67 protein-coding genes, 1 tRNA gene and 2 pseudogenes (2 of these 70 running past the window's edge) are annotated in these 54,210 nt (G+C 55.3%); 32 read left to right on the top strand and 38 right to left on the bottom strand.

The annotated features are described in order from the left end of the window. The 7 genes from PYL13_RS07155 to PYL13_RS07125 all read right to left on the bottom strand — a co-directional run. On the bottom strand, positions 1-1,039 hold the 5' portion of the coding sequence (locus PYL13_RS07155; RefSeq protein ID WP_250982861.1) for a terminase large subunit domain-containing protein. Its footprint begins 599 nt before the window's first position; only the first 1,039 of its 1,638 coding nucleotides appear in the window; it begins with the start codon at positions 1,037-1,039; the stop codon falls past the left edge of the window. Positions 1,040-1,100: 61 nt separating this feature from the next. Then, the gene (locus PYL13_RS07150; protein WP_275640864.1) at positions 1,101-1,589 is read right to left on the bottom strand and encodes a hypothetical protein; all 489 of its coding nucleotides are present in this window, start codon (positions 1,587-1,589) and stop codon (positions 1,101-1,103) included. Between the two features lie 102 nt (positions 1,590-1,691). After that, a complete protein-coding gene (locus PYL13_RS07145) occupies positions 1,692-1,946 on the bottom strand; it encodes a hypothetical protein (RefSeq protein WP_275640863.1) in 255 nt (84 codons plus the stop codon). A gap of 4 nt (positions 1,947-1,950) precedes the next feature. Further along, on the bottom strand, positions 1,951-2,310 hold the full coding sequence (locus PYL13_RS07140; protein WP_275640862.1) for an HNH endonuclease: 360 nt from the start codon (positions 2,308-2,310) through the stop codon (positions 1,951-1,953). 305 nt (positions 2,311-2,615) lie between these two features. Beyond that, complete coding sequence (nusG, locus tag PYL13_RS07135; RefSeq protein WP_275640861.1) at positions 2,616-3,269, bottom strand: transcription termination/antitermination protein NusG; 654 nt, start codon at positions 3,267-3,269, stop codon at positions 2,616-2,618. Beyond that, positions 3,256-4,500, bottom strand: coding sequence for a helix-turn-helix domain-containing protein (locus PYL13_RS07130; protein ID WP_275640860.1), 1,245 nt, complete (start codon positions 4,498-4,500; stop codon positions 3,256-3,258). Before PYL13_RS07130 ends, nusG begins: the two co-directional genes overlap by 14 nt. Then, the gene (locus PYL13_RS07125; RefSeq protein WP_275640859.1) at positions 4,497-4,808 is read right to left on the bottom strand and encodes a hypothetical protein; all 312 of its coding nucleotides are present in this window, start codon (positions 4,806-4,808) and stop codon (positions 4,497-4,499) included. Before PYL13_RS07125 ends, PYL13_RS07130 begins: the two co-directional genes overlap by 4 nt. Before the next feature lie 47 nt (positions 4,809-4,855). On the opposite strand from PYL13_RS07125, the gene PYL13_RS07120 reads away from it, so the two are divergent. Next, positions 4,856-6,193, top strand: coding sequence for a DUF6161 domain-containing protein (locus tag PYL13_RS07120; protein ID WP_275640858.1), 1,338 nt, complete (start codon positions 4,856-4,858; stop codon positions 6,191-6,193). A gap of 2 nt (positions 6,194-6,195) precedes the next feature. On the opposite strand, the gene PYL13_RS07115 is transcribed toward PYL13_RS07120, so the two are convergent. The 6 genes from PYL13_RS07115 to PYL13_RS07090 form a co-directional block, all read right to left on the bottom strand. Then, positions 6,196-7,725 (bottom strand): MT-A70 family methyltransferase, encoded by a 1,530-nt coding sequence (locus PYL13_RS07115; RefSeq protein WP_275640857.1) that lies wholly within the window; start codon positions 7,723-7,725, stop codon positions 6,196-6,198. Beyond that, the gene (locus PYL13_RS07110; protein ID WP_275640856.1) at positions 7,722-7,904 is read right to left on the bottom strand and encodes a hypothetical protein; all 183 of its coding nucleotides are present in this window, start codon (positions 7,902-7,904) and stop codon (positions 7,722-7,724) included. The genes PYL13_RS07115 and PYL13_RS07110 overlap by 4 nt, the downstream gene beginning before the upstream one ends. Continuing rightward, positions 7,904-8,131, bottom strand: a complete 228-nt coding sequence (locus tag PYL13_RS07105) for a hypothetical protein (RefSeq protein ID WP_275640855.1) — start codon at positions 8,129-8,131, stop codon at positions 7,904-7,906. The genes PYL13_RS07110 and PYL13_RS07105 overlap by 1 nt, the downstream gene beginning before the upstream one ends. Beyond that, positions 8,128-8,295: a hypothetical protein gene (locus tag PYL13_RS07100; RefSeq protein ID WP_275640854.1), complete on the bottom strand. Its 168-nt coding sequence runs from the start codon at positions 8,293-8,295 to the stop codon at positions 8,128-8,130. Before PYL13_RS07100 ends, PYL13_RS07105 begins: the two co-directional genes overlap by 4 nt. After that, positions 8,292-8,768 (bottom strand): hypothetical protein, encoded by a 477-nt coding sequence (locus PYL13_RS07095; protein WP_275640853.1) that lies wholly within the window; start codon positions 8,766-8,768, stop codon positions 8,292-8,294. The genes PYL13_RS07100 and PYL13_RS07095 overlap by 4 nt, the downstream gene beginning before the upstream one ends. A gap of 330 nt (positions 8,769-9,098) precedes the next feature. Then, positions 9,099-9,329, bottom strand: a complete 231-nt coding sequence (locus PYL13_RS07090; RefSeq protein ID WP_275640852.1) for a helix-turn-helix domain-containing protein — start codon at positions 9,327-9,329, stop codon at positions 9,099-9,101. 104 nt (positions 9,330-9,433) lie between these two features. Between PYL13_RS07090 and PYL13_RS07085 the strand changes: the two genes are divergently transcribed. From PYL13_RS07085 to PYL13_RS06990, 21 genes and pseudogenes are all read left to right on the top strand, one after another. Further along, positions 9,434-9,769, top strand: a complete 336-nt coding sequence (locus PYL13_RS07085; protein WP_275640851.1) for a helix-turn-helix domain-containing protein — start codon at positions 9,434-9,436, stop codon at positions 9,767-9,769. Positions 9,770-9,829: 60 nt separating this feature from the next. Then, positions 9,830-10,612, top strand: a complete 783-nt coding sequence (locus tag PYL13_RS07080; RefSeq protein ID WP_275640850.1) for a WYL domain-containing protein — start codon at positions 9,830-9,832, stop codon at positions 10,610-10,612. A 234-nt stretch (positions 10,613-10,846) separates the two neighbouring features. Beyond that, positions 10,847-11,029: a hypothetical protein gene (locus PYL13_RS07075; RefSeq protein WP_275640849.1), complete on the top strand. Its 183-nt coding sequence runs from the start codon at positions 10,847-10,849 to the stop codon at positions 11,027-11,029. A gap of 63 nt (positions 11,030-11,092) precedes the next feature. Further along, positions 11,093-11,290 (top strand): hypothetical protein, encoded by a 198-nt coding sequence (locus PYL13_RS07070; protein WP_275640848.1) that lies wholly within the window; start codon positions 11,093-11,095, stop codon positions 11,288-11,290. A gap of 26 nt (positions 11,291-11,316) precedes the next feature. Continuing rightward, positions 11,317-11,511 carry a hypothetical protein gene (locus tag PYL13_RS07065; RefSeq protein ID WP_275640847.1) on the top strand — a complete coding sequence of 65 codons (195 nt, stop codon included), beginning with the start codon at positions 11,317-11,319 and terminating at the stop codon, positions 11,509-11,511. Then, positions 11,508-11,786 carry a hypothetical protein gene (locus PYL13_RS07060; protein ID WP_275640846.1) on the top strand — a complete coding sequence of 93 codons (279 nt, stop codon included), beginning with the start codon at positions 11,508-11,510 and terminating at the stop codon, positions 11,784-11,786. The genes PYL13_RS07065 and PYL13_RS07060 overlap by 4 nt, the downstream gene beginning before the upstream one ends. Then, positions 11,783-12,580 (top strand): hypothetical protein, encoded by a 798-nt coding sequence (locus PYL13_RS07055; protein ID WP_275640845.1) that lies wholly within the window; start codon positions 11,783-11,785, stop codon positions 12,578-12,580. The genes PYL13_RS07060 and PYL13_RS07055 overlap by 4 nt, the downstream gene beginning before the upstream one ends. Continuing rightward, positions 12,577-13,269, top strand: coding sequence for a hypothetical protein (locus PYL13_RS07050; protein ID WP_275640844.1), 693 nt, complete (start codon positions 12,577-12,579; stop codon positions 13,267-13,269). The genes PYL13_RS07055 and PYL13_RS07050 overlap by 4 nt, the downstream gene beginning before the upstream one ends. Next, positions 13,266-13,505 (top strand): hypothetical protein, encoded by a 240-nt coding sequence (locus tag PYL13_RS07045; RefSeq protein ID WP_275640843.1) that lies wholly within the window; start codon positions 13,266-13,268, stop codon positions 13,503-13,505. The genes PYL13_RS07050 and PYL13_RS07045 overlap by 4 nt, the downstream gene beginning before the upstream one ends. Positions 13,506-13,537: 32 nt before the next feature. After that, on the top strand, positions 13,538-14,359 hold the full coding sequence (locus PYL13_RS07040) for an HNH endonuclease (RefSeq protein ID WP_275640842.1): 822 nt from the start codon (positions 13,538-13,540) through the stop codon (positions 14,357-14,359). Beyond that, positions 14,359-14,697: a hypothetical protein gene (locus PYL13_RS07035; RefSeq protein ID WP_275640841.1), complete on the top strand. Its 339-nt coding sequence runs from the start codon at positions 14,359-14,361 to the stop codon at positions 14,695-14,697. Before PYL13_RS07040 ends, PYL13_RS07035 begins: the two co-directional genes overlap by 1 nt. Then, positions 14,694-14,879 carry a hypothetical protein gene (locus PYL13_RS07030; RefSeq protein WP_275640840.1) on the top strand — a complete coding sequence of 62 codons (186 nt, stop codon included), beginning with the start codon at positions 14,694-14,696 and terminating at the stop codon, positions 14,877-14,879. The genes PYL13_RS07035 and PYL13_RS07030 overlap by 4 nt, the downstream gene beginning before the upstream one ends. Beyond that, positions 14,879-15,400, top strand: coding sequence for a hypothetical protein (locus tag PYL13_RS07025; RefSeq protein WP_275640839.1), 522 nt, complete (start codon positions 14,879-14,881; stop codon positions 15,398-15,400). The genes PYL13_RS07030 and PYL13_RS07025 overlap by 1 nt, the downstream gene beginning before the upstream one ends. Next, positions 15,400-15,600: a hypothetical protein gene (locus PYL13_RS07020; protein ID WP_250982886.1), complete on the top strand. Its 201-nt coding sequence runs from the start codon at positions 15,400-15,402 to the stop codon at positions 15,598-15,600. Before PYL13_RS07025 ends, PYL13_RS07020 begins: the two co-directional genes overlap by 1 nt. 381 nt (positions 15,601-15,981) lie before the next feature. Continuing rightward, positions 15,982-16,245: a hypothetical protein gene (locus PYL13_RS07015; protein ID WP_192487516.1), complete on the top strand. Its 264-nt coding sequence runs from the start codon at positions 15,982-15,984 to the stop codon at positions 16,243-16,245. Positions 16,246-16,718: 473 nt separating this feature from the next. After that, positions 16,719-17,114 (top strand): annotated as a pseudogene (locus PYL13_RS26945) (flagellin N-terminal helical domain-containing protein); the annotation flags it as partial. 999 nt (positions 17,115-18,113) lie between these two features. Continuing rightward, positions 18,114-18,428: pseudogene (locus PYL13_RS26940) on the top strand (flagellin); the annotation flags it as partial. 164 nt (positions 18,429-18,592) lie between these two features. Continuing rightward, the gene (locus PYL13_RS07005; protein ID WP_192487515.1) at positions 18,593-19,630 is read left to right on the top strand and encodes a cysteine synthase A; all 1,038 of its coding nucleotides are present in this window, start codon (positions 18,593-18,595) and stop codon (positions 19,628-19,630) included. Positions 19,631-19,642: 12 nt separating this feature from the next. Beyond that, complete coding sequence (locus PYL13_RS07000; protein WP_259145316.1) at positions 19,643-20,380, top strand: alanyl-tRNA editing protein; 738 nt, start codon at positions 19,643-19,645, stop codon at positions 20,378-20,380. Positions 20,381-20,399: 19 nt separating this feature from the next. Next, positions 20,400-21,821 carry a 3-mercaptopyruvate sulfurtransferase gene (gene sseA, locus PYL13_RS06995; RefSeq protein WP_275640837.1) on the top strand — a complete coding sequence of 474 codons (1,422 nt, stop codon included), beginning with the start codon at positions 20,400-20,402 and terminating at the stop codon, positions 21,819-21,821. A gap of 120 nt (positions 21,822-21,941) precedes the next feature. Further along, positions 21,942-22,493: an OmpA family protein gene (locus tag PYL13_RS06990; protein WP_250982889.1), complete on the top strand. Its 552-nt coding sequence runs from the start codon at positions 21,942-21,944 to the stop codon at positions 22,491-22,493. Between the two features lie 57 nt (positions 22,494-22,550). Here PYL13_RS06990 and PYL13_RS06985 read toward each other — a convergent pair whose 3' ends face one another. After that, complete coding sequence (locus PYL13_RS06985) at positions 22,551-23,450, bottom strand: DUF4344 domain-containing metallopeptidase (protein WP_259145322.1); 900 nt, start codon at positions 23,448-23,450, stop codon at positions 22,551-22,553. A 157-nt stretch (positions 23,451-23,607) separates the two neighbouring features. Here PYL13_RS06985 and PYL13_RS06980 point away from each other — a divergent pair, with 157 nt between their 5' ends. The 3 genes from PYL13_RS06980 (at position 23,608) to PYL13_RS06970 (ending at position 26,616) form a co-directional block, all read left to right on the top strand. After that, entirely contained in the window at positions 23,608-24,075 is a 468-nt protein-coding gene (locus PYL13_RS06980; RefSeq protein WP_275640836.1) for a DUF1203 domain-containing protein, read from the top strand. A gap of 84 nt (positions 24,076-24,159) precedes the next feature. Then, entirely contained in the window at positions 24,160-24,495 is a 336-nt protein-coding gene (locus tag PYL13_RS06975) for a PilZ domain-containing protein (RefSeq protein WP_192487509.1), read from the top strand. A 129-nt stretch (positions 24,496-24,624) separates the two neighbouring features. Then, positions 24,625-26,616 carry a bifunctional 2',3'-cyclic-nucleotide 2'-phosphodiesterase/3'-nucleotidase gene (locus tag PYL13_RS06970; protein WP_259145328.1) on the top strand — a complete coding sequence of 664 codons (1,992 nt, stop codon included), beginning with the start codon at positions 24,625-24,627 and terminating at the stop codon, positions 26,614-26,616. A gap of 102 nt (positions 26,617-26,718) precedes the next feature. Here the strand turns inward: PYL13_RS06970 and PYL13_RS06965 are convergent, their stop codons facing one another. Then, entirely contained in the window at positions 26,719-27,687 is a 969-nt protein-coding gene (locus PYL13_RS06965) for a LysR family transcriptional regulator (RefSeq protein WP_275640835.1), read from the bottom strand. Between the two features lie 137 nt (positions 27,688-27,824). On the opposite strand from PYL13_RS06965, the gene PYL13_RS06960 reads away from it, so the two are divergent. Further along, complete coding sequence (locus PYL13_RS06960) at positions 27,825-28,439, top strand: FMN-dependent NADH-azoreductase (RefSeq protein ID WP_275640834.1); 615 nt, start codon at positions 27,825-27,827, stop codon at positions 28,437-28,439. A 69-nt stretch (positions 28,440-28,508) separates the two neighbouring features. Here PYL13_RS06960 and PYL13_RS06955 read toward each other — a convergent pair whose 3' ends face one another. The 3 genes from PYL13_RS06955 to ilvA all read right to left on the bottom strand — a co-directional run bounded on the left by PYL13_RS06955 (position 28,509) and on the right by ilvA (position 31,553). Beyond that, positions 28,509-29,774 carry a GGDEF domain-containing protein gene (locus PYL13_RS06955; RefSeq protein WP_259145332.1) on the bottom strand — a complete coding sequence of 422 codons (1,266 nt, stop codon included), beginning with the start codon at positions 29,772-29,774 and terminating at the stop codon, positions 28,509-28,511. Positions 29,775-29,899: 125 nt separating this feature from the next. Continuing rightward, positions 29,900-30,208, bottom strand: a complete 309-nt coding sequence (locus tag PYL13_RS06950; protein WP_250982896.1) for an HlyU family transcriptional regulator — start codon at positions 30,206-30,208, stop codon at positions 29,900-29,902. A 64-nt stretch (positions 30,209-30,272) separates the two neighbouring features. Further along, positions 30,273-31,553: a threonine ammonia-lyase gene (gene ilvA, locus PYL13_RS06945; RefSeq protein ID WP_405049380.1), complete on the bottom strand. Its 1,281-nt coding sequence runs from the start codon at positions 31,551-31,553 to the stop codon at positions 30,273-30,275. Positions 31,554-31,628: 75 nt separating this feature from the next. Here ilvA and PYL13_RS06940 point away from each other — a divergent pair, with 75 nt between their 5' ends. From PYL13_RS06940 to PYL13_RS06930, 3 genes are all read left to right on the top strand, one after another. After that, positions 31,629-33,086: a TrkH family potassium uptake protein gene (locus tag PYL13_RS06940; RefSeq protein WP_250982897.1), complete on the top strand. Its 1,458-nt coding sequence runs from the start codon at positions 31,629-31,631 to the stop codon at positions 33,084-33,086. Positions 33,087-33,188: 102 nt separating this feature from the next. Beyond that, positions 33,189-33,449 carry a hypothetical protein gene (locus PYL13_RS06935; RefSeq protein WP_275640833.1) on the top strand — a complete coding sequence of 87 codons (261 nt, stop codon included), beginning with the start codon at positions 33,189-33,191 and terminating at the stop codon, positions 33,447-33,449. A gap of 47 nt (positions 33,450-33,496) precedes the next feature. Next, complete coding sequence (locus PYL13_RS06930; RefSeq protein ID WP_275640832.1) at positions 33,497-33,676, top strand: hypothetical protein; 180 nt, start codon at positions 33,497-33,499, stop codon at positions 33,674-33,676. 55 nt (positions 33,677-33,731) lie between these two features. Here PYL13_RS06930 and PYL13_RS06925 read toward each other — a convergent pair. The 8 genes from PYL13_RS06925 to PYL13_RS06890 form a co-directional block, all read right to left on the bottom strand. After that, positions 33,732-33,816: transfer RNA gene (locus PYL13_RS06925), tRNA-Leu, on the bottom strand. 49 nt (positions 33,817-33,865) lie between these two features. Beyond that, positions 33,866-34,585, bottom strand: coding sequence for a thermonuclease family protein (locus PYL13_RS06920; RefSeq protein ID WP_275640831.1), 720 nt, complete (start codon positions 34,583-34,585; stop codon positions 33,866-33,868). 133 nt (positions 34,586-34,718) lie between these two features. Next, the gene (locus PYL13_RS06915; protein ID WP_250982900.1) at positions 34,719-35,261 is read right to left on the bottom strand and encodes a MerR family transcriptional regulator; all 543 of its coding nucleotides are present in this window, start codon (positions 35,259-35,261) and stop codon (positions 34,719-34,721) included. Positions 35,262-35,512: 251 nt separating this feature from the next. Further along, the gene (locus tag PYL13_RS06910; RefSeq protein ID WP_192487499.1) at positions 35,513-35,851 is read right to left on the bottom strand and encodes an integration host factor subunit alpha; all 339 of its coding nucleotides are present in this window, start codon (positions 35,849-35,851) and stop codon (positions 35,513-35,515) included. A gap of 163 nt (positions 35,852-36,014) precedes the next feature. Continuing rightward, positions 36,015-36,986 (bottom strand): beta-ketoacyl-ACP synthase III, encoded by a 972-nt coding sequence (locus PYL13_RS06905; protein ID WP_192487498.1) that lies wholly within the window; start codon positions 36,984-36,986, stop codon positions 36,015-36,017. A gap of 4 nt (positions 36,987-36,990) precedes the next feature. Then, positions 36,991-38,052: a phosphate acyltransferase PlsX gene (gene plsX, locus PYL13_RS06900; protein ID WP_192487497.1), complete on the bottom strand. Its 1,062-nt coding sequence runs from the start codon at positions 38,050-38,052 to the stop codon at positions 36,991-36,993. Positions 38,053-38,151: 99 nt separating this feature from the next. Continuing rightward, positions 38,152-38,715, bottom strand: coding sequence for a YceD family protein (locus PYL13_RS06895; protein ID WP_275640830.1), 564 nt, complete (start codon positions 38,713-38,715; stop codon positions 38,152-38,154). An 8-nt stretch (positions 38,716-38,723) separates the two neighbouring features. Next, on the bottom strand, positions 38,724-39,320 hold the full coding sequence (locus tag PYL13_RS06890; RefSeq protein WP_275640829.1) for a ubiquinol-cytochrome C chaperone family protein: 597 nt from the start codon (positions 39,318-39,320) through the stop codon (positions 38,724-38,726). Between the two features lie 212 nt (positions 39,321-39,532). Here PYL13_RS06890 and PYL13_RS06885 point away from each other — a divergent pair, with 212 nt between their 5' ends. Next, a complete protein-coding gene (locus PYL13_RS06885) occupies positions 39,533-40,069 on the top strand; it encodes an outer membrane protein assembly factor BamE (RefSeq protein WP_192487494.1) in 537 nt (178 codons plus the stop codon). A 72-nt stretch (positions 40,070-40,141) separates the two neighbouring features. Here the strand turns inward: PYL13_RS06885 and PYL13_RS06880 are convergent, their stop codons facing one another. The 5 genes from PYL13_RS06880 to PYL13_RS06860 form a co-directional block, all read right to left on the bottom strand. After that, the gene (locus PYL13_RS06880; protein WP_275640828.1) at positions 40,142-42,280 is read right to left on the bottom strand and encodes a sodium-translocating pyrophosphatase; all 2,139 of its coding nucleotides are present in this window, start codon (positions 42,278-42,280) and stop codon (positions 40,142-40,144) included. A 520-nt stretch (positions 42,281-42,800) separates the two neighbouring features. Continuing rightward, positions 42,801-44,033: an MFS transporter gene (locus PYL13_RS06875; RefSeq protein WP_275640827.1), complete on the bottom strand. Its 1,233-nt coding sequence runs from the start codon at positions 44,031-44,033 to the stop codon at positions 42,801-42,803. A 23-nt stretch (positions 44,034-44,056) separates the two neighbouring features. Further along, positions 44,057-44,557, bottom strand: coding sequence for a transcription antitermination factor NusB (gene nusB, locus PYL13_RS06870; protein WP_192487491.1), 501 nt, complete (start codon positions 44,555-44,557; stop codon positions 44,057-44,059). Between the two features lie 3 nt (positions 44,558-44,560). Continuing rightward, entirely contained in the window at positions 44,561-45,007 is a 447-nt protein-coding gene (gene ribH, locus PYL13_RS06865) for a 6,7-dimethyl-8-ribityllumazine synthase (protein ID WP_192487490.1), read from the bottom strand. A gap of 153 nt (positions 45,008-45,160) precedes the next feature. Further along, positions 45,161-45,793 (bottom strand): LysE family translocator, encoded by a 633-nt coding sequence (locus tag PYL13_RS06860; protein WP_275640826.1) that lies wholly within the window; start codon positions 45,791-45,793, stop codon positions 45,161-45,163. Between the two features lie 159 nt (positions 45,794-45,952). On the opposite strand from PYL13_RS06860, the gene PYL13_RS06855 reads away from it, so the two are divergent. Then, positions 45,953-46,486, top strand: coding sequence for a GNAT family N-acetyltransferase (locus tag PYL13_RS06855; RefSeq protein WP_275640825.1), 534 nt, complete (start codon positions 45,953-45,955; stop codon positions 46,484-46,486). On the opposite strand, the gene PYL13_RS06850 is transcribed toward PYL13_RS06855, so the two are convergent. The 7 genes from PYL13_RS06850 to PYL13_RS06820 form a co-directional block, all read right to left on the bottom strand. Then, positions 46,449-47,069, bottom strand: a complete 621-nt coding sequence (locus PYL13_RS06850) for a riboflavin synthase (RefSeq protein WP_250982908.1) — start codon at positions 47,067-47,069, stop codon at positions 46,449-46,451. The genes PYL13_RS06855 and PYL13_RS06850 overlap by 38 nt on opposite strands. Beyond that, the gene (ribD, locus tag PYL13_RS06845; RefSeq protein ID WP_275640824.1) at positions 47,069-48,166 is read right to left on the bottom strand and encodes a bifunctional diaminohydroxyphosphoribosylaminopyrimidine deaminase/5-amino-6-(5-phosphoribosylamino)uracil reductase RibD; all 1,098 of its coding nucleotides are present in this window, start codon (positions 48,164-48,166) and stop codon (positions 47,069-47,071) included. Before ribD ends, PYL13_RS06850 begins: the two co-directional genes overlap by 1 nt. Before the next feature lie 2 nt (positions 48,167-48,168). Further along, entirely contained in the window at positions 48,169-48,648 is a 480-nt protein-coding gene (gene nrdR, locus PYL13_RS06840; RefSeq protein WP_192487487.1) for a transcriptional regulator NrdR, read from the bottom strand. Between the two features lie 13 nt (positions 48,649-48,661). Then, positions 48,662-49,951, bottom strand: a complete 1,290-nt coding sequence (gene glyA, locus PYL13_RS06835; protein WP_192487486.1) for a serine hydroxymethyltransferase — start codon at positions 49,949-49,951, stop codon at positions 48,662-48,664. Positions 49,952-50,243: 292 nt separating this feature from the next. After that, positions 50,244-51,575, bottom strand: a complete 1,332-nt coding sequence (locus tag PYL13_RS06830; RefSeq protein ID WP_259145358.1) for a L,D-transpeptidase family protein — start codon at positions 51,573-51,575, stop codon at positions 50,244-50,246. A gap of 326 nt (positions 51,576-51,901) precedes the next feature. Then, positions 51,902-52,411, bottom strand: coding sequence for a transcriptional regulator LdtR (gene ldtR / locus PYL13_RS06825; protein WP_192487883.1), 510 nt, complete (start codon positions 52,409-52,411; stop codon positions 51,902-51,904). Positions 52,412-52,645: 234 nt separating this feature from the next. Further along, a complete protein-coding gene (locus PYL13_RS06820) occupies positions 52,646-53,083 on the bottom strand; it encodes a DUF6163 family protein (protein WP_192487882.1) in 438 nt (145 codons plus the stop codon). Positions 53,084-53,274: 191 nt separating this feature from the next. Here PYL13_RS06820 and hemB point away from each other — a divergent pair, with 191 nt between their 5' ends. Next, positions 53,275-54,210: the 5' portion of a porphobilinogen synthase gene (gene hemB / locus PYL13_RS06815; RefSeq protein ID WP_192487484.1), read on the top strand. Its footprint extends 81 nt past the window's final position; the window shows 936 of its 1,017 coding nt (coding positions 1-936); its start codon is at positions 53,275-53,277; its stop codon lies off the right edge, out of view.

Raw genomic sequence — 54,210 nt, 5'->3', positions numbered from 1 at the left:
CCAAATCGTCAGCCCCACCCCAGTCGATACCGATCGTACAAACCTCAGAGCGAGACAACAGCGCCTCCAGACCGGTCAACTTGGTGTCGATACAACCGGCCCAATGAAGCGCGCCAGACCATCCGTCGCCACCAAGCCCCACGCCGATCTCGATGTTGAGATGCTGGCTAGCCCAGACCTGCTCTGTTTCCTTGTTCACCTTGCCGTTGTTTTCGTAGTCATCGACCAGCGCCTGCGGATCGATTGACCGGCCAAGGTTTGGCAGGAGGTGCGGCCAGTTCTTCTGGTTTCGCCAGTAATCCTGATTAACCTGCTGTTCGCGAGGAAACTCGTACAAGATTGGCAGCATGATCGGCGAAGCGCCGCCCTTGCCGTCTCGGATCGCCCGAGCCTTGTCCAGTTCCGTTCGCCAGATACCAGCTGGCGATTCATCCGATTGTGTCGTGATCATGAGAACCTGACCACGCTGTTTGGTGATGCCGCCGCCCCGGATCTGCTGCATTACGCGGGTTGCCTTGGATACTTTGCCCAGTTCGTGCAGCTCGTCGATGATAGTCATGACCGGGATTTCGCCGGTGACAATCGACGTATCGAAGGTTTTCACGTCCAGCTTCGTGCCTGTTTTGACACGAGTGATGCACTTGAGATGCTCCTGCACCTTGAATACTTCACTGAGCTTCGGATCGTTCTGGATCATCAGCTGCGCTTGGCTGAAGCAGCGCTCGGAAATGTTCTGGCTAGGCGCAACGATCAGCATCTGGCGGTTCGGCGCTTCCTCCATAAAAAGCGCTGTGAGACCCAAGGCCGCAACATACGTGGTCTTCGAGTTTTTCTTTGGGACCATGCAAAGCAGTTCCCAAACCAGGCGACGTTTTGTTTCCGGATCCTCACTTGCGAGGAAGGCGCAAAGGATATCCCGGAACCAATCTCCGCACGCTTCCGCAAGCGAAGGATTGTCAGTCACATCCGGCAGTTTCAGCCGATTGAAAAACGCCAGAGCCTTGGCCGCTTTTTCCTTGTTGATCGGCACGTCAGCCATGGGTGTTTGACCAGACTGAAGACGATCCCACCAATCAGGGCATGCGAAACGAGGTAAATCCTCAGTGGTGTGCATTGTGCGAGGCTTCCCGCTCCAGTTCCGCCATCAAATCGGCGTCTGCATCAATGGCGCGCCGTTCATCGGCAATCTTCTTGCCGACCTTTTCGGCCTTCACCTTTGGCTCTTCATGCTTCGGCTCAGATGAGAGCTCTCGCTCAATCTCCATCCGGTCGCTGCGTTCAAGGAGTTTGCCGAATTCACGCAACGCACCAACGTTACCTTTCTCGGCAAGCTCCCAGGCAAGCTCCAGCCGTCTGATCTCCAGCTTGTCGCGCGCACCGTCGCGTTGCCGGATCTCATAAAAATAATGCTTGTGCAGAGTGGGCAAAGTGATGCCAAGCGCGCTGCAAATTCTGGGATTTGCCCAACCGAGAGCCACTAACATGCTGACTCTATTGCGACTTCTCTGCGTCACCTCGTGTTGAGGTCGACCGCGCTTGCTCGGCTTATCAACCCAAGGGTTGCCGAACAGGTCAAAATTCTCACTCATGACGAAAAAAAATCTCCGAATGAGGGGGGCGCGGGTCTAGAGGTTTGGGGTCTTTTGAACTTTTGACGCCCCCCCCCCCTCTCCCGGCTCGATCGCCCAATCTCAGCCCTCGGTGGGCGGGTCGCCGACGTCGAGCATGACGGGCGGGTGAGATGATCCGAGTATTCGCAGATGCACCGAGGCACCTGCATTAAGCCGCGCCAACTCGTCAGGGGTCGGAGACCAAGCCGTCACCATCGCTGGTGTCCCCTGACCATTGACCGTGCACTCGACGATCTCATCTCGCAACGGCAGGCCAAGATAACCTTGGCTCTTTCCGATGATGCGTGTCGCACCTTCGATCATGGCTATCTGCATCAGGTCACCAACGCGACTGGGCGCGCTCCTCTTTCTGCTTCAGCTTGTCGTGGCAGGTCTTGCACAGGCACTGGAGATTGTTCTCATCCCAGAACAGACGCTCATCACCACGATGCGGTGTCTTGTGGTCAGCCACCAGTCTCGATGTGTTGCCATCGATGCGACCGCATCCCACCATCTGGCAAGTGAACCTGTCGCGTATCAGCACACTCATGCGCAGCTTCTGCCAGCGTGCCGTCTTGTACCATCCACGGTATTCGAGACTGGCATCACGATGGCGGTTGCGTTCAACCTCACCCGTCGCAGGCCCAAGCCTTGGAGGTAGCGTGCCGATACGTGGCTTGATGGTTGTAAGTCTGCCCATATCTCTAATACGCAAAAAGGCGACCGGTTAAGGTCGCCTTCGCTACTTACATCGTGTGGTAGGGATTCGAACCCACGGCAAAACTGCTATTGGCTATCCGTCGCCAGCAATCTCAACTAGACGGTTAAACCCTTACTCTTTCGGGTTCAGCTTTAGTCCTGACTCGGCAACACATCGAAGAAGTAAACATAGCTGTAGCACTGGCCCTGAATCGGTGTCTCAATCGAAGGGAGACTGTCAGAGTGGGGTCCGGGCGCTAGAGCAAATGCCCGCTAAGAACCGGATCAACCATAGGCGATTTGTACTCACACTTTTTCTAGGTCCGCAAGAGAAATGTTTATTGCCATCGGTTTGCCAAACAGTTCCGTGGTGACGACAGCGTCACCCTCTCCCGCTTCTGCAAACGCCGCGATCTCCATCACGAACCCACTGAATGGACCAGACAACACCCTGACTTTCTGACCCTTTGCAAACACCGGCGCGATCCGCTTCCAGTCGTAGTGTCCATTGTCAGCTTTCTGCTTGAAATCGCATATGGTTTCCGCATCAACCCTGAACGGCCTACCGCCTGACATGAGGATGTTTTTAACGCCATCAAACGAGCGAATACCCTCGACAGCCTCAGGGCTTGGCGAGCAATAAACAAACACCAGACCGTTGAAAACGGGCATCGAAATGGCAGGCAGAATACGATATCGGCGCTTCCTTTCGGGTCCTTTCCGCATCACAACACACGCACAAACACCGGCCGCCATCATCGCACTTTCCACAGCCAATTCGCGTCCATACGCCACCTGGACGATCACCCACGCCGAATCGCTGCTGCATTCCGCAGTGGTCAGGCTTGCTGATTCTCGCCATCTGGCGACCTTGGCAGCCTCCTCGGCAATGCGATCCAGCTTGAGCATACCTTTGAGCGAGACGTGTTTCGATATGTCGTCGAACTTATGCTGCATCATCTGCCCGTCCCTCATTTAGCTTTTCCGCGAAATCGACAATTGCGATCGAGACCGCCTTATCCAGATCGACCACGCCAGCAGGCAGTGGTGGGAACTGGGCGAACTCAAGAACATCAGGAGCAACCGGCCACGGCCAGCACCGGTCAGCATATGCGCGCTTCCATGCCTCCCAGATCTCGCCGCCCACAGCGACCTTTTCGAAATCCTTGCTGAGGTCAACAATGCGGTTGGATACCTTGAAGCGGCGACGCTCGATCAGCTGCACGGCATCAGGCCATCCCTGCTTTTCCTTTTTGTCGCGCCAGATCAGGTCCGACTTTTCCGGACTGGTGTCGACAATGCGCTGCTCGATCGGGGAAAGCGTCAACGGGCGCACCGGCTGCAACAGCTTCGATATCAGCATTGCCCGACCAGCCCGCGAGAACACCGAATAGCTTTCGGTTGATTCAGCCTGTGGCGAGGCTGGACGCTGCTCAACCAGTTTCGTCCAGCGCTGCTCCTTGAGGTATTTCGCAGCGGAGCACAGATGCTTGCGACCGGTGGAAAGCGCAGCGGCCTGATAGGCCTCAGAGCGCTGCAACGCCTCTGCACGCTCCTGTGGCGGCAATGCCAGCCATTCCCGGCGCGCATCCGGCTCGCTGTCGCTGATCGCCGTTTTCCAACCCAGAAAGAACCGTTTGAACGCCATCTCGATCGATTTCGGACTTTCTTCCTCAATCTTCAAAACATCGCCCGCAGCGGCGTCTCTCTCATTCCGTTCAAAGGCAGGCGTTAAAGTAGAGGCGTTAATAGGTGCCTGCCCAGAACCGGCAGGGGGTGCCTGCTCTGGGCAGGCAGGGGGTGCCGATATACCGGCAGGGGGTGCAGATCCATCACCCTCAAAGTTAGGATCAAATTCCTTCTGATCATCCTCATCCCATGCATCAAATGCAGAGCTCGGAACATTGGAATCATAGATCACGCGGTACCAGTGCGCACTGTCGCGACCGTTAGCGCTGACCACCTCACGACGCTCAACGGCGCCGATCTCAACCAGTCTGGAAATGGCAGATTGTACGGTTGAGCGTGAGCAGTTCAGCGCTTGAGCCAGCTTCACCTGACTGCGACGGCACCATCCGTGGCGCGTGTTGGCATTCTGGCCGAGCATGCACAGCACTTGCAGGTCTTTGCCCTTCAGGCGCGGATCCGCGATGATCCATCCGGGAATGATCGATAGTCTGGGCTCATTCATCGCCCTTCCCCCTTTCCAAATAAACTTGGCGGCAGGCCGAGAGCGATACGCTCCATACGCCCGCGCGCCGCCCCAACAGGCATGCTGCAAAACCGTCCGCCGTCCGCAGGGCGCTCACGCCGCAGATCCGCCAGCTCGGCATCGAGGTAATCAAGCCCTTCGCGAAACCGCGCGTTCAGCAGCCGGTTGCGAATGGTCATTTCGCAGGAAAGCAAAGTGTCGAGCGGGCATGACAATAGCCATGCCGCCCGCTCCTCGCGGCTCTGCGCTGCGTCCAATCGTTCGATGTGAGGAATAAGCATGCTCACGCCGCCACCTGCGGGCCAGCGGCGTTAAGCCCATTGAAATCTATGTCGTGGCAAAAATTACCACCACTTATAAACGCGCTGGGGGCGGCATGGACTACAATGCATTTCAAATCATGGAGCAATTTTTTACGGCGCAAGAAGATGCCGAGGCATTTCCAGTACTTATCGAAGAATGCCGCAACGCCTACACGTTCGTCATTAGCAGCTTGGATCAGTTCTTTAGTAGAGATTATCCCAATGGTGGACTTCATGATTACACGGGAAGGACCCTGCCTAAGATTACGGACCACTTGGCAAACTGCTTGATGCCGGGCGTGACGCAAAAACCTGACGTTCCCATCATCACAATGCCCTATGCCGAGGAGTTTATTAGGCGCATAGCGAGCCTTACCGATCCACGAGATCCAAATGCACGCAAGGAGTGGAGCTTGCAGGCATTTGCAGCGCTTCTTCATCAGGTCCAGCGGGTTTGGCGTATTAACAATGACCCAAAGCTGCCAGCATTGCCCCCAAATTTGCTCGCGGAATTCAACAGCTACGGAATGTGGAAGAACATAGAAGAGTCCAAACGCTCTGCGGATGATGTTTTCGGCGTCCAATCGCTTGGAGAGCGGCAGACAACTCTTTTCAACGACCAAGTTAATAGTCTTCTCGAAGAACAAAGAACCAACATAGCCGCCTTGGCTGCTGCGGTGGACACGCAGAGAGAAAGACTCCAAACCGATCATCAACGCAACGAAGTTGAAACCGAGACAATTCGACAAAAGCTCGAGAGTATGAATGAAGCTCTTGATCGATCGTCCGGTAAGCTGGTTGAGGTTGTAAATATCATCTCGACGACAGATCAGAATATCGCAGCTTTCTCTGAAGCGGTCAGGGAAGAGCTGAAAATTGACGCGACCAAGAAGCTTTGGGAACAGCGGGCCAAAGACAACAGACTTGCCTTTTGGATATCCGCTGGCCTCATAGCGTTTGTGATCGTAGCGCCTGCCTTGCTGGTCCTGTGCAATCCAGAAGCAATCGTCCACTTTCTGGAGCGAATTACCCAGGCCGCAACGCCAGGCCTTCTTGACTCTGCCACTACGGCACAACTCACAGCCGCAACCATCAGTAAGATCGTGATAATATCGGCACCGTTGGCCGTATATTTCTGGGCAATCAAGCTTATAGTTCGGTTCAACACTCGCTGCATGGTTCTGATGGACGATGCTCGTCAGCGCCATACTACGATGGATACTTACTTCCATCTTATCGAGAAGGATGGCGCCACTACAGAAGAGCGCGGCCTCATGTTGAACGCGCTTTTCAGACCGCTTGCAGGACAAGGCCAAGATAACGTTGAGCCGCCGAATTTCATTGAATTGATCGGCAAAGGCAAAGATTAAACTCACTCCGCACCGCCTTCCGGCGTTCCGGCCTGATTGCCCCAAAACTCCCAATTGCCATTGAGGCGCACGTCATCAGGCCCGAGACTGTCCTTGCGCTGGAAAAGCTCGATCTTGCGCAGCTCCGGCCACAGACGTTCGATTTGTTCGGCAAACCACACCGGCTTGCGGCTATGTTCGGTCTTGGCTTCGGAATAGAGGCTTTCGGGCTGCGTGCCCATCAGTGGCGCAAGCGATATCGTGCCACGCTTGCCAATAAGCAGGATCTCATGGCGATCGCGCACCCACCGGCCCATGCCGATATGCTGCTTGTCCCAAATCATGCAGGTCGCATACTCAAACCCCCACGACTGCAACACAGCAATACCATCCGGCAATCGGTTGGCAGTCACCCAGAGAAGCAGAACAGCATCCCGAGTGAATGGCGACTTATCGCCTGCACACAGCGCCTTGATGTCGTCGAGGGGCATAGCAGGGTACTTGAGGCCCTTATCTTGACCTGTGACCTCGCTCCATTGCTCCTGCTGCCACGGCGGGTCGGCGTAACCGACGGGATAGGCTGAAAGAGGCATATCGACACCGGCCTTGTGGCCATGTTCCGAAATCAGGTTGACCATGCGCAGACGGGCCTGACGATTATCGGCCTGTAGCGCAGTGCGGATCTTCTTGCTTTTCGCAGTGGTAGCCTTGTCTGAAGCAATAAGCTCGACAACGAAGTTCTCTTGCGCTTCCGCGCTATCCATCCGCTTAAGCCTGTCGAGAAGCGTACCCTTGTCGTGAGACGTGCCGCGCAGCATCCGCAGAGCCTTTTCGGAAATTTTTTCACCCCGCTCGACATCGCGCTGAATGGTGCGCTCTTTTTGTGCGGTCGCATCAGCAGTCGCTGCCGTAAACCGCTTTGCCGTTTCGCCAACTCGGCGAGACGGGGCAACCTCGCCTTTCTTCAAGGTCGCTTCGCGTGCAGTTTCAGGATGCTTGATGAGATAGATCTCTTTGCGCCGCGCGAGAAACAGCGCCCGGTCCACTGGCGACAGGTCTTCACGGATCAGGTTTTCATCGATCTCGCAGAGCTGACGATCGAGGTCATCACCATCATAGTGGAAGCACAGGACCTTGATGCCTAAGCGACGGCAGGCCTCCAGCCGGTGGCCACCCGCACCCAGCTTAACGGTCGCATCTGTTTCCTTGCCGAAGACCTCAATCGGCTGATGCTGCCCAACACGCTGAAAGGCTTCCATGAGCGCCAGCACGGTGCTTTCACCGAGATCGCGCAGCCGGTCATCTGAATTGATGGTGGAAGGATCGCGCAACACGGCTATCTTTTGCGCATCAACACCATCGACGTCTGGAAACTCAGCCTTGGCCCGCGCCGTGGGGTAAAAGTGGAATGACACCTTCGGGTCGCGCGCAAGATAGCCCTGCATATGCGCCTTGCCGGCCGATTTCTGGTCTGTCTGGCCAACGGCAACAAACACGCCAAACTTGACGGCGTCGGAGATGATCGACTGCATGCGTTCGCCCATCATGGTCATGCCGCACCGCCTTGCCGCTTCATCGTCAGGCGCAAGTCAGTCTCGCGAATGATCTTGGCGGCAACGTCAGGCGAAGCGCCACGACCGAGCAACCGCTCGGCAAAGCGAACAGCAAATTCAAATCCGGCGAAATTGATCGCGCTGCGCACCTGCGCCGGGAGCCTGTCAAACCGCTCCATCAGTGCGCCCTCATCAGCCGGTCAAGATGCGCTTGGCCGTGGCCAGTCAGGCGGATCGTGTAGTAATCTTCCTTGATCTGCACGTAACCGGCTTTCTTCAGCTCCTGCACGCTGTCGCCAAACTCGTCGTTTCCGCGCGTATCGAGCGAGCCGCCCGCAATGCGAACCCGGCGCAACAAGGCCGTCGCGCCGGGGCTGATTTTCTTGAACTGAACAGCAGTCGTCATGCTTGGTTCTCCTCGATAATCCGGCAGACTTCGCTTTCCTCAATGCCAAGCGTTGCTGCGATTTCATGGGTGGATTGGCCAGCGCGCCACGCTTCCAGCACCCGCGCAGCGCGGGCCTCATGCACAAGTTTGGAGCGGCTGGTTTCGGCAATGCACAGCGTCATCGGTCCGGCCTTTGTGGCGCATTGACCATCAGCTCTTTCAATTCTCGGATTGCCTCGTGCGCTTCCTTGGTGATGCGCTTGGTAACGGCGGCAGTTCCCAGCGTGCCGTTGGCTTTCGCCTCTCTCACGACACTGAATATGTCATTCATTTCGGACATGAGATCGAGCAGATCGGCATCGTTGATCGGTCGCGCCTCAACCTGCAGCTCGCCGTCGACAACCAGCTTGAAACCGAGCTTGCGCGCCATGGCAGCCACGATCACGGGGCTTTTCGCGCGACGGTCCGCCTCAATCGCAACATCGATCGGGATTAGAGAATCGCTGTTCTCATCATTGAAGCTGGCATATTTCGAAAGCGTCGAAACATTGACCCGCGTCAGCAGCGGAAAATCAGTCACGCCACCGCCCAGCTTATAGCTGGCATCGGTTGCGCCTTTTAGGCTGCGGATCTCTTCATCGGAAATAGTGCGCACGGAAACACCCCTGAAAACGCGTCAAGGAAACAAAATCGGAAAAGGATTCGGTGAAGCGCCAACGGGCGCGAGCTAAACCTCTGCCATCACATCAACCGGAGCCGCGCCAGCGCGGACACGCCGCAGAGGAGCCAGCAGATGCACGCAAGAAAAGACCGCCGGATCTTGGAGGAGAAGCGTCACGGCGAGTGCGCAGAGGCAAGGGAACGAACCGCCGCGCAACAAGAAAAAGTGAGTGGCCGGAAAGGTCCGCAGGCGCGCGCAATCGCCTTTTCCGGCCACAATCCACGCGGCACGAGGCGAGCGCAGCATGGATTTTTTGGAGAGCGATCATTCTGCCGCCTCCAACTTTGAATTTAACTCGTTGAACGATCTCACCAGATCGCTGGCAGTGACTTCCGCGGCAGTCACGTCTTCAATTTTTTCAATAAATTGGGGGCGCGGCAGTATACGGCACGCCTCCCACTTCGAAACCATCCCTTTCGTTGCATCAACAAGACGACCGAACGCATCCTGCGTGAGGCTGTGCTTTCGGCGATATGTCGTGATCGGATGTTCCATGCACAAATGTTTCCAATATGGAAACTTAAATGTCAATAGGGTGATTGGTTTTGGTTTCCATTTCAGGCAACGCATTGCATTCGCCCAAGTGCGATAATCGAAACATGGTCATCAAGATTCACGACAAAGGCAGACGCCCTGCCAAAGTGTACTTACGTGAGTGGCTCGACTATCGCGGGCTGACTGCGGAGAGGCTTGCCGACCGGCTGGAAGTCAGCAAGGGGCAGATATCCAAGCTGCTCAACGGCAAACAAAGATACAATCAGGACTGGCTGGAAATGATCGCATTCGCAATGGATTGCGACGTGCCTGATCTATATCGTCCGCCTGAAGCGCCAACAGCAAACGAGCTGCTGTCGCGAATGACGCCTGAGGCAAAAGAGACCGCCCTAAAGCTGCTTGTCGATCTTGCGAATTATCGCACAGGATCATCTGGATAAGGTTGTTGCATCAATGTTTTCATCCTATGGTTTCACGAAATGAAACCGGGATGGGTGGAAATGTCTTTAAGCAGTTCAGCACATGCGCTGGCGGAACACGTCGAGCGTCGACCTTTATCTGATTCGCCGATATCAATAATTTTGACCGAACGCGATGACGGCGACGATAGAGGTGACCAACTTACCCAGGCAGATGGGCAATCCTTCATAATAGAATACACCGACTCGCAAGGCGGCAGATCTGTGCGCCGCGTCACGGTATGGAGCATAGTCGCCGGATCTGGTGGAGCGCCCTGCCTTTTGGCCTTTTGCCATGAACGGAAGGCGCGTCGTCAATTCAGGATCGACCGCATTCAATCCTTTGTTGATCTAGACGGTGAAGTTTTCGAAGACGTTCAAGGCTTCGTCGCGGAAAACTTTGGCATTACCGTTGGAATAGCGGACGCTAGAGCGCAGAGTAACAAGCATTGGAACGGCGTAATCGCGGTTGTGAGGCATGACGCCGTAATACTGTCCGCCATAATCAGAGCGGACGGGAAGCTGGCAATTGGGGAAGTCGACTATGTGACGGACTATCTGTGGCGCTTAGTCGAGAAGTCTGGAGACATGCTTAGCGACGCCGAGGTTCTCGCACTTCAAAGATACACAGCGAGACTTCGCCCCACGGAAGAATCAATCCTTAGATCCCTAGATGTGATTGCTAAAAGACCCCCTACTGAAATCAACCGTCTGCTTTCCGCAGCAGTAAAGGCCATGGACGCCGACGGCAAAAGACATGACGACGAGATATCCCTCGTTAACTCTATAGCGTTGGACCTAATCGGAACGCCCATCCTCCGATGAATCATCGGTAAAAATAGCCAAAATCCTCGACGATGGTTTCCATTTGAGAAGCCCCAAGAGTTTATGCGGGCAAGTAAGGTTTCCATTTCGGAAACTTTCTTCTTGACAAATAGGTTTCCATTTAAGAAACATGTCTCCATCCAAGCCTAACCACACGGCTTGGCGAATAGACCGGGCAGCGTGTTCCCCCTTTCCCTGCGCTGTCCGGTCTCCCTTCAAGGATGGAGAGAAGCCATGAACGAACGCACACCGGCAGAACGCAAGATCATCAAGGAAATGGCAGACGAGATGCTGCGCCTTGGTGAAGGCTGCACAGAACGCCAGATGCTCCTCAAATTCACCCAGGCGCAAATCAACACCTTCAGCGAAGAAGCTCGCACGATCGCCAACCGGCTGTCGCAGCGCGAAGCCGCGTGACCCAGCATCCCTTTCGGTGACCGCCTCTGCCCGAGGCGGCATCCGAAACGGATGGAGGTTCCCATGTACCAGCTTTCCCCGATGTACCCACTCAACCGCCAGCAACTCGGCACCTTCAAGAAGCAGCCGCAGCCCTATGGCCGGTTCTTTCTGGCCTGCGTCACCGCCACTCTGTTGCTCGGTCTTTTTGGCGGAATCGCACTTTGCGCAACTCGCGTCCACGAAATCGAACGCATGCACGCCGCTGCGGCGCGCGTCTAAACCAAGCAAAAAACGGAGCCATGCCCATGACGGCGCTCACAATCCACATCGACGAGAAAACCGAGGCCAGACTGCGCAAGGCGTCTGAAGAAATGGCACGTGATGTTCACGATCTCGCAGAATGCGCAGTTTCCGAAGCTGTGCTGGACTATTTCCGCCACCGCCAGGACGACCCCGCACGAGACAACAGCCCACGGCCAGCAGGAGAAACACTGCAATGATCGTGCGCGCCTCACCCAACAACACCAAACTGCCGCCCGCACCAAAGCTGCAGGAACTGGTCAATCAGGGTTACGGACGTAACCAGATCGCGGCCATGTACGGCGTTTCGCTCGATCACGCCCGCAAGATCCTGAAGGAATGCGGCATTATCGCACCGCGCAGCCGGGATCCGAACGCGCAGTCACCAACCCCCATCATGACGCTTTATGTCGAAGGCAGGCCCGTAACCCTGCCCCGCGTCTCGATGATTTCCGACATGGAGAAATACGCATGAGCGAGGGCAAGAAAATCCACTTTGGCTATTTCTCCGCAAAGTATCTTCCAGCGCTGAAACCGCTTGTTGATCACGTTAGATCAGCACCAGGTCTCGCGTTCCCTTACGGAACAATCAGCATTGAACCCCACCCGGAACAGGGCGTGTACCTGGTTGCCGTTGGCGGTCACGCGACCGCGATCATCCATGACAAAGAGGGGCACATCGACGAGCCCGTTACACTGGATTTTCCAGACGCTGCTTTTGAAGCGGCGCGCATGCCGCAGCCAATCCGCATGCAGTACGAGAACGCCATTTACGAGACCAAGTTGCCGGAGTGGTCACACCCTCAAACCGTTTTCGTTTCCAGCGCAGGCACGTTCATCCTGCCTAAAATGCGCTACCCCAGCTGGCAAGACGAGTGCGTGCAGTTTCAGCCATGCCTTTACCAGCGCACGGCCAGCGTCCGTCAGCACACCATTGGCCACGACTACCGCATGACAGACGGCAGACCGCGTGACTGGCGCAAAATGCTGAGAGAGGTACTGGCAAATGATGTGGCGACGGCGAGCGAGATGATCTTTGATCCAGCCATCCCGGCACTGTTTGAAGGCTTTAGCCGCCTGTTTGGACCGCAGCGCGTGTTTCATACACTGACAACTCGCACAGGTCACGAGGGGTCCAATTTGTCCAGCCCTGTCATTCTGCGCTTTGAGAAGCAGCCGGAGTTCATAGGCGTTTACATGAGCCAGACATTCGGCCTTTGCGACGCCATCCCGCAGCATTTTTATGACATTGCGGAGATATCAGAATGACTGATCGTCCCATCCTGTTTTCCGCGCCAATGGTCCGCGCGCTGCTCAACGGCACCAAGTCGCAAACCCGGCGTATCATCAAGCCGCAGCCATTCATTGATAAAATGAACAATCTTTGCGCGCCCGATCGCAAGGGCACAATCTGGAACTACGGGCAGAATGCCGCTGGCGTTCCCCACCTCGAAAAATACGCGCTAACTGCCATGAAAATCAAAACCGGCGATCATCTATGGGTGCGCGAGAACTGGCAAGCATTGAGCTTTGGCGATTTCCAACCAACGAAGCGGCAGCCATGTGAGGTGCGATATGCTGCAACGGATCCTTGTGCAGACCTAGAGGCCGACACACGCGGTTACTCTTGGCGTCCCTCCATCCACATGCCCCGATGGGCCAGCCGAATTACGCTGATCGTCACAAGAGTTCGCGCCGAACGCCTGCAGGATGTCAGCCGCGAAGACGCAATTGCGGAAGGCTTGAAGGAAAAACCTACGGCCCTTCGAAGCGCCGTGGAGATGGGCTGCCATTGGGGATTCGAAGGCGATGATCGATACGGATCGCCCATCAGCGCCTACGCTACCCTTTGGGATCACATCAACGGCTTTGGTGCATGGGACGCCAACCCGTGGATCGCCGCATACACCTTCACTGTCCATCCTCACAACATTGACGAGCTGGAGCGTGACCAATGAAAAACCGTCTCATCGATCTCAACAACCATCTATTCGCCCAGCTCGAGCGCCTGGGCGAAGAAGATATGTCTGTGGAGCAACTTGAACAGGAAGTGAAGCGCACCGAAGCAATGGTCGCCGTTAGCACGCAGATCCTGCGCAATGCCGATCTCGGCGTTCAGGCCGCAAAGCTTGTTGCCGAATACGGCGGCAATTACGAGAAGTTGCTACCAATGATCGAAGGGACCAAGTCATGAGACGCGGGCGAACCCCTTACAGCGCGGATGAAATGGCCTGGCTGGAAGAAAACTTCCGGATGGTCATCAGCGATTATCATAAAGCTTTCATCGAGAAATTCGGCCGCGCAGATGTGGATCTCGTCCACCTTAACCAGCTTCGTAAACGCAAGGGATGGAAAGTCGGCAGGGATGGCGGACGCTACAAAGGGCGACTGCGCACGTACACAAGCGCCGAAATGGTTTGGCTGGAAGAAAATCGCCTACTGCCTATCAGCGAGTATCGTGCGCAATTTGTTGCTGCGTTCGGACGGGAAGTGTCTGCGAAAGCCCTGCATCAACTTCGCAAACGGTACGGCTGGAAAACCGGCAGAACCGGGCAATTCCAAAAAGGCCAAATCTCACACAACAAAGGCGTGCCGTGTGCGCCTGGCAAGGGCGGCAGGCACCCAAATGCGCAGCGCAGTCAGTTCCGAAAGGGCAACCTGCCCCACAATACGAAATTCCTCGGTCACGAGCGCGTTTCCAAAGATGGTTACGTCGAGATCAGCGTCGACGAGGAGAACCCGCATACCGGATATGAGCGCCGCTACGTGCTTAAGCACCTTCATCTTTGGGAATTGGCGAACGGCCCAGTACCAGAGGGCCAGTGCCTGAAGTGCGTCGACGGCAACCGGCTCAATACCGACCCTGAGAACTGGATTGCCATACCCCGCGGAGTTTTGCCACGCCTCAATGGCGGCCGCGCAACCCGCGTCATGGCTTACGACACTGCACCGGCAGAGTTGAAGCCTGCGCTGATGACGCTTGCCCGCCTCGACCAGAAAACCAGCGAGATCCGCAAACGCAAGAACGATCGACGGGAGGCCAACTGATGTTTGGCCTCAGAGCATGGATGCGCCGCCGAGCAGAGAAAGCCGTTCGAAAAGCGATCTTTGAGCAGGTAGAAGCTGACCTTCCCAACATCGTGCACGGACGGCTCGTCGAGAATTTCCGCGCGCAGCCCGATCGGCAACTCCCAGCAGGATGGTTTGACCTCTGTCTAACGCACTGCCTTAAGCAGCATTGGCCGGACGTCGATGACGACACGGCGGTTCGTTGGCTGCGGGAGTACATCGGCGTCAAGCACGGCACGAGAGGCTACGACTGGAGCTATTCAGCAGCCGAGGCAGTGGCGAACGAATACGCATCGACCTTCGGAGAGGTGCGATGACCGACGCTTTCGCACAAAACCTTGCTGATTTTCTTGACGCGCTCGACGAATGGGGATGCGAAGACAATCTGGAGCGCGCGAAGCAGATCCTCGATTTCCAGCGCAGCGGCTACGACATGTCCGAGTATCGGGAACACTCACCGAAAGACGGACTGATGCGGCCAAAGTCCGAGGTGAATTGATGACAGACATCATGAACCGACAGACAGCAACACCGCTCTACATCGAAGCCAAGCAACTTGCCGGTCTGGTGTCCGACGAGTGGCAGGACACCTATAATGCCGAAACGCACCAGGCCGAAATCTGCCTGCGTGACCAGCTCACCGATGAGATCTTCCCGATCGCCATTATCAAGCCGGAATGCGGTTACGACGATCGCCGGCTGATGACGCGCGCGCCACAGATCATGCGCGCCCTGCTTTTCCTGTTGCGGGAATCATTCAACGAGATCGAGCGGCTGAAGCCAAAACAGAAAGCCAACAAGCTGGCGCAGGACTGCGCGATCCATTGCGGCAGACAGGACTTCCGTCGCTTCCTGATCGACCATCACGACCTGATCGACTCTGGCGACGACGAACGGGTGAACACCCGCGTGCGCAACATTCTCAACATCCAGTCACGCGCCGAGCTCGACAAGGACCAGGACGCGGCGAAGCGCTGGTTCAGCCTTAAGCAGGCGTTCTATCGTTGGAAAGGTCAGTGATGGCCGATTTTGTCTGGAAGGGTGTCCCGCTTAAGCGACTCGAAGAAATGTTGATCTTCATTGCGAAGGTCGTCGACATTAAGGGACCGATCGCGCAGCCGCTGCTCGATCGCATCGAAAGCGAATACCTGCAGGCTGTTGCCGCACAACAACAAGGCTCACAGTCAGACAGAATACGCAAATTGATAGGAGCCAAATAGACTACTTTTTGGGTACAAAACCGACTACTTTAGGAACTTTTCTGAAAACAAAATCCACACAAGCTACTGATTTTATTTATACTCGTAAAGCTACACGAGTTCGAAACCACCCCGGCCCGGGGAGCCATTTATCTCTTAAATGGTTGTTCTTTATAGAACACAATATCGCTGAAAACTACCTCACCTTCATATCAGCATTCTGGAAAACTTATTTTCCTTTTGTGAAAATCCTGCAACGGTAACTGACACGCTTTGTCATTATTATCGGCAGGCGATTTTTGCGTTTGAGTCGCTGGCTGGCTAAACAGCAACGACAGAGCGTAAGACGCGGCAAGCGGCCCGAGTGGCGGGTTCATCACATCAGAAGCGGAGAATCGCGGAATGACAAAAAAACAAAAAATGGAACACTCCGAGTTTGCCGGTGAGTTTGAAGACGACGGCATAACCGTGCTTGTCGATATCTTTCGCCCTGAAGGAACCCAGGGTGACTGGACACTCGAGGTCATCAGCGAGCAGGACGATGTCACGACCTGGGACGAGCCGTTTGCGACCGACAAGGACGCCTGGGAAGAGTTTTTGGCGACCTGTGAAAAGGATGGCATTCGCAGCTTCCTGGATGGCGAAGAAGAGCCGTCTGTTCACTAAGCCCCTATAGGCTGTTTCGTGCTTGCAGGCGGAGATCTCCGCCTGCAAGCACGAAACAGCCTATATTCCCGGTCGGGCTTGCCCTGCCCGATCCCTGGCGAAAACAAGCATACTTGCAAAGCCAACAAAAAAGGCCGGACACGGAGTGCCGACCTTCTCGTCCGTTGATCCTGTCAGTGCCGGTACATCCGCGGTCAAAGACGTCAACTGGTACTACCATTAGCGTAGCTCGATGACATAACGATGTCAGTGCTGATTGGTTCCTGCTGTTTTCATTTTTTAGATGACAGTGCAGCGTTCTGCCCGCGACTCTCCGTACAGTCGATAATCCCTTGTTTTTCCATCGCGAAAAATCGGCAGATCGTTATTTCTGACAATTGTAATAAACCATCTATTAACCATAACTGGGGCTCTATGTGGGCTATATTTTCATGCTCATGATGAGCGTCTGAATTCCCCAACAGAGCATACATATGACCAGCATTCTCACGAACGCTGGAGCGACTTCTGCGCTTCAGACCCTGCGTACGATCGGCTCCAATCTGGACCGAACGCAAAATCAAGTCAGTTCCGGCCTTCGTGTACAGACAGCAGCAGACAATGCGGCTTACTGGTCCATTTCCACCACCATGCGTTCCGACACCATGGCCATTGACGCCGTGACCGATGCGTTGAACCTTGGGGCAGCCAAGGTTGATACGGCCTATGAGGGTCTGGAATCGACCGTCGACATTCTCAAACAGTTCAAGGCAAAACTCGTCACGGCAAAAGAAGACAGCGTCGACCGAACCAAGGTTCAGGAAGAGCTGGCGCACCTTATCGATCAGGCCAAAAGCGTCTCCGAATCGGCGAGCTTCAGCGGCCAGAACTGGCTGAATACGGATTTCGACGACATCTTTGACAAAGCCCAGTCAATGGACTCCGTCGTTTCGTCCTTTGTCCGAAACAGCAATGGCGGCGTCAGCGTAAAAACAACCGATGTCGACGTGTCCAAACTCACCTTGTTCAACACGACTGGTGACGGCTTGCTGCAAGTCGACTCGCGCGCCATTGGGGATATCGGCGGTCTGCGCAATGTGGACTGGGAAAGCTATGAAATGTCCGGCTGGCAATATTTCAACTTTCCGCACAGCGCCACCTTTGGTGCCGCAGACGTCATAACATTCGATTACACGGCAGATGGCAGCACGCTTGGAGCCGGAACGACCTATACGCTGACAATAGACCGAAGCACCGTCAATGACGCATTGGGTGCAGGCGCCAATGGTTATATCGGCACGGTCCGCGACTGGATGGTGGTTATTTCAAGAGCGACATGGAGCTCACCTCCGCCCTCCGATCCGAGCCGCGGCAGTGGCTTCGGACAGGCTCATAATATCGGTGGCGTGATGCAAACCTACGGTTTCTTTTCTGGAGAAATGGAAGGTCTGCCCGGCTCTTCGGTCAGAATGAGCAATGTCACGTCGACGTTGGCGGGCGGTTACGCATTCGGTCTGAATGCCCCCACCGGTGTTACCGACGGCGAATACGCGGATTTCGGTTTCAATTTCGGCGACAGCTTTCAAATGAAAACCGATGTCGAATTCTATTTCGACCTTTCACTGAACCGTGGAACACCGCAGATGATAAAGGTGACCAAGGATGACGTCGATACGGCACTGGGTATCACGACAGGCGAAGTGAACAATGCGGCCGATATGGCAACCGTGCTTCAGCATGTGCTGACCGGCAAGGGCATATCCAGCGTCACCTCAAGCGGCTCGCGTATCACACTCGACATTGACCAGAGCATGTATCCGGACATGGGGTATCGCTCATCCATGAAGATTTCCGGTGTCTGGGACAATATCGGCAACCCGCCGGATGTGAACCTCGTCGACATGGACATCACCATGCCGTCGGTCGATCTCGACCGCTATATCAGAGTGATCGAAGGCATGACGAAAAAGGTGGTCAGTGCGGCCTCGCTTCTCGGATCAATTCAAACGCGCATCGATCTGCAGCTGGATTTTGCCGCCAAACTTGGCGATTCCATCGACAGCGGCATTGGCCGTCTGGTTGATGCCGACATGAATGAAGCTTCGACACGCCTGAAAGCGCGGCAGACACAGCAGCAGCTTGCCGTACAGGCTCTCTCCATCTCCAACTCCAATAGCGAGAGCCTGCTGTCACTGTTCCGTTAAGCGTCGATCCGCCTACCGCTGATGGAGCCGACAGGATGAAAACCTCGCCCATAAGATGAATTTTGCCCGTTTGAGGCATTCACAGAAACAGAATTTCTTGCCACAACAGGGGTCAATCCGCTCAAAGCAACGGTAATCATACGCGTCCGAAAGAAGGTCGACCCATGACGATACATACCTCTGTTTTGACTGCCATTGGAAACACGCCACTCATTCGCCTGAATGCTGCATCCGAGGCAACAGGGTGCGAAATTCTTGGCAAGGCGGAGTTTCTCAACCCCGGCCAGTCCGTCAAGGACCGTGCGGCGCTGTACATTATTCGCGACGCTGAAAAACGCGGCCTGTTGCGCCCCGGTGGTACGATTGTTGAGGGCACGGCCGGCAATACCGGCATTGGCCTGACGCTTGTTGCCAGAGCGCTTGGATACCGCACCGTTATCGTCATTCCTGAAACACAGAGCCAGGAAAAGAAGGACGCGCTGAAGCTGCTGGGTGCGGAACTGGTGGAAGTGCCAGCTGCCCCCTACTCCAACCCGAACAATTATGTGAAGGTGTCCGGACGTCTGGCCAAGCAGCTTGCTGAAACCGATCCGAACGGCGCCGTGTGGGCAAACCAGTTCGACAACATTGCCAACCGTCAGGCCCATATCGAAACTACCGCGCCTGAAATCTGGGACCAGACGGATGGTAAGGTTGATGGCTTTATCTGCGCTGTTGGCTCCGGCGGCACGCTGGCTGGCGTTGCCGATGGTCTTCGTGATTTCAACCCTGACATCAAGATCGGCATTGCCGACCCCGATGGTGCGGCACTTTATGAATATTACAAAAATGGCACACTGAAATCCGAAGGTAACTCCATTACCGAAGGTATCGGTCAGGGCCGCATCACCGCCAACTTGCAAGACTTCACACCGGATTTCGCCTACCGAATTTCTGATGCGGAAGCCCTGCCCGTTTTGTTTGATCTCGTCACCAAGGAAGGCCTATGCCTTGGTGGTTCAACCGGCATTAACATTGCCGGTGCAATTCGCCTTGCCCGAGACCTCGGTCCGGGGCATACAATCGTCACCATTCTGTGTGACTACGGTAACCGTTACCAGTCGAAGCTCTACAATCCCGCATTCCTGCGGTCCAAGGGGCTTCCTGTTCCGGCCTGGCTCACAGGGAAAAGCGATATATCTGTCCCGTATGAAACCACATAAGGTGCCTAGACTATGCCAGTGAATGCCCTCTTTCGTGATGATTTTTACCTTTCCACCTGCGAGGCAACGGTAACAGACATTCACGAAGACGGGGGCATTGAGCTGGACCAGACCTGCTTTTACGCCACCTCTGGCGGTCAACCTGGCGACACCGGTTTTCTGGAGCGTGCTGACGGCTCCAGAATTCAGCTTGGGCAAACCAGACACGGTCAGGACAAGAGCATTATTATCCACGTTCCGCTTGAAGGACAGGAAAGTGTGGCACCCGGTGAAAAGGTCGTGCTGCATGTGGACTGGGAGCGCCGCTACAAGCTGATGCGGATGCACACCGCCTGTCATCTTCTGTCCGTTGTCTGCCAATGGCCGATTACTGGTGCCGCAGTTGGCGAAGACGAATCGCGTGTTGACTTCGACATGTCGGAAACCATCGACAAGGACGAGGTATCGGCCAAGCTAATGGAACTGGTCAATGCCGACCATCCCGTTTTCCTGCAGTGGATCACCGACGAGGAATTGCAGGCCAATCCCGGCATCGTCAAATCCAAGAATGTGCGCCCACCCGTTGGCCTTGGCCGTGTCAGTCTTGTGTGCATAGGTGAGAACTCGGCAATTGACAGCCAGCCCTGCGGTGGAACACATGTCTCCAAGACACATGAAGTCGGTGAGATACACATCGCCAAGATAGAAAAGAAGGGCAAGGAAAACCGGCGTTTTCGCATCCGTTTCGGTGCGCCCGATTCCGCAGCCTGAACAGCAGGGAGACTAGATCGTGAGCAACGAAAAAAGTCGTTTCGTCGTGTCGGCGGACTGGGTGAACAAACAGCTTGGGGCACCTGAGTTCCGTGTCGTCGACGCATCCTGGTATCTTCCAGCCCACAAGCGCAATGGTGCCGACGAATATGCCAAGGGCCATATTCCCGGTGCCGTGTTTTTCGATCAAGACGTGATTGCGGATCACACCACTGGCCTGCCGCATTCCCTGCCATCGCCGGAATATTTTGCCGAGCAGGTTGGCAAACTTGGCATCCAGGAAACCGATACGATCGTCGTTTACGATGGCCCCGGATTCTTCTCTGCACCGCGTGTATGGTGGATGCTGCGTGTGATGGGTGCCGAAAGCGTTTACGTGCTGGATGGTGGCCTCGACGGCTGGAAAGCGCAAAACCTGCCGCTTGAAACCGACCTGCCAGAACCGCCAGTCGTCAGCTTTATCCCGCACTTCCAGAAAAATCGTGTCACGTCACTGGACGAAATGCGTAGTGTTATCGACGCCGGCAGCAAGCAGATTGCCGACGCGCGTGGCGCTGGCCGCTTTACCGGCGACGAGGCCGAACCGCGTGCTGGCATGCGCTCCGGCCATATGCCGGGCGCCCGCAGCCTGCCTGCCACGGCGTTTTCGGAAAATGGTCACTTCAAGGATCTGGCGACGCTGCGCAAGATGGTGACGGAAGCCGGCATCGATCTTTCCAAACCGGTTGTCACCAGTTGTGGTTCTGGCGTGACGGCAGCGGTTATCACGCTGGCGCTCGAATCGCTTGGCCACAAGACCAACAGCCTTTTCGATGGCTCCTGGTCGCAGTGGGGTAGCCTTGATGACACGCCAGTGGTCACCGGCCCTGCCGAGCCGATCGCGCCCCGAGACACTGATCCGCTAAAAGCCCATGTCACGCAGCTTGAAATGACGGCTGCGCCAAAGATCAGCATTGCGGTTCCGGTCAACATCCAGACCGCGATCATGCGTGCCCCGAACATCCCGCTGCATTTTTACCGCTACCTGTACTGGCGGGTCGGCAAACGCTGGCACTGGCAAAAACGCATGCGCATGAGCGACGCGGAACTTGGCGCTGTTTTGAGCGACCCGAAAAACAGCGTCTGCGTGCTGTATATGAACGGTTCGCCTGCCGGTTTCTTCGAGCTATACAAGCGCGACGATGACGTGACCCAGCTTTCCTATTTCGGCCTGTTCGAAGAAGCGATTGGCGCTGGTATCGGCAAATGGTTCCTGTTGCAGGCACTCTATGCCGCCTGGCAGGACAATCCGAAAAAAGTCACTGTTACCACAAACACGCTCGACCACCCGCGTGCGCTGCAACTTTACCAGATGATGGGCTTCTCGCCTGTCGGCACCTATCAGGCCTGGGTTCAGCCGTTGAGCGAGGCGGAACTGCTCAATATCGCCGTTCAGAACTGATCACTGACGTAGGATTGCACCATTAATCAGTTTGAACCGGCGGCAACCGCCGGTTCAGGTTTCCTTCAGGTTGTGCGTGGCAGTTTGCCCGCGACAATAACGAGTTAAAGGAAACCAGCCATGAACCGTCGATCTTTCCTGACTGCACTTGCTGCCACAGCGTTTGTACCGGCAGTTGCCAGTGCGCAGGAAACTCCATCTTCCGGCACCATCATGCGCCGTCTTGAGGCAGCACCGTCGCGCCGCATGCGTCCGGAAGAGCGCGTGACCATCCAGGAATTCAAACGCCGGCCGGAACTGCGCCGAAGCGCCCCTTCCATCGACATTCAGTCCATCAATTTTGCCTTCGGTTCGGCTGAAATTCCCCGTTCGGAATATCGTAAAGTACGCGAGATCGGCGTTGCTCTGGAACAGATCCTTCGCCGCCGTCGCGGTGCACGTTTCCTGATTGAGGGTCACACAGACGCAGTTGGTTCTGAGGCTTCCAACCAGGTCCTGTCGGAACGTCGCGCAGAATCACTAAAATGGCTGCTGGTGCAGGAATTCCGTGTACCGCCACGGGCGCTGGAAACCGTGGGTTATGGCGAAAGCTATCTGCTTGTTAACACGCAATTTGAAGAGTGGCGCAACCGTCGCGTTACGCTGCGTCGTATCGACGAATTCCTGCGCTAATCCGATCAGGATGAGCGTCACGCATATGGGCATGCCTCATATGCGTGACGCATTGTTTTATTGTCTGGTGAGACCAACAACAGTCGCGTCATCGCTTTCGGTTTCACTTTGCGGCTGGGTTTCGTCAGCGGCATTGTTCAAGAAGTAATTGGCGACCAGTTCGCCGTGGAACTTGGCGAACTCATAACAAAAGGTGATCTCGCGGTCCTTTGCCGACCAGAAGGCATTGGCCTGACCGCATTGTTTCGCGGTCAACTTGATACCGTCCTTGATATTATAGAGGCCGGAAAAGGAGTTACCGATCAATTCCAGCAGTTTCGATTCCTTGACGATGGTTTGAAACAACTCAAGGCTTGGGTCGGTGATCGGCTCATAGGTGACTTCGAACTTCGTGCTGGCATTGGCTGTCGCCTCATGCGGCTTCAGAAGCGTATTCCAGCTGCGCACTTTCTGCGGATATTCCGAGATGCACTCCTCGCGGCGGTCCTCAGGAAACTCCAGAGAATCAATAAATTCCTTGAAGTTCTTGTAGTCGTGGCCGGCCATCGAGCAGGCAATGGCCCAGCCACGCTGTTCGTCCAAACCGTGGGCGCCCCAGAAGGCCTGTTCCTCTTCTGCGTCCGCTGCCGCTTCGCTCGACAGGAACCAGCCATCGGCTGCATCGATAATGGCCTGATCGAGCAGGTCATCATCAGCCTCCAGCATCAGGATCGATGACAGGTTATCAACCGCGTCTTCCTCTCGACCCAGCACAGGCAGGTCAAACTCGGAAACCAGCATGTGGCCGGCTTCGTGGTACAGAATAAAGATACCGTTGCCGACAACGAACTGTACCATTTCCTCGATCTGCTGATCCGTCAGCTTTTCGAAGTCGGGACTATCCTGTGCCGAAACGTTCCATGCGGGAAATACAGCCACCAACGCAGAAATAAAAAACGCAAAAATACTGTGCGGCATAAGGCGCTCCGGGCCGTGCATGAAAGTTTCGCAAATAGAGCATCAAAGCACATGAGTCTGACAATGGGCTTTTCCCGGTCACACACAAGAATCGGGTGGCCGGGCGTTGCTTTGCGGCGCATAGCGACAAAGCAGCAACGCATTTGGAGCCACTGACATGAACACAATTCTGTTTACCGCCATGCCGACTGAAGAGGCTGATGCATTTCGGGCCGGGCGCAATGATGCCTATGGCAACCCCGCCGAACGCTCGGTCTCATCAGGCGGCATGCCCTGCCGCCATTGCCTTGGTGAAATTGCTGAAGGAGAAGCGATGCTCCTCCTGGCCTACCGGCCGTTTATCGACCTTCAGCCCTATGCCGAGACCGGCCCGATCTTTATCCACGAGCGGTCATGCCCTCGCTACGAGGCAAGCGAGGTTTTGCCGCCGATGCTTGAAAGTGCTGACTATATCGTGCGCGGTTATGGCCCTGATGACCGCATCGTGTACGGCACCGGTGCAGTGACACCGACACCGGAGATTTCACAACGTGCCGCCAGCCTGTTTGAACGGCCGGAGATTGCCTATGTGCATGTCCGTTCGGCCCGCAACAATTGTTACCAGTGCCGAATAGATCGCGGTTAGGTTTAATTTTACGCATCGTTCTAAATGGCATGTAAGAATTATCTGCAATGATACCCGTAGCTTAAACTCGGTCGGGTAGACACTATGACAGGTAACATGACGATGCAGACGCGCAGTGCAAAGCGCGAGCAAACCCGCATCTATGCCACGGTGCATTATTTCAACCAATCCGTTGCCGGGCGCGTCGTCGACCTGTCGGCAACAGGTATCGCCATTGAATTGCAGGGGCCATTTACGGCATCCAAAGGCAGCCGGGTGAAAATCCAGAGTGACGATCTGGGTTTCATCGAGGGTGAAGTACAGTGGCATCACATGAACCGGCTGGGTGTTCAATTAAAAATGTCCACCAACACGCTGGCGCAGGTTTCGTCTTATTTCCGGTTCTTCCATCAGGAGGTCAAGCCGACCCTCGCCCGCTAGTTGCACAAAGACATTATGCACATTTAAAAATTTCGGGAAAAAGACGTTTCGTCATTTTCCTGATGCACTCATCTGAGAATGGCCTTAGGCTGGTTTCAGGTCAGCCCAAGATCATATCAAGGAGTTCCCATGTCTTCGTCGCTGTTCGCGCTTCATCCCATCACACGGAGGTCGCTACTGGGAGGTATAGCTGCCTCCTCCGCGCTCGTCATGCTGCACCCGTTTGCAGCGCGTGCGCAGGGTAATCAGGCTCATCTGCGCATTATGGAAACCACGGATATTCACGTCCATGTGTTCCCGTATGACTATTATGCCGACAAGCCGAATGACACGATGGGCCTTGCACGTACGGCCACGATCATGGATTCGATCCGTGCCGAAGCTGGCAACTCCATGCTGGTCGACAATGGTGACTTCCTGCAGGGCAATCCGCTTGGCGACTTTATCGCCTATGAGCGTGGTATGAAGGCCGGCGACAAGCACCCTGTCATCAACGCCATGAATGTTCTGGGTTACGATTGTGGCACGCTGGGCAACCACGAGTTCAACTACGGCCTGGACTACATGTCCAACACACTGGCGGGTGCCAATTTCCCTTATGTCTGTGCCAACGTGACCAAAGGTCAGCTGGCCAGCGACCCGAAGCAGGATGATCTGTTCTTCAAGCCCTATGTCATTCTTGAAAAGAAGATCAAGGATGGTGCTGGCAAGGAAAGCCCGATCAAGATTGGCATTATCGGTTTCGTTCCACCGCAGATCATGCAGTGGGATGCCAAGAACCTTGAAGGCAAGGCGCAGACCCGTGATATCGTGGAAGCTGCCAAGGCCTGGGTTCCTGCCATGAAGGAAGAAGGCGCCGACATCATCATCGCGCTGTCGCACTCCGGTATTGACGGTAAGGGCCAGACCGAGCGCATGGAAAATGCGTCACTCTATCTGGCTGGCGTTGAAGGCATTGATGCCATCTTCACCGGTCACCAGCATCTGGTCTTTCCCGGCCCCAAGACCTGGGACGGCATTGAAGGCGTTGACCCCGTCAAGGGAACGCTGATGGGCAAGCCAACCGTCATGGGCGGCTTCTGGGGTTCGCATCTGGGCCTGATCGACCTGCTGCTTGAAAAAGACGGCAAGGCATGGAAGATCGTCGACTTCACAACGGAAGCGCGCCCGATCTACCATCGCGATGACAAACGCAAGATCGTTGCGGATGTCGAAAGCAAACAGGCGGTTCTGGACGCCGTAAAAGCCGACCATGAAGCGACACTTGATTATGTGCGCCGTCCGGTTGGCAAGACCTCTGCTCCGCTCTACTCCTATTTCGCACTGGTTGCGGATGATCCATCTGTGCAGATCGTTTCCAATGCGCAGACCTGGTACATCAAAGACATGCTGAAAGAGACGGAATACAAGGATTATCCGGTTCTTTCCGCAGCCGCGCCGTTCAAGGCTGGCGGTCGTGGTGGTGCAGAATATTATACGGATGTTGCAGCGGGTGATATCGCCATCAAAAATGTGGCCGATCTCTACCTCTATCCTAATACGGTGCAGGCCGTGCTGATTACCGGTGCGCAGGTCAAGAACTGGCTGGAAATGTCTGCGGGCATGTTCAACACGGTTGAAGTGGGCTCCAAGGACGCTCCGCTGCTCAACCCGGAATTCCCGTCCTATAATTACGACGTCATTGACGGCGTGACCTACCAGATCGATGTCTCGAAACCCGCAAAATACGACAAGGATGGCAAGGCGGTAACGCCTGAAAGCAATCGTATCGTCAACCTGCAGTTCAACGGCAAGCCCATCGATCCCGAGCAGAAGTTCGTGGTTGCGACCAACAACTACCGCGCCAGCGGCGGCGGCAAGTTCCCTGACATCGCCACAGACAAGATCATCTTCGAGGCACCGGATACCAACCGCGATGTGATCGTGCGTTACATCGTTGACCAGGGAACAATCAACCCTGAGGCTGATGCCAACTGGTCGTTTGCGCCTGTTGCCAACACCACCGCAACGTTCGAAACCGGCCCTAAGGGCCGTCAGTATGCGGACCACGTGAAAGGCGCAAAGATCGAAGAAGCCGGCGACGGCGCAGAAGGTTTTGCGAAGTTCCGCCTGATCCTCTGATTAAGGTGAGTGCATAAAACAAAAGAGGCAGAGCAATTGATGTTGCTCTGCCTTTTTATTTGCGCGGTTTCCTGAGGAAACGCCTTTCCTTGGGGGCAGCGCCTATTCGGCAGCCACCACCCTGACTGCCGGTTTTGTGCGGCTGATCATCTTGGTGAAATCCTGATGGTTGAGGCACATGCCAAGCCGCTGGCGGAACGCTTCCACCATCCAACTTGAGGCAGGCCCAAGAGGGGTCGAGACCTTGCGCATGGCATAAAGCGGGTACTCGCCCTGCTCATAGGCCTCAAGCTGCAGGTGGACCAAACGACCGGCGGCCAGATCATCCTGCAAAACGGAGGCCGGCAAGCCGCCCCAGCCCAGGCCACCAAGAATGAGGTTGTGTTTGGTGGCAATGTCGCTGACACGCCATATTTTGTAGGACAGCACATTGAACTGGCGGCTGCCCGTCAGGCCCGACGCATCAGTGACAACCAACTGCACCTCGTCGCGCACATCCGCCAAGGTCAGTGGACGGCCCAACAACACAAGCGGGTGGTTCGGCGCTGCCACTGGCAGCATGAAAGAATGTCCGACCTTTTCCGAGAAGATATCGTCCTGCGGCTTGATGGCCGCGCCGCCAAGGCCGATCGTCGCCTGCCCGTTGGCCACCATGTCGGTGACCATTCCCAGTTCGCCGACATTGAGGCGCAGCGAAACGGAGGGGTATTCATCCCGAAACTCACGCAAGACTTCGACAACAGCACGATTCGGTACCATGGTGCTGATGGCAACCGAAACTTCGGCCTCCAAGCCCTGACGCAAGCCTTTGGCGCGGGCCCGCATGACCTGAAGATCGGAGACGATACGCCGGGCGTCCTCGATCATCGCCTTGCCCGCATCGGTCAGTTTTGGCTGGCGAACGCCATTGCGTTCGAACAGGTTGACCTCCAGTTGCGCTTCAAGATTGGCAATGGTGTAGCTGATAACCGACTGGGCGCGGTTCAGGGCACGCGAAGCTGCTGAAAAGCTTCCGGTTTCTGCCACCGTCAAAAACACCTGCAATTGGTCGAGTGTTGGATTGGCGTCCATGTCTTATCCATTTCATCGATAATTCAAATCTATATTATCACAGTTTTTTCGATGGCTCCATTCAACAATATATGGCTCAAACAGAACGGTTCTCCCTGCCCGCTCTGACCTCCCAAGGCTTATTCGAAGGAAATGACATGTCTAATATTCTGCTGATCACATCGAGCCCACGTGGCGAAGATTCCGTTTCCAACAAGGTTGCGACAGACCTGGCTGAAAAGCTGAAGGCACAGTCCGGCAACAACATCGTGCGCCGCGACCTGGCTGCCGAGCCAATCCCGCACCTTGATACCGTGACCACCAACGCTATCCGTAAGCCTGCTGAAGCCCGTTCGCAGGAAGAGGCTGTTGCTGCCGATTTCTCCGACAAGCTGGTTGCAGAGCTGATGGCTGCTGACACCGTCGTTATCGGCACCGGCCTCATCAACTTCAACATCTATTCCGGCCTGAAGTCCTGGATCGACAACGTTGCACGTGCTGGCCAGACCTTCCGTTACACAGAAAGCGGCCCTGTTGGCCTGGCAACCGGCAAGAAGGTTTATGTCGTTCTCGCTGCTGCTGGCGTTTACTCCGAAGGCCCAGCCGTTTCCATGAACCACGCTGTTCCCTACCTGAAGACCGTTCTTGGTTTCATGGGCATGACCGACGTTGAAGTTGTTTACGTTGAAGGCTTGGCTTTCGGCCCTGAAGCCGTTGAAAAGGCACTCTCCTCTGCTCACGCAAAGGTTGAAGAACTGGCAAAGGCTGCCTGATAATTTTGTGAGCGCTTGCTTGCCTGATTGGTTCAGCGGAGCGCTCCAAATCTTTCTTTTGAAAGATATTCAGTCCTGCAAGACTTCATAACGGCCGCGAACCTGATCGCGGCCGTTATTTTTTGCCTCATAGAGACGTACGTCAGCCTGGGCGAGCAGCGTGTTGAAACTCAAGCCATCTTCCTGCGAGGTTGCAACACCAATACTGAGTGTCAGCAAGGTGCCATCGGGGCGCCTGACCCCTTCATAAAAACTGCTTTGGACGGAACGGGCAAAGGCCATGGCCTTGTCGTGATTGGTCGATGGCAGGAAGATAACGAACTCCTCCCCGCCAAACCGGTACAGCCGGCCGAATGCCTCCGTCTTGCGTGACAGAACGGCGGCGACGGCCTTCAACACCTCGTCGCCTTTCAGGTGACCAAAGCTGTCATTGATCGATTTGAACCGGTCGATATCAATAATCAGCAGGCTGGCAGGGGTATCGTCGCGCAGGCTGGCATCCAACGCCTTTGGAATTTCCGCTTCCATGCGGGCCCGGTCGGGCACACCTGTCAGCACATCCACACCGGACCGCGACAGCAGATCTTCATACCGTTCGCGAAAGGTCAGGTCGTTGAACACGTCGCCGACATTGCGGTTGTTGCTGGCAAAGGCCCTTGTGGTCGTGACATTCTGATAGACCGCAAACATCATCGTATAGAGGCAGACTGCCAGCAGCTTGGCCTGCCATCCGTCAAAGAACACCTGCGCCGGAGCATCATAGAGATAGTATAAACCGGCGTAAAAACCGGCCTGATCGAACGTCAGTATAACGGCACCACAGATAGCAAAGCGCAACACAATGCGACGGCGCAGAAAGGTCCCAAGCTTTTCGTACAGCAGAATGATGCCAATGGAATCGAGGTAGAGGAATGCTGTTCCCCACACCATCAGGATGCCCATTTCATCGAGAAAACCGGTGTTGATCGGCTGACCCGGTGTCAGGGTGGAAACATGATGGAATTTTACGAGCTGGGCGATGGCAACGGTCAGCAGGTTACCGAGAAACAGGCCATAGATCGGCTGACGAACAATGGCGGCATCTTCCTTCATGTACAGCATGAGGATCATCATCAGCTTGCCGGCAAACAGGATGGAAGACCCTGGAGATGCCACGCCAAACGGCAGCTGGATGTAAAACACCGCTGCCAGATAGGTTTCCATGAAGTGCATGACACCAAGCGCTGTCAAAAACACCCCAAGCCCCAGCTTGTTGCGAAAATGCAGGAAGCAGGTCATGACGGAGAAATAAAAGACGGCCTCGACGAGGAAAAGCGCCAGATTAATGAATTCCATCGCCAGCCATCCTGAGAACTGTTCAGCCAGTTCGTGTTACGCAAACATCGCGCCCGCGCAGCCTAACGCAGGATGGCAAACGGATTATTAAGATGGAATTTGAGGGCATTTACGCTTTGAGATGCCTAGTTGTTTGAAAACAGGGTGGCACCGCTCTGGTCGATAATTACCTTGGCCTTGCGAATGGTGAATTCGTTGGCATCATCAAGCGATGTGAAGACATCGGCGCGCACGAATTTGTGGCTCAAAACTTCACCATTGACGGTTTTCTCGATACGGCCTGCAAGGCGAAACTGTGCGCCTTCCTTCAACGGTGTCGGATAGATGGCGAAGTCGCCATAGATTTCCGGTTCAGCAGTAGATGCAGCAGGTGCTGCAGCATCCGAATTGCCCGAACCAAACGCCGAAAAGAGTTTCGAGAAGAAGCCAGCCATATGTCTTTCACTTTCGCAGCAATTGTGCAGACGGCGAGCCTTCGTCGCCTGCACAGATGTTTCGTCAGATAATCAGGTTCGCGAGTATATCGTTTTCAGTGATATCCTCATAGCCTAGGCCCGCCTGCTCAAAACGCTCGAGCAGACCGGTAAAGTTTTCCCGCGAACTGGTTTCGATACCAATCAGGATCGAACCAAAGTTACGCGCCGACTTCTTGAGATATTCGAAACGGGCAACGTCATCGTCCGGTCCCAGCAAATCCAGGAAGTCACGCAGGGCACCCGGGCGCTGTGGCAGGCGAAGAATGAAATACTTCTTCACACCACGATAGCGCATGGCGCGTTCCTTGACGTCAGGCAGGCGCTCGAAGTCGAAGTTGCCACCGGACACGACAGCAACCACTGTCTTGCCTTCCAGCTTTTCACGACCCAGCGTTTCCAGTGCCGTAATGGAGAGCGCACCGGCAGGCTCGAGAACCACACCTTCAACGTTCAACATTTCGGAAATGGTGACGCAGATGGCGTTTTCCGGCATCAGGTGAACCTGTTCGGACGGGAAATGCTTCAATGCTTCGAAGTTGAGGTCGCCGATACGGGCAACGGCTGCACCATCCACAAAGTTGTCTACCTTGTTGAGCGTAATCGGCTGGCCGGCCTCAAGGCTTTTCTTGAGGCTTGGCGCACCTTCCGGCTCGGTAAACAGGAAGCCGCTCTGCGGGATCAGGTCAGCGAAATAACCGGTGATGCCGGCAGCAAGGCCGCCGCCGCCAACGGGAAGTACAACCAGATCCGGCACGGTGCCCTCAGGCAGCTGCTGAAGGATTTCATCGGCAACAGTCGCCTGCCCTTCAATGATGTCTTCATGGTCGAATGGCGGCACCATGCAGCCACCGATCACTTCGACATGCTCACGGGCGGCCGCATAGCACTGGTCAAAGATATCGCCGATCAGACGAATGGTGATGAACTCGCCACCAAAGGCGCGGGTCTTGTCGATTTTCTGTTGCGGTGTGGTAACCGGCATGAACACCACGCCCTGAACGCCGAAATGGCGGCAGGCAAAAGCAAAGCCTTGCGCGTGGTTACCCGCGGAAGCGCAAACGAATATCTTGTTGTTCCCCGCGTCATCATTCTGCATGGCCTTGCGCAGAAAGTTGAACGCGCCTCTAATCTTGTAGGAGCGAACAGGCGTCAGGTCTTCACGCTTGAGCCAAATTCGGGCGCCGTAGCGATTGCTAAGATATTCATTCAGTTGCAGCGGCGTTTCAGGAAATAGTGCCCTTACCGCCTGCCGTGCTTCCTCGACATGCTTCTTATCCACGATTATCGTTCCATTGAAATTCACGATGGCACCCGCTATGCCATATGCGAACGTCAGAGACAAAGACTCTTTGCAAAACAACCAACCGAGGCGACTTTTTTGAATACAAATCTGCTGCGCTCGGTGATGTATGTCGCGTCCATTTTCGGGCTTTACATGGCCACTGCCATGTTCATTCCGGCCATGGCGGATCTCTATTATAAAAATAACGACTGGTCGGTGTTTGCCCTGTCCGGCTTCATGTGCGGCGGCTTCTTCCTCGCCTGCGCGCTGGCAACCCGTGGACAGACACCACAATTCAACAAACGTTTCGGCTTTCTGCTGGTTAACGTGTTGTGGTTGGTTTTCTCCCTGGTCGGTGCGATCCCTTTTTATCTCTCCGAACTGGACCTGACCTTTGCTCAGGCGGTATTTGAATCCGTTTCTGCCATCACCACCACTGGCTCCACCGTCATTTCCGGTCTGGACACAGCACCACAGGGCATCTTGATGTGGCGTTCGCTGCTGTGCTGGCTCGGTGGTATCGGTATCGTGGCGCTTGGGCTGTTCATCCTGCCGCTGCTGCGGGTTGGTGGCATGACCTTCTTTCGCATGGAATCATCCGATACCGGCAATGATCGGCCCTTTGCGCGCCTCGCGCATTTTACGCGGGCGTTTGTCGGCATCTACATGCTGATGACGCTGACCTGCACGATTGCCTATGACATGGCCGGCATGAGCCATTTTGATGCGCTAAACCACGCCATGTCGACAGTGGCAACCGGTGGTTTCTCGACACATGATGCGTCCTTTGCCTATTTCGACAGTATCGCCCTGTTGTGGATCGCAACGATCTTTCTGGTTCTCGGCAGCCTGCCCTTCTCGATCATGATTTTGCTGGCCGTCAAACGACGTCTGAACATTGTGCGCGATCCGCAGATTGCGGTGTTTCTCGGTTACCTCACGGTCATTTCCATCGCGGTTGGCGTTTATCACCACCTGCGCAACGGTGTGCCGCTGGATTCGGCGCTCAGCCATTCCTTCTTCAACGTCACCTCGATCCTCTCCACCGGCGGCTTTGCCAGCGACGACTACACGCTGTGGGGACCGTTTGTGGTGGTAGTTGCCTTCTTTGCCACCTTCATGGGCGGCTGCTCAGGCTCGACCGCTGGTGGCATCAAGGCCTATCGATTCGTCATCATCTTTAACGTTGCCAAAACCGGCCTGAAAAAGCTGATCTACCCCAATGCGGTCTATTCGGTGCGGTATGGCGATCAGGTGGTTGACCCTGAAACCATTCGCACCGTGTTCCTGTTCCTCAGCTGCTTTATAGCTCTGTGGATCGGTGGCAGCCTGGCGCTCAGCGCCATGGGCTATGACTTCCTAACCGCAACCTCTGCCGTTGCCACATCACTCGCCAATGTCGGCCCCGGTATCGGCCCGATCATCGGACCGGTTGGCAACTTCTCGACCATCACCGACCCTGCCCTTTACGTGCTGTCAGCCATGATGCTGATGGGCCGTTTGGAAATCCTGACAGTGCTGGTGATCATGATGCCGATTTTCTGGAAGAACTGACGGGCGGCATCCGCCCAACAATGGCTTTGATAAACTCAGCCTCGCGCAATAGTTGGCTTTTACGCATAAGCTCAACCAATTCGTTTCCAGAGGCTGTTATTGATGTCGTCTCGTCTCACACTCTGCGTCACAAGCCTTGTTTTGTTGGCAGTGAACGCAAGTTCATCTTTTGCGCTTAGGCCCTGCCCTCCGCAAGACGAACGTCTTGCCAATGCAAAAACTGTCATTGAAGCACGGGTGAAATCTTTTTCGATCAGCCCATCAGGCTTGTTGTTTCAGGAAGGTTTTCCCGCGCAGATTATTAAAGCCAGTCTCGAGGTCGAGCGCGTTATCAGAGGCGAACTGAAAGAAAAGAAGTCGTAGTATACGGGTTTGGGTACCCTCCATCGCCGTTCAGAGAACTTGCTATCATGGCTCTCTTTTACTCTCCCCAAACAGCAGAAACACTTGAAACGGAGGATATTAAAGACACGTTTGAGTGGGAGCTTGAACAGTCAGACCTCGTTGACTCGCAAGTGGCCTATTACGGCATGAACGGGTGCAACTATTACAAGTTTCCTGACTTCGCGACGCCACAGGACGATGATTGAAGTCATGGAGTGTCGAAAGGAAAGTAGGAGAGTATGACCGAAATCAAGCGGTCATTGGTGCAGACGGCGGGACTTGAACCCGCAAGACCGAGGTCGGCAGATTTTAAGTCTGCTGCGTATACCGATTTCGCCACGTCTGCTTGCGGCTTCATCTACACAGCCACACGCATTCTGGTCAACTCCTGCTTTTCAGCACCATGACTGATTTTTTGCATTGGCCGGAAGTGCCAGCCCTTCCCGGATCAGCTGCTCTCCGAAGGAGGCGCCGGAACGGCTGATAACCTTGCCATCTGCCGCCCCTGGGGCAACATCGAATGCGCCGTGATTCAGCATGTCGCGCAGCCTAACCTTGGCAGCAAAGCCCCGCTGGCGCTCATTCAGGCAGCGGGCATTGTCAGTCTGCGGCACAACGATACCAGCGATTCGCACCTTGGTGCCCTTCAACCAGAAGGTATCGCCGCTGGCCACACAGTTGTTGAGACCTGACATGCCACAAAAAGCGAAGGATGCCTTTGCAGCCTTCTGGATATCCTTGCTGTCTTCAGACTTGACCTCGGCTGGCCGAGACGCTGGCACAGTCGCGTTGAGGGCAACCGGCATCGGAACGGCCCGTGGCGGCACAGGTCCGTCATTAGCAGCCTGCTTCTGTACCTTGGTAACCGGGCTTTCCGGTCTCACAGGCTTTGGCGGAATAGCCGCAGTCTTGAAAGAAGAGACGTCCTTTTTCGGCGCAGCGCCGGTCTGGCTGGCCTTTGTCGTGCGGGTTGACGACGGCAGAAGATTGTCACGATGTTCGTAAACCTGAATTCCGCCCACGACGAGCGCGCAGACACCGAGCAAAGGCCACAGGCTCTGTCCGGATTGCTTTTTTGCCGGCTTACGGCGGGTTCTGCTTTTTGTGCTGCTCACGCGAAACACCCCTTTTTGTCCGATTCGCATTGTCGGCAAAAGGGGTTTCCAAAAGGTTGGCAAATGGCATTATGCCAACCGAGTTGCTGATTTCAGCTGCTTTTTTCTGTTGAGAACAGAATGGAAACTGGTGTCAGCGAACCTGATCCAGCAAGCGCTTGCATTCCAGAAGGTCAAAAAGCGCCTCCTGAAGCAGCGCCTGGTCATCCTTGGTGATGCTGGACTTGCCGATCGAGATTTCCGGCGTATCGCTGTTGGTCGAACCACCGCCAAAGCCAAAAAAACGGCCACTTGGCTTTGCCTTGGGACGGCCGACAACTTCATCATCGTCAGGATGTGCAACGCGCGGTTCGGCAGTTTCCTTCTCGCCGCTTGCAGCCATGATGGCTTCCATCGTCGCCATATCGCCGGAAGCAATGGCAGCAACAAAACGGTTGCCGTTGGCTTTCAGAAGCTTCTGCACACCCTTGATGGTGTAGCCATGATCATACAGCAGATGGCGGATGCCCTTGAGCAGGTCCACATCATCAGGCCGATAATAACGGCGGCCACCGCCGCGTTTCATTGGTTTGATTTGCGGAAACCGTGTCTCCCAGAAACGCAATACGTGCTGCGGCAGATCAAGGTCGTCAGCCACCTCACTAATGGTTCTAAAGGCGTCAGGGCTCTTGTCCAAACTTCACTCCATCCAAACCGCCCAAACGGCATATACAGGGCTCACAACGCTCAACAGAATGGCGAGTGCCTGAGCCAAGCTCACAGATTGCCGACAACAGAATCAGCAATAGAGCAGCATGTTGAAAACATGTGTGGGATTATGATGTGAGTCGTACTTATTTCAATGGCTTGAAGCGCATAATTCATGCGTTTTCACAATAAGAATGCGCAATGGGAGCCAAGCTCCCATTTATGTCGTCACAAAAATCTTCAGTTACCGGGATTTTGCGGCTTCTGTTTTGCTTTTCTGGAGGCATGTGCCTTGAGAATGCGCTGCTTCAAAACGTTGGACGCCTTGAAGGTCATGACGCGACGCGGAGAGATAGGAACTTCTTCACCGGTCTTTGGATTGCGACCGATACGTTCGTTCTTTTCACGGATCTGGAACGTGGCGAAGGACGAAAGTTTTACGACTTCCCCGCGGGTGATCGCATTACAAATTTCATCGATAACCGTTTCGACCAGCTCTGCGGATTCCGTACGGGATAACCCGACCTTTCGAAAAACCGACTCTGCAAGATCTGCACGCGTAACTGTCTTCCCGGCCATTTTTCCCCGCACAAAAATTTATATGGTCTCAATGAAGCCGCCAGAGATTATTTCTCTAAAGACGACCGGTCAAGCGGTTGTTTTTGAATCTGTTTTATCTCTTCGAAACGACGTCTAAGGGTATAATTGCAAGGCGAAGAAATTACAACGCCTTGCAAGCATCTTACCAGCGCAGCAATACCGCGCCCCAGGTGAAACCGCCACCCATGGCTTCGAGCATGACGAGGTCGCCCTTCTTGATACGTCCGTCACCGGCGGCAACGGCAAGTGCCAGCGGAATGGACGCCGCAGAGGTGTTGCCGTGCTGGTCAACGGTGATGACCACCTTCTCCAGCGGAATACCCAACTTCTTGGCGGATCCGTCGATAATGCGCTTGTTGGCCTGGTGTGGGACCAGCCAGTCGAGATCGTCAGCCGTCGTGCCGGTGGCATCGAATGCAGCCTCGATAACGTCAGTAATCATGCCAACGGCGTGTTTGAAGACTTCACGGCCTTCCATGCGCAGATGGCCGACTGTACCTGTCGAAGACGGGCCACCATCCACATAGAGCTTGTCCTTGTGTGTGCCGTCGGAGCGAAGCTGCGATGCAAGAATGCCGCGATCGGAGGTTTTACCCTCGCCCTCGCCTGCTTCCAGCACAACGGCACCGGCGCCATCACCGAACAAAACGCAGGTGGTGCGGTCTTTCCAGTCGAGAATACGCGAGAAGGTTTCCGCGCCGATCACCAGAACGCGCTTTGCCATGCCGCCGCGGATATAGGCATCCGCCGTGGTCATCGCATACACGAAGCCGGAACAGACAGCCTGCACGTCAAAGGCAAAACCGCCTGATATGCCCAGGCGGTTCTGGATGTTGACGGCGGTGGCCGGAAACGTGTTGTCGGGCGTAGAGGTCGCCACGATGATCATGTCGATCTGGTCGGCCTCAATGCCGGCATTGGCAAGTGCTGCACGGGCAGCTGCTTCACCCAGCGATGCGGTGGTTTCACCCTCGCCTGCAATGTAGCGCTGGCGGATACCGGTGCGCTGTACGATCCACTCATCGGTGGTTTCGACAACGCCTTCGATTTCCTGGTTGGTCATGACACGTTTTGGAAGTGCCGCCCCGAAACCGCGAACGATTGAACGGATCATTTTATTATTCCTCATCATCCACGGTCGCTTCGGGGCCAGGTGGCGGCAAGCGTCTCGCGTGGTAAATCTTGAGATCGTTTTCTATCTTGGCGTTCAGTCCGTTATGGACCATGTCATAACCGACATCGATAGCAGACGCGAAACCGAGAGCGTCGGTACTCCCGTGGCTTTTAATGACAATGCCGTTCAGGCCAAGAAACACGCCGCCATTGACCTTGCGCGGGTCCATCTTCTCACGCAGCACATCAAAAGCACTCTTTGCCAGCACATAGCCAATCTTGGCGATGAAGCTGCGCGAAATCGCTTCCTTCAACAATGTCGAAATCTGGCGTGCAGTTCCCTCAGCGGTCTTCAGGGCAATATTGCCGGTGAAACCTTCGGTCACCACCACGTCGACGGTACCCTTTCCGATGTCATTGCCTTCAACGAAACCACGATAATCGATCGTACCGAGGTCTGCCTCGCGAATAAGGCGTCCTGCTTCGCGTACCTCGTCCTGACCTTTGACCTCTTCAACGCCAACATTGAGAAGACCAACGGTCGGACGGTCAATATCAAACAGCGCGCGCGCCATGGCGCCGCCCATCAGGGCAAAATCGAGCAACTGCTGCGAATCCGCACCAATCGTTGCACCAACGTCCAGTACGATGCTTTCGCCTTTCAGGGTTGGCCAGATGCCAGCAATCGCAGGCCGTTCAATACGCGCCATGGTGCGCAGGCAGAATTTCGCCATGGCCATCAGTGCACCGGTATTGCCGGCAGAAACGACAACATCCGCCTCGCCTGCCTTCACCGCTTCAATGGACTGCCACATGCTGGAGACGTAACGTCCGCGCCGCAAGGCCTGACTTGGCTTCTCATCCATAGCGACAGAAACTTCGCAATGATGGAAAACAGACCGCTCGCGCAGTTTGGGATATTGCGCCAAAATCGGTTCACACCGTTCCTTCTGGCCATACAATATAAATGTCACGTCATTGTGCCGCTCCAGTGCCTTTGCGGCACCTGGAATGGCAACATCAGGGCCGAAATCACCACCCATGACGTCAATTGAAATTCTGATCACTCGTCACTGATCCTTCTGGCCGCCGCTGCGGCGGGATTGCCGGGGAAAATACCGTTTCCGCCTTCCGTTACAACCAATTTCTTTCACGTGGCGGCTCGCCTAGTCCTTTTTCCAGTCTTTCAACACGGCAAATGGCGAAGGCTTGCGCTCTTCCTGCGTTTCCTTCTCACCGAAACCAGCAAACTCTGCACCCTCCTTGCGGGGATAGGGATCGATTGCAAGCGCAACAAACTCGGCCACGACCTCGCCTGCATCCACCGTATCACCGGTAAACTGCTCGGGAATGTCTGGTCCATCCGGGTCCAGAACCATTTCACCTTGGTCATTGGTGATGATCCGGGCCAGTTTGGAACCTTCGGGAACGAAGATCTGCTCGACCTGTTCATCGATGCGGCTGGTGATCGGCTCCAGCGTAACAATGCAAGCCTGTGTGATGGTCGCCTGAACAGAACCGAATATTTTTATTCCGTCCTTCTTCCAGCGAGAAACCTGCAACTCGGCCTTCAGCGCTTCCACAGACAATACGTTCCACGACTTGGCAAGCGCCTTCAGCTCATCCTTGTCCGCCTCCAGAGCAATCCTGACCGGATTGGCAGAAATATGGCCAACCTTGACCGGGTAGGAAAATGGCGCGTCGTCGTTGTCAGGTCTGTAGTCGCTCATGAGAACCTCTATTCGGCGGGAGACGGCAGGGTAACAGTGCCGGTCGCCACAATTTCTTCGGACTGATCGACAAGCGATGCCGAAGCCATGATCATCCACTGTGCAAGCATCTCCATGTCAGGAGTGTCGGCATCTGCCTGCGGATATATATTGCGCTTGAGGGCAGCCGCAAGTGCCTGCGCATCATCCCCATCGAGAGCCGCTGCATAGGATTCCAGCCGTCCGTAAAACATGCCGGCAAGCTTCTTCATGCGTTTTGGCACGCCCTGATCGCCAATGCCCAGTTCGCGGATAGAATGATCCAGATCCTGAAAAAACGCATCGACAATTTCCTGGGCGATTTCCTGCCCGCTGGTGTCCGACGTGCGGGTGCGACGGAAATAAAGGATCATGACCGCCGACAACATCTCGAAACGGCCCATGACGGTGTCCGGCACGCCCATATGCAGATAAAAACCTGGCTGGCGTGCGGCGGAGGTCAAGGCCGCATATTGCCGGTCGACAATGGCCTGATTGCTGTTTTTCTTTTTGAACAGTCGGAAGATCATGAATTTTCCCGGATATGAGCGAAGTAAATCGCCTTGATCCCGTTGCCCTTGTTGCATGATTATGAAAGCTGGTTTACCGAAGCAGTCGCGAATTGCAATGCCGTTGCGGTCACGTTCAGTCTCGGTGTGAAACACATGTCAGCATATGTTTCCCGGAATGAGTTCCCGTAATAGTATGTAAATATCGCTACATCCGTGGGCGGTTGTCCCCGGAAAGACATAATCGTGTGCACAGAAGCTGTGCAGCATGCTATGCCGGAAGGTGCCTTATGATTGCAGTCGGGGAAACATCGTTGAGCAACCAGGAATCCACCAAGAGGGTCAAATTTCTCGGCAAAACTGCTATTGCCATCGTCATCGCGTCCAGCCTGCTTTCGGCTTGCTCCAGCACAACGGACATTTTCCACAACGGTTACGTGGTCGATGAGCAATCGTTGCAGCTGATTCCGGTTGGTTCCAGCCGTGAACAGGTCTTGCTGACCATGGGCACCCCTTCGACAACTGCGACCTTCGACAACGAAGTGTTCTATTACATTTCCCAGAAGCGCGAGCGCAAAGCCGCCTTCATGAAGCCGAAGCTGGTTGAGCAGAACATTCTGGCGATCTATTTCAGCAAGGATGGCGTGGTCGACAAAAAAGCCAACTACACCATGCAGGATGGCAAGGTCTTCGACACGATCTCGCGTACGACACCGACCGGTGGCCGCGACCTCACCTTCTTGCAGCAGCTTCTTACCGGTGGCGCCAGCGGCGCGAACGCAGCCCGCAACCTGCTTGGTGGCGGCAGCGATCCACTCGGCTTCTAAGAGCTTTCGAAACATCCAAAGAAAAAGCCCGCGGAGATGTCCGCGGGCTTTTTGGTTTCGGCACTTAGCGTATCAGGCTGCAAGAACGGCCAAGAGCAACAGCGCAACGATGTTGGTGATCTTGATGGCCGGGTTTACCGCCGGGCCAGCTGTATCCTTGTAGGGATCGCCAACCGTATCGCCGGTGACAGATGCCTTGTGCGCATCGGAACCCTTCATATGGCGTTGGCCATCCTTATCAACGAAACCATCTTCAAAGCTCTTCTTGGCATTGTCCCATGCACCGCCACCTGACGTCATGGAAATGGCCACGAACAGACCGTTGATGATCACGCCCAGCAGCGAGGCACCCAGGGCCGCGAATGCTGATGCCTTGGAGCCGGACAACAGCAGCACGCCGAAATAGACCACCACCGGTGCCAACACAGGCAGAAGCGACGGAATGATCATCTCACGAATGGCGGCCTTGGTCAGCAGATCGACCGCCCTGCCGTAATCGGGCTTTTCGGTGCCTGCCATGATACCGGGCTTTTCGCGGAACTGGCGACGGACCTCTTCCACAATTGCGCCAGCTGCGCGGCCAACCGCCGTCATGGCGATACCACCGAACAGATATGGAATGAGACCACCAAACAGCAGGCCTGCCACGACATAGGGGTTAGCGAGACTGAAGGAAATCTCGCCGACATCGGCGAAGTAAGGATATTTGTCGCCATTGCTTGCGAAATAGGCCAGATCGTTCGAATAGGCGGCAAACAACACCAGAGCGCCGAGACCGGCAGAACCGATCGCGTAACCCTTGGTCACGGCCTTTGTTGTGTTGCCGACGGCATCCAGCGCATCGGTGGCTTTTCTGACCTCTGGGTCAAGGCCCGCCATTTCGGCAATGCCACCGGCATTGTCGGTAACGGGACCAAATGCATCGAGCGCCACGATCATACCCGCCAAGCCAAGCATGGCAGTTACGGCAATGCCCGTGCCGAAAAGACCAGCGAACTGGTAAGTACCGATAATACCGCCAACGATGACGATGGCGGGCAGCGCGGTTGATTCGAGCGAAACAGCCAGACCCTGGATAACGTTGGTGCCGTGGCCGGTTACCGAGGCCTGAGCGATGGAGTTAACCGGGCGCTTGTTGGTGCCGGTGTAATATTCGGTAATGACCACGATCAACGCGGTGACGACGAGACCGATCAACCCGCAGATGAACAGGTTAGTACCGGTGATATCCATACCTGCGACGGTGCCGATAGAACCCCAGCCGATGGTCATGGAGGTGGCAACGGCAAGGCCGGCGATTGACAGGACACCCGTTGCAATCAGGCCCTTATAGAGCGCGCCCATAATGGAGTTGTTTGAGCCAAGTTTGACGAAGAAGGTACCGGCAATCGAGGTCACGATACATACCGCACAAATCGCTAGCGGATAGACCATGACGTCAGACAGGATGGGTGTTCCGGCAAAGAAAATCGCGGCGAGCACCATGGTTGCCACGACGGATACCGCGTAGGTTTCAAACAGGTCGGCCGCCATGCCAGCGCAGTCCCCGACATTGTCACCGACGTTATCGGCAATGGTTGCCGGATTGCGTGGATCATCTTCCGGAATACCCGCCTCCACTTTGCCGACGAGGTCGCCGCCAACGTCCGCGCCCTTGGTGAAGATGCCGCCGCCGAGACGTGCGAAGATCGAAATCAGCGAAGCGCCAAAACCGAGCGCGACCAGCGCATCGATGACCTCGCGGGAGCCACTTTCATGGCCAAGGCCAGCAGTGAGAATGAAATAATAAAGCGACACACCCAGCAGTGCGAGGCCAGCAACCAGCATTCCCGTTATTGCACCGGATTTGAAAGCAATATCCAGACCGGCAGAAAGGCTATGCGAGGCAGCCTGTGCGGTACGCACATTGGCGCGGACCGAGACATGCATGCCGATGAAGCCTGCAACGCCTGACAGAACGGCACCAATGATAAAACCAAGGGCCGCCGCGGTGGACAGAAGCAGCCATGTGAGAACCGCCACGATAAGGCCGACGATGAAGATCGTCAGATACTGCCGTGCCAGATAGGCCTGGGCACCCTCTCTAATGTAACCGGCAATTTCGCGCATGCGCTCCGTGCCCTGATCGGCAGCGAGAACGCTTCTGGTGGCCCAGATGGCATAAACGATAGAAAGCAGTCCGCATGCTATTACAACGGGAATTACAGTCATTCACACTTACCTCCCCTAGAGCATGTCTCCCGAAAGTGGCAAAGGTTTTTGGGAACAAGACATGCGACAAAACCAAGAGAAAACACGCCTGGCGGGCATAACCCGTTTCAACGTGGCTTCGAGCGATTCCCGGAAAAGTTCTGAACGGCTTTTCCGAAAGGAATTGCGTTTCATGTATGGCAACAGACCTGCTGGCCCTTCTGAGAAGAACAAAAGATCTGTCTTAAAGTGCCGTGCGTTTTAGAAAGCGCACAAAGGACGCTTTAACATTTTAAATTGCTGCATAATCTTTGCCTTAAATCGGGTACGATTTAAGGAGTCATGCAGTACAGTCCCTTGCCCGCTCGACCGATGAGCGGGGTATAATCGCTTTACTGGCGATTTCGCATTGGCTTCCTCGCCCCCTCCCAAGGGCAAAAGCCATCTGCGTCAAGATTGCGTTGCCGGATGGCTTCGCGTCAAGCCCCATACCTTACGTTAGGTCGATTCTGCTAAAATGACGAACAGTGAGGGTTACTGTTTAGCCTTGGGCGGCTACGGTCTTACGGTTTTTAACTATGAGAAACAGAACCATAATGAGGCAGAGGCCTGCAATCGGCCAAATCATCAGGTTCATGACATTCCAGCCCCAGGCGGTAAACACCTGACCGGAGGCAAAGGATGCCAGTGCAACGGTGCTGAACAGGATGATATCGTGGAAACCCTGCACCTTGTCCGCTTCATGCGGGCGGTAACTGGAGGTGACGATGGCTGTCGCGCCGATAAATCCGAAATTCCAGCCGACGCCAAGCAGAATGAGCGCACCCCAGAAGTTCCACAGCTCGATGCCCATATGGGCAACTACACCGCAGGCCATCAGGATGACCAGACCGGCAGCGACGATTGTTTCTGCGCCGTAGCGGGCAATTAGAATGCCGGTGAAGAAACTCGGCGCAAACATTGCCAGCACATGCCACTGGATGCCAAGCGTCGCCATTTCCGAGGGGAAACCGCAGCCAATCACCATGGCCAGCGGTGCACCGGTCATCATGAAGGTCATCAGCGCGTAGGAACCGATGCCGCAGATCATGCCGGTTGCAAAACGTGGTGTCGCCACGATCTCCATCAGCGGGCGGGCCGGCTCATCCGTCGCCTGCTTGGTATTGACTTCCGGCAGATCAAGGAATGCGAAGAACGCCACCGCCACAAGCCCAAGCGGGATGATGGCGATGAAGGCCCCAGCAAACAGCACCGGGAAGAACATGTCCTTGGTGAAGATGGCAATTTGCGGCCCAAGCACTGCCGAGATGATGCCACCGGCAAGAATCCAGGAAATGGCACGCGGCTTGTAGAAGGATGGCGATGCATCTGCCGCGGCAAAGCGGATTTTCTGGGTAAAGCCGCCAGCCAGACCAATTAGCAGGAAGCCAGTGACAAACAGCCAGAAATCAATGCGGAAAAGCCCAATTGCGGCGATACCGCCACCGATCGAGCAGAGCAAGGCGCCAAGCATGAAGCTGGCTTTGCGACCAAGGAAACGCGAGGCCATGGCCACGGCAATGGCACCAAATGCGACGCCGACGTTAAAGCCGGTCAGTGGTGCCGTTGCCAGAGACTTGTCGGCTCCCAACAACTGGTAGCCTGCCAATGCACCAACCGAAAAGACAATCGGCGGTGCGGACGCAAGAATGGCTTGCGCCATGGTGAGGAGAAAGACATTGCGCTTTGCCTGGCTGAGTTGACTTTCAAGCCCCGGAACAACTGCGCCACTCATGTCTTTCACCCCAATTCACATCATCAGCTACGCTTTGTCTCGCCGCGTACCTGTTTGGCGATGCGGTCTAATACCGCATTCACCAGCTTTGGCTCATCATGCTCGAAGAACGCGCGGGCGATCTCGACATATTCGGTAACGATAACCGCCGTTGGAACATCCTTGCGCTCCAGCACTTCGAACGTGCCTGCACGCAAAATGGCACGGACAGTGGCGTCGAGGCGCGACAGCGGCCAGTCTTCCTGTAGCGCAGAGCGAACCAGCGGGTCGATCTTGGTCTGATCACGCACAACGCCCGATACGATGGAGCGGAACCACGATGGGTCAGCCTTGAGGTAGGTGTCGCCGTCCACTTCCTGACCAAGACGATGTGCCTCATATTCGGCAACAACTTCCATCACGCCTGTGCCACCGACATCCATCTGGTACAGTGCCTGAACGGCAGCAAGGCGCGCAGCGCCACGCTGGTTCACAGGCTTGCTGGATGGCTGACGAGGCTCGGAGCTGTTTTCAGTATTCGACATGCCTCAGCCACCCAGTTTCTTTTTAAGTTCGATCATGGTCAGGGCTGCACGGGCAGCAAAACCGCCCTTGTCCTTGTCCGAGCGACGCACGCGTGCCCAGGCCTGCTCTTCGTTCTCGACGGTCATGATGCCGTTGCCGATTGGCAGCGATTCACTGACAGCGAGGTCCATCAGCGCGCGCGAAGATTCGTTGGAAACGATATCGAAGTGGTAGGTTTCACCACGGATCACCATACCAAGGGCAACGAAACCGTCATATTCAGTGCCGTCATTGTCTGCACCATCCAGCGCCATGGCAATTGCCGCCGGGATTTCGAGTGCGCCTGGAACGGTGATGATATCGTAGGTCGCACCGGCTTCGTCGAGTGCGAACTTCGCGCCTTCGAGAAGCGCATCGGCCATATCGTCGTAAAAACGGGCTTCGACGATCAGAAGGTGTGGGTTGGACATGGGAGATTTCCTGAAAAGGTTTTGCCGAAAACATTCCGGCTTTTTGCGCGGTCAAACCATGGCTTGCGTGGTTTAGCAAGCATTTTCGTATGCGAAACTCTAACTAGCCGTCTCAGCGGTGCTCTATCTTATCTGCAAAAATGCAAATTCAAATCAGCTTCTTTGCAAGGCCAGATGCACACCAAGCCCCATCAACACCGTGCCGGCGGCACGTCGAGCAAGCCGCTGCATGGAACCAGAACGCTGCAACCTGCCCAACATTGCACCGGCCAGAAGCACGCAGACCAGATCGGCAGACGAAAAAATGACATTGACCAGAACGCCGAGGATCAGGAACTGTAGCCATACAGGAAAGGCAGCCGCCGGATCCACGAACTGTGGCAGGAATGCCAGGAAGAACAGAGCCGTCTTCGGGTTCAGCACATCCACGATAATGCTGTCGAAAAAGGCGCGCTTGGCAGATTTTGGCGCAATCGCCAGATTAACCTCGCCACCGGCAACCTTGGTGCGCAGCATCGAAAAACCAAGCCAGATCAGATAGGCAGCGCCGCAAAGTTTGACGACCATATAAAGCCAGGGAACAGCTTGAAACAGCACGGACATGCCGGCAGCGGCGGCGATGATGTGCACATAACAACCGACATGAATACCGAGAACCGACATCAAGCCAGAGGCACGTCCCCGCGCCATGGTTTGAGCCGCCGCGTAAAGCATGGCTGGCCCCGGAATATAGGCAAACACAACAGTCGTTATGAAAAAGGTGATCAGCAGTTCATAAGACGGCATGATTTTTCCTTTCGACCGTAGGTGCAGCAGAATTCATTTTGTAGCCGAAACAAAAATACCCGTTTGGCAAAAGGGGCAAGTGTTTTTATTTTGTCAGCGCTCATAGACCCGGCTTTAAAGAGCAAGCCCCATGAAACCAAAATTGCAGGCGCAGACACCATGATCCCTATCCCGACACTGGAAACACCACGCCTGACTTTGCGCGCGCACCGGCTTGAGGATTTCGAGACCTATGCTGCACTTTGGGGAAATGAAGATGTGGTGCGTTATATTGGTGGCTCACCCTCGACCCCGGAACAGACATGGGCACGGCTGCTACGCGCTGCCGGTCATTGGCACCATTTCGGCTTCGGTTTTCTGATCATTGAAGAAAAGCAGAGTGGCAGGGTCATTGGTGAAGCCGGTTTCCATGAAGCCAAGCGTGACATGAAACCTTCCATCGAAGGCACGCTGGAAACAGGCTGGCTGTTGTCGCCCGACCAACATGGCAAGGGCTATGCGCTTGAAGCACTGCAAGCTTTGGTCGCCTGGGGAGAGCAGAGCTTTCCCGCCATGACCATGACGGCGATCATCAACCCTGAAAACCAGCCTTCCCTAAAACTGGCGGCAAAGCTGGGCTTTCAGGAATTTGCCCGGAGTGAATACCACGGAGAGGTTATTGTGCTGTCGCGGCCGGGAACTCAGCCAGCCTAGCGGCATAACGGGCCATGGTGTCGACTTCAAAATTCACGAAGTCACCAGCCTTGCGTTCACCCCATGTGGTGACGGCCAGCGTGTGACGGATGAGCAGAACGTCGAAATCGGTCCCTTCAACGGCATTGACGGTGAGCGAGGTTCCATCCAGCGCCACGGAGCCCTTTGGCGCAACAAAACGTGCAAGGTTTTCCGGTGCCCGCAGGCGAATGCGAACCGCTTCGCCTTCCGACTCAACCGACAGGATTTCAGCCTTGCCATCGACATGGCCGGACACGATGTGGCCACCCAACTCATCTCCTATCTTCAAGGCGCGCTCCAGATTGACCTTCGCGCCCTTCTGCCAGCTTGCAATGGTGGTCAGGCGCAGGGCTTCCTCCCAGGCTTCCACCTCATACCAGCGTTCATTGCTGCCTTCATCCGGCAGTTTGGTCACGGTCAGGCAGATGCCGCCGTGGGAGATCGATGCACCCATGTCGATTGTCTTGGGGTCGTAATTGGTCGAGACCCGCAGACGCACACCTTCCGGCAGTTCCGAGAGTTCAGCAACAGTTCCAACATCGGTGACAATTCCGGTAAACATCAAAGCGGCCTTTCATATTCAAAGCAGCGGTCGGCCCCAAAGGCCGTCTCACCGACGAACGTAAATTCCTTGGGCATATCGTTGCGCGCAAGCGGTGTTTCAACCCCACCGGCACCAATCGCGTCAGGCCCTTCAAACAGCAGGATACGATCGACCAGTCCAGCTTCCAGGAATGAGCGGGCAACAGCCGCACCGCCTTCCACCAGAAGGTTGGACATGCCGCGCTCACCAAGCGAGTGCAAAAGGCTGGCGAGGCCAACAGCATTGAGAAGTTCAACGCCGACACCGGCCAACAGCCCGCCCTGCATCAGATGCCAGGCTTCATCTGCCCGTGCGGTCTGGTTGCTCGTCACCACAATGACGGGCACGTCACGTGCCGTGCGAACCAGCTTCGACGACGTTGGGATTTGCAAATTGCGGTCCAGCACGACGCGAATAGGAGAACGGTCTTCCATGCCTGGAATACGCACAGTCAGTTCAGGGTCATCGGCCAGAACGGTGCCAATACCGACAAGGATGGCGTCACATTCAGCGCGCAGGGTCTGCACGGCCTGACGTGCCTCTGGTCCGGTGATGGCAATCTGTCCCTCACCTTCCCTGCCTATCTTGCCATCCGAGGAAACGGCAAGTTTCAGAATCACCTGCGGGCGGTTCTTCGTTTTGCGGATGAGGTATCCGGCAAGCCCGCGCTGCGCCTCATCGCGCAGCAATCCGGTTTCCACCTGAATGCCAGCATCACGCAGGATCTGGTACCCACGGCCCGACACACGTTCATCGGGATCATTTACCGCCACCACCACGCGTGCCACACCAGCTTCAACCAATGCATTGGCGCAAGGCGGTGTCTTTCCGTAATGGGAACAGGGTTCCAGCGTCACATAGGCGGTTGCGCCGAGGGCAGCTTCGCCGGCCAGCGCCAGCGCGTTGCGCTCGGCATGCGGGCGACCGCTCACCGATGTTGACGCTTCGGCAATGATGTTGCCGTCCTTGACGATAACACAGCCAACGGAGGGATTTGTATCGGTTAGACCGAGATGGCGGCGCGCAACCTCAATTGCCCGCGCCATGAATTTTTCATCATCGGCAGGGCTGGTCACGCTCAGGCCCCCGCATCCGTATCACGGGCAATCTTGGCGTTGATCTCGGCAATAACGTTCTCGAAGTCCTCCGCATGGGAGAAATCACGATAGACCGATGCGTAACGCACGAAAGCCACGTCATCGAGGCTTTTCAAAGCCTCGAGAACCTGCAGGCCAATTTCTTCCGACGGAATTTCCGTCTCGCCAGAACTTTCCAGCCTGCGAACGATGCCGGAAACGGCGCGCTCAATCCGGTCACGATCAACCGGGCGCTTGCGCAGCGCGATCTCGAAAGACCGCACCAGCTTGTCCCGGTCGAACGGCAGCTTGCGGCCGCTCTTTTTCAGCACCATCAACTCGCGCAACTGCACGCGTTCATAGGTGGTAAAGCGACCGCCGCAATCAGGGCAGATGCGCCGCCGGCGGATGGAGGTATTATCCTCCGCGGGTCGAGAGTCCTTGACCTGCGTGTCTTCCGAACCGCAAAAAGGGCAACGCATCAGCTATTCTTCCTTACATATACGGGTACATCGGGAAACGGCCGGTCAGTGCGACGACCTTTTCACGAACTGCAGCTTCGACGGCAGCATTGCCTTCGTCGGAGTTGGCGACCTTCAGGCCATCCAGCGTCTCAACGATCAGCTTGCCGATTTCACGGAATTCCGCTTCCTTGAAACCGCGCGTCGTGCCGGCTGGTGTGCCGAGGCGCACGCCGGAAGTGACGAAAGGCTTTTCAGGGTCGAATGGAATGCCGTTCTTGTTGCAGGTGATGTAAGCACGGCCGAGAGCAGCCTCTGCACGCTTGCCGGTGGCGTTCTTCTTGCGAAGGTCAACCAGCATCAGGTGGTTGTCGGTGCCGCCGGAAACAACATCCAGACCGCCTTCGATCAGCGTTTCGGACAGGGCCTTGGCGTTCTTGACGACCTGCGCTGCATAATCCTTGAACTCAGGCTGAAGGGCTTCACCGAAGGCAACAGCCTTGGCGGCGATGACGTGCATCAGCGGGCCGCCCTGGAGACCAGGGAATACAGCCGAGTTGAACTTCTTGGCCAGATCCTCGTCATTGGTGAGGATCATGCCGCCACGTGGGCCGCGCAGCGACTTGTGCGTGGTGGTGGTGGCAACGTGGCAATGCGGGAATGGCGATGGGTGCTGACCACCGGCAACGAGACCGGCAATGTGCGCCATGTCGACCATGAGGTAAGCGCCAACTTCGTCAGCAATTTCGCGGAAACGCTTCCAGTCCCAGATGCGGGAATAAGCCGTGCCGCCAGCCAGAATAAGCTTCGGCTTGGTTTCCTTGGCCTTGCGCTCAACTTCGTCCATATCCAGCAGGTTGTCGCCTTCGCGAACACCATAGGACACAACGTTGAACCACTTGCCGGACATGTTGACCGGCGAACCGTGGGTCAAGTGACCTCCCGAGTTCAGGTCAAGACCCATGAAGGTATCGCCCGGCTGCAAGAGCGCCAGGAACACGGCCTGGTTCATCTGCGAACCGGAGTTTGGCTGAACGTTGGCGAAGTTGACGCCGAACAGCTTCTTGGCACGCTCGATGGCCAGGTCTTCAGCGATATCCACGAACTGGCAGCCACCGTAGTAGCGCTTGCCCGGATATCCCTCGGCATATTTGTTGGTCATGATCGAGCCCTGCGCTTCAAGTACAGCGCGGGAAACAATGTTTTCCGAGGCGATCAATTCGATTTCGTGACGTTGGCGACCAAGCTCCTTCTCGATCGCACCGAAAATATCCGGATCGACTTCGGCTAGTGGGCGAGAGAAGAAGGCATCTGTGTTCGACATGATGGAAGCTCCTGAAACAGTAATGCGATGGCGTCTTAACGCCCTGCCCTTTCAAGAGCAATACAGGCAACGAGATTTGCCCGTCAAACTGCGACGTTTGACGAAAAAATCGTCACGTACTGCCATTAAAATACGTCGCGCTTAATCACCCTCATACAATGCGCTTCAAATCTTTGCTGCATGATGCGTTTTTCATTCAAAATCGGCGGCTGTTTTGAGGAGACATTCTTTGGAAAACAAAAAAGCCGCGTCCATGAAGAACGCGGCTTTCATTTAAGGCTTTCAGTACCGATCAGTTACGCGGCACGAGATCGTCATCGATCGAGCCGGATGGCTGTTCCATGCCGCTGGTGGTGTTCAGCGCCAGTTCCGCATTGCCATCATTGCCGTAGATATCATCACGGAACTGCACAACGCCGTCCTTTGCGGACCATGCTGTGATGTAAACGAAATAAACCGGCAGTTCCTGCGCCAGCTTGATCGGCGTGTTCTGGCGGGTGGAAATAACCCGTTCGATTTCCTGACGCGACCAACCGGGCGTGTCACGCAGCATCCAGCTCGTCAGATCGCGAACGTTCTGAACGCGAACACAGCCTGACGATTCGAAGCGCATCAGCTTGTTGAAAAGCCCCTGCTGCGGCGTGTCGTGCATATATTCATTGTTCGGGTTATGGAAGTTGATCTTCGTCGAGGACATTGCGTTGTTCTTGCCCGGGTCCTGACGGAACATCAGGTTCGGTGCCTTTGGCGCAAACCAGTCAACTGTCGTCGGCGAAACCTCTTGGCCCTTGCCATCGATGAGGCGGATATTGTTCCGCTCAAGATAGGTCGGATCCTTCTGCATCAAAGGAACGATGTCCTTTTCGATGATGGAGCGTGGCGAGGTCCAGTAAGGGTTGAGGATAACCTCATAGATCTTGGAGTTGATGACGTGCGTTGGGCGGCTTGCACGACCCACGACAGCCGTGTTGCGCAGAACAACGCGATCATTTTCAACCGCTTCAATATAGGCAGCCGGAATGTTGACCATCACGTAACGCTGGCCAAGATCACCCGATCTGGACTGGATGCGCACCAGGTTGGTCTGCAACTGCGAAAGACGCGTCTGGGCGGGTACGTTCATCGCCTTCAGCGTAAACTCGCCAATCACACCATCGGCCGGCAGACCATGGCGAGCCTGAAAACGCTTCACAGAACCGTCAACATAGCTATCGAAGGAGCTGGACATGCCGGCAGACTGGTCAAGGTCGCCAGAGATCACCAGACGGCGACGCAGATCCTGCACCGCAGCGTCGGTAACGCCAAGCTGAAGGCGCTGCTGGCCTGCATTGACCTGCGGCCAGCCACCATTGGAAACGATGTTCTGGTGGACAAGAATGGCCTGCTGGATATTCATCGGCGCATCAAGGCCGAGGACCGGGCTGTTGGACACAACACCAACTGACGCACGCGATGCCTGTGCGTCGAACTGATCATCCCAATTGCCGCGACGCGGTGCACCGATCAGATCATCGATTGCGGTCTGCGCCAGAGCTGGTGCAGCTAGAGCCGCCGCCCCGACAGAAACAGCCGAACGCAGCAGCGTACGGCGGGAGAGAACTTCAGTTCCGATCTTCTTTGTCATATTTACCCTACCAGCCATTCTAGAGGCACTATGAACAATGCCTAAAGCCATATGTTTAACAAACACGCTCACAGCGTGAACCGGTCGGCAAATACGCTCACCGAAATCGCTGGACCAAAAGGGCCGCAACGCCAGACAAACCACCGGTTTAGTGTGAATTTGCGGTCTCATATCAATATGGCCAATTCGTGTCACCAACCCTTTGCTCACGAAGCTGTGTGACAAGCAAAAATTGTGACGAGGTATTGTTGCAACACGCCAATAACGACAAAACCGGACGCGACGTCAGCCGCATCCGGTTTTGAGTGCAGAATTTTTGAGACCTGTTACAGGCGGTAAGCGATCGAGTCATTCCAGAAACGGTCCAGACGCTGCAGCAGACGGTTCATTTCAGAGAACTCGCCAGTGCCGATGCCACCGACCTTTTCAATCGAACCGATGTGGCGCTCATAGAGGCGGGCAACGGTTTCAGCGATCTGCTGGCCCTTGTCCGTCAGGCTGATGCGAACCGAACGACGGTCGATGCGCGAGCGCTGGTGGTTGATGAAGCCAAGGTCAACCAGCTTCTTGACGTTGTAGGAAACGTTGGAACCGAGGTAGTAACCGCGCGAACGCAGCTCACCGGCGGTCAGTTCAGAGTTGCCGATGTTGAAGAGCAGAAGTGCCTGAACGGCATTGACGTCATCACGACCCTGACGGTCGAACTCGTCCTTGATAACATCAAGAAGACGACGGTGAAGACGTTCTACGAGGTGCAGCGATTCCATGTAGAGCGAACGGATTGATTCTTCCTGTACATCCGAAACTGCTGCCTGTGGCTTTACTTTGCTATTGATCATGACTGCCTCACTGTTTTTGTTTGGCGGTTTTTGTTTTGTGTTCCGCCTTGAGTGAGAACCTATCGAATGCGCATAAAATTCTACTTAAAATGCAGGCTTAACAAATCCTTACCGAACATTTCCCCTTGTGGACGGTCTTTTGACCAATAGCAGGGCATCCAAAAATAGTTCAATTAAATCAATGGTCTAAACATTAAAATTTGAACGATTTCGGCCTTGAAAGCTTTATTATCATGGTAAATCAGACCTTACCCGATCCTCGTTCTGGCGGTTATCGAACCAGAAAGAGGCCCGAAACAGGGCATAAACGGCCGCAACAAGCCCGTGCATAATTGGGACAATTGTGTTGTGTCCGAAGATATCTGGCCAAATCCGATACATGGCAACCTGTGCACCGGCGCCGATAACCCAGATGACGGCACCCCAGGATGCACCGACCCATAATCCAAGTGCGGCAACAGGGAAAAGTACGGCCAGTCCACTGCCGGCAACACGCCATGGCAGGTTGAGCATATCAAAGCGCCCGCGCCCACCCAGCGAATAGCCAGTCAACATCGCCCAATATTGCAAACCGAACCAGAAACAGGAGATGGCGACCAGCCGCAGGAAACCCACGAAAAGGATTTCCGTCAGCGATCTTTTCAGCACGGGCGAAGAATCATGTTCCATGGCGGGACGATACGTCGAACCGTTGCAAGCGACCAGCGGCTTGTTTCCGGTCACTGGTCCTATCCAAGAATTTTATCGCATATTTTTCGAGGGTGCGGCGAAGCGTACATTCGTCAAGTCTGGGCAAGCATGTTAATGAGGCTGTCATCATACCTGCCATCCGCTGATGGCAGGCAGGAAGGACGATTATTATGAATGACAAGACACACCTCGTTGATGATGTAACCGGACACCGCCGCATGCGGCGCAACCGCAAGGCAGACTGGACACGACGTCTGGTTCAGGAATCGAGACTGACCGTTGATGACCTCATCTGGCCGGTTTTTGTGGTGCCGGGCACCGGCATTACCGATCCGATCCCTGCCATGCCCGGTGTCAACCGCATGAGTGTGGACCGTCTTGTCGAGGCTGCACGTGAAGCGGCCGATCTCGGCATTCCGGCAATTGCCACCTTTCCGAATATAGAAATGAACCTGCGTGACGAAACGGGCTCCCAGGTTCTTGAGGCCAATAACCTCATCAATCTGGCAACCGCCGCCGTCAAGAAAGCCGTGCCAAACATCGGCATGATTACCGACGTGGCGCTTGATCCGTTCACCAGCCACGGCCATGACGGCATTTTGCGCGGTAATGATATTGTCAATGACGAGACCGTCGACCATGTCGTCAAGGCAGCCATTCTGCAGGCCGATGCGGGCTCCGACATTATTGCCCCATCGGAAATGATGGACGGACGTATTGGCGCTATCAGGCGCGGCCTAGATGCCGCTGGTCACCAGAATGTTGGCATCATGTCCTATGCCACCAAATTCTCCTCGGGCTTTTACGGCCCCTACCGCGAAGCGATCAGCACCGGCGGTCTGCTAAAGGGCGACAAGAACAGCTATTACATCAACCCGGCCAACGGCACAGAAGCGGTGCGTGATGCAGCCCTCGATGTCGAGGAAGGTGCCGATATGCTGATGGTCAAGCCGGGCCTGCCCTATCTCGATATTTGCTGGCGCCTGAAGGAGGCCTTTGGTTTGCCGACTTTCGCGTATCAGGTGTCTGGCGAATACACCCAGATCAAGGCTGCCGCCATGCAGGGCTGGATCGATGGCGACCGGGTGATGATGGAGACGCTTCTG

The sequence above is a fragment of the Agrobacterium sp. Azo12 genome (assembly GCF_029193765.2).
Classification (GTDB): Bacteria; Pseudomonadota; Alphaproteobacteria; order Rhizobiales; family Rhizobiaceae; genus Agrobacterium.
Note: the sequence above shows the minus strand (reverse complement) of the source record. Positions and strands in the feature narration are given on the sequence as shown.

What these genes read in the sequence shown, in the direction of transcription:
- PYL13_RS07150 (WP_275640864.1), bottom strand. Translation starts at nt 1,589, where the DNA reads ATGAGTGAGAATTTTGACCTGTTCGGCAACCCTTGGGTTGATAAGCCG.
- PYL13_RS07145 (WP_275640863.1), bottom strand. Translation starts at nt 1,946, where the DNA reads ATGCAGATAGCCATGATCGAAGGTGCGACACGCATCATCGGAAAGAGC.
- PYL13_RS07140 (WP_275640862.1), bottom strand. Translation starts at nt 2,310, where the DNA reads ATGGGCAGACTTACAACCATCAAGCCACGTATCGGCACGCTACCTCCA.
- nusG (WP_275640861.1), bottom strand. Translation starts at nt 3,269, where the DNA reads ATGATGCAGCATAAGTTCGACGACATATCGAAACACGTCTCGCTCAAA.
- PYL13_RS07130 (WP_275640860.1), bottom strand. Translation starts at nt 4,500, where the DNA reads ATGAATGAGCCCAGACTATCGATCATTCCCGGATGGATCATCGCGGAT.
- PYL13_RS07115 (WP_275640857.1), bottom strand. Translation starts at nt 7,725, where the DNA reads ATGACCATGATGGGCGAACGCATGCAGTCGATCATCTCCGACGCCGTC.
- PYL13_RS07110 (WP_275640856.1), bottom strand. Translation starts at nt 7,904, where the DNA reads ATGGAGCGGTTTGACAGGCTCCCGGCGCAGGTGCGCAGCGCGATCAAT.
- PYL13_RS07105 (WP_275640855.1), bottom strand. Translation starts at nt 8,131, where the DNA reads ATGACGACTGCTGTTCAGTTCAAGAAAATCAGCCCCGGCGCGACGGCC.
- PYL13_RS07100 (WP_275640854.1), bottom strand. Translation starts at nt 8,295, where the DNA reads ATGACGCTGTGCATTGCCGAAACCAGCCGCTCCAAACTTGTGCATGAG.
- PYL13_RS07090 (WP_275640852.1), bottom strand. Translation starts at nt 9,329, where the DNA reads ATGGAACATCCGATCACGACATATCGCCGAAAGCACAGCCTCACGCAG.
- PYL13_RS07085 (WP_275640851.1), top strand. Translation starts at nt 9,434, where the DNA reads ATGGTCATCAAGATTCACGACAAAGGCAGACGCCCTGCCAAAGTGTAC.
- PYL13_RS07080 (WP_275640850.1), top strand. Translation starts at nt 9,830, where the DNA reads ATGTCTTTAAGCAGTTCAGCACATGCGCTGGCGGAACACGTCGAGCGT.
- PYL13_RS07075 (WP_275640849.1), top strand. Translation starts at nt 10,847, where the DNA reads ATGAACGAACGCACACCGGCAGAACGCAAGATCATCAAGGAAATGGCA.
- PYL13_RS07070 (WP_275640848.1), top strand. Translation starts at nt 11,093, where the DNA reads ATGTACCAGCTTTCCCCGATGTACCCACTCAACCGCCAGCAACTCGGC.
- PYL13_RS07065 (WP_275640847.1), top strand. Translation starts at nt 11,317, where the DNA reads ATGACGGCGCTCACAATCCACATCGACGAGAAAACCGAGGCCAGACTG.
- PYL13_RS07060 (WP_275640846.1), top strand. Translation starts at nt 11,508, where the DNA reads ATGATCGTGCGCGCCTCACCCAACAACACCAAACTGCCGCCCGCACCA.
- PYL13_RS07055 (WP_275640845.1), top strand. Translation starts at nt 11,783, where the DNA reads ATGAGCGAGGGCAAGAAAATCCACTTTGGCTATTTCTCCGCAAAGTAT.
- PYL13_RS07050 (WP_275640844.1), top strand. Translation starts at nt 12,577, where the DNA reads ATGACTGATCGTCCCATCCTGTTTTCCGCGCCAATGGTCCGCGCGCTG.
- PYL13_RS07045 (WP_275640843.1), top strand. Translation starts at nt 13,266, where the DNA reads ATGAAAAACCGTCTCATCGATCTCAACAACCATCTATTCGCCCAGCTC.
- PYL13_RS07040 (WP_275640842.1), top strand. Translation starts at nt 13,538, where the DNA reads ATGGCCTGGCTGGAAGAAAACTTCCGGATGGTCATCAGCGATTATCAT.
- PYL13_RS07035 (WP_275640841.1), top strand. Translation starts at nt 14,359, where the DNA reads ATGTTTGGCCTCAGAGCATGGATGCGCCGCCGAGCAGAGAAAGCCGTT.
- PYL13_RS07030 (WP_275640840.1), top strand. Translation starts at nt 14,694, where the DNA reads ATGACCGACGCTTTCGCACAAAACCTTGCTGATTTTCTTGACGCGCTC.
- PYL13_RS07025 (WP_275640839.1), top strand. Translation starts at nt 14,879, where the DNA reads ATGACAGACATCATGAACCGACAGACAGCAACACCGCTCTACATCGAA.
- PYL13_RS07020 (WP_250982886.1), top strand. Translation starts at nt 15,400, where the DNA reads ATGGCCGATTTTGTCTGGAAGGGTGTCCCGCTTAAGCGACTCGAAGAA.
- PYL13_RS07015 (WP_192487516.1), top strand. Translation starts at nt 15,982, where the DNA reads ATGACAAAAAAACAAAAAATGGAACACTCCGAGTTTGCCGGTGAGTTT.
- PYL13_RS07005 (WP_192487515.1), top strand. Translation starts at nt 18,593, where the DNA reads ATGACGATACATACCTCTGTTTTGACTGCCATTGGAAACACGCCACTC.
- PYL13_RS07000 (WP_259145316.1), top strand. Translation starts at nt 19,643, where the DNA reads ATGCCAGTGAATGCCCTCTTTCGTGATGATTTTTACCTTTCCACCTGC.
- PYL13_RS06990 (WP_250982889.1), top strand. Translation starts at nt 21,942, where the DNA reads ATGAACCGTCGATCTTTCCTGACTGCACTTGCTGCCACAGCGTTTGTA.
- PYL13_RS06985 (WP_259145322.1), bottom strand. Translation starts at nt 23,450, where the DNA reads ATGCCGCACAGTATTTTTGCGTTTTTTATTTCTGCGTTGGTGGCTGTA.
- PYL13_RS06980 (WP_275640836.1), top strand. Translation starts at nt 23,608, where the DNA reads ATGAACACAATTCTGTTTACCGCCATGCCGACTGAAGAGGCTGATGCA.
- PYL13_RS06975 (WP_192487509.1), top strand. Translation starts at nt 24,160, where the DNA reads ATGACAGGTAACATGACGATGCAGACGCGCAGTGCAAAGCGCGAGCAA.
- PYL13_RS06970 (WP_259145328.1), top strand. Translation starts at nt 24,625, where the DNA reads ATGTCTTCGTCGCTGTTCGCGCTTCATCCCATCACACGGAGGTCGCTA.
- PYL13_RS06965 (WP_275640835.1), bottom strand. Translation starts at nt 27,687, where the DNA reads ATGGACGCCAATCCAACACTCGACCAATTGCAGGTGTTTTTGACGGTG.
- PYL13_RS06960 (WP_275640834.1), top strand. Translation starts at nt 27,825, where the DNA reads ATGTCTAATATTCTGCTGATCACATCGAGCCCACGTGGCGAAGATTCC.
- PYL13_RS06955 (WP_259145332.1), bottom strand. Translation starts at nt 29,774, where the DNA reads ATGGAATTCATTAATCTGGCGCTTTTCCTCGTCGAGGCCGTCTTTTAT.
- PYL13_RS06950 (WP_250982896.1), bottom strand. Translation starts at nt 30,208, where the DNA reads ATGGCTGGCTTCTTCTCGAAACTCTTTTCGGCGTTTGGTTCGGGCAAT.
- PYL13_RS06935 (WP_275640833.1), top strand. Translation starts at nt 33,189, where the DNA reads ATGTCGTCTCGTCTCACACTCTGCGTCACAAGCCTTGTTTTGTTGGCA.
- PYL13_RS06930 (WP_275640832.1), top strand. Translation starts at nt 33,497, where the DNA reads ATGGCTCTCTTTTACTCTCCCCAAACAGCAGAAACACTTGAAACGGAG.
- PYL13_RS06910 (WP_192487499.1), bottom strand. Translation starts at nt 35,851, where the DNA reads ATGGCCGGGAAGACAGTTACGCGTGCAGATCTTGCAGAGTCGGTTTTT.
- PYL13_RS06905 (WP_192487498.1), bottom strand. Translation starts at nt 36,986, where the DNA reads ATGATCCGTTCAATCGTTCGCGGTTTCGGGGCGGCACTTCCAAAACGT.
- PYL13_RS06895 (WP_275640830.1), bottom strand. Translation starts at nt 38,715, where the DNA reads ATGAGCGACTACAGACCTGACAACGACGACGCGCCATTTTCCTACCCG.
- PYL13_RS06890 (WP_275640829.1), bottom strand. Translation starts at nt 39,320, where the DNA reads ATGCAACAAGGGCAACGGGATCAAGGCGATTTACTTCGCTCATATCCG.
- PYL13_RS06885 (WP_192487494.1), top strand. Translation starts at nt 39,533, where the DNA reads ATGATTGCAGTCGGGGAAACATCGTTGAGCAACCAGGAATCCACCAAG.
- PYL13_RS06880 (WP_275640828.1), bottom strand. Translation starts at nt 42,280, where the DNA reads ATGACTGTAATTCCCGTTGTAATAGCATGCGGACTGCTTTCTATCGTT.
- PYL13_RS06875 (WP_275640827.1), bottom strand. Translation starts at nt 44,033, where the DNA reads ATGAGTGGCGCAGTTGTTCCGGGGCTTGAAAGTCAACTCAGCCAGGCA.
- nusB (WP_192487491.1), bottom strand. Translation starts at nt 44,557, where the DNA reads ATGTCGAATACTGAAAACAGCTCCGAGCCTCGTCAGCCATCCAGCAAG.
- ribH (WP_192487490.1), bottom strand. Translation starts at nt 45,007, where the DNA reads ATGTCCAACCCACACCTTCTGATCGTCGAAGCCCGTTTTTACGACGAT.
- PYL13_RS06860 (WP_275640826.1), bottom strand. Translation starts at nt 45,793, where the DNA reads ATGCCGTCTTATGAACTGCTGATCACCTTTTTCATAACGACTGTTGTG.
- PYL13_RS06855 (WP_275640825.1), top strand. Translation starts at nt 45,953, where the DNA reads ATGATCCCTATCCCGACACTGGAAACACCACGCCTGACTTTGCGCGCG.
- PYL13_RS06850 (WP_250982908.1), bottom strand. Translation starts at nt 47,069, where the DNA reads ATGTTTACCGGAATTGTCACCGATGTTGGAACTGTTGCTGAACTCTCG.
- nrdR (WP_192487487.1), bottom strand. Translation starts at nt 48,648, where the DNA reads ATGCGTTGCCCTTTTTGCGGTTCGGAAGACACGCAGGTCAAGGACTCT.
- glyA (WP_192487486.1), bottom strand. Translation starts at nt 49,951, where the DNA reads ATGTCGAACACAGATGCCTTCTTCTCTCGCCCACTAGCCGAAGTCGAT.
- PYL13_RS06830 (WP_259145358.1), bottom strand. Translation starts at nt 51,575, where the DNA reads ATGACAAAGAAGATCGGAACTGAAGTTCTCTCCCGCCGTACGCTGCTG.
- PYL13_RS06820 (WP_192487882.1), bottom strand. Translation starts at nt 53,083, where the DNA reads ATGGAACATGATTCTTCGCCCGTGCTGAAAAGATCGCTGACGGAAATC.